Below are 56,668 nucleotides of genomic sequence, written 5' to 3'. Positions count from 1 at the left end.
GATCTGGCCGCCGCTGATGAACCACAGGTTGAAGTTCACCGACTGCACGGTCTCGGGGTAGTAGATGCCGCCGTGCTCCGCGAACAGCGCGCCGTCGATGTAGTACTTGATCGTGCCGCCGGAGACCTGCAGCACCAGGTCGTGCCAGCCGTCGTAGCTCTGGCGGACCTCACCGTGGACGTTGACGGCCAGCCAGGGCTCGTTCTGGTAGGTCTCCCACGACGTGGCGTACATGATGCCGGAAGGCTCGCCCCAGCCTCCGTTGGGCAGGTACTCGAAGTCCTGCTCGCTGTAGTCCGGGTCGAGGTCGCGGTTGAGCGGCGTGATCGTGAAGAAGGTCTCCACGATGGCGTCGCCGTCGGGACCGCTGACGGGGGCGTCGGAGAACTTCACCCGGGCGGCGTAGGTGCCCTCGAGGAACTTGCGCTGGTTGAGCACCTCCGACTGCTGGGTGCCCGAACCGGTGCCGTCGGTGGCCGACTTGAGTTGCAGCGCCTTGTTGGAGCCGGAAACGACCGGGAAGGAGATGTTCTCCTTGGGCCAGGAGGCGCCGGGGATGCCGGGACCGCCCTGGTTCGTACGGATAGTCCAGTTGTGCGCGTTAATCCGCGTGTCGTTGGCGTCGGTGTAGGAGAAGTCGTCGAAGACGACTCCCGCGTTGCCGCCGGTGGGCGGCGGGCTCGGCGACGTGGGAGGCGTGGGGGTCGGCGTCGGCGTCGGATCGCCGCCCGCGGGGGCGTCACCCCAGACGAGTGCGCCGTTCTGATAGGCGGTCACCTTGGACCAGTCGGCGTAGGTGGTCCTGGACGAGCCGAAGGAGTAGTCGTCGCTCTGCGTGATCCGCTGCCAGTCGGCACGGTAGAAGCGCAACTGCAGGTCGCTCGTCTGGGCGCCGGGAGCGAGCGAGCCCGAGGTGAAGCCCACCTCCAGGTACCGGTCGGCGGTAGCCGTACCGGGGGAGATCGTGCCGAACGTGCCGGTCACGGTGGAGCAGGAGACCACCGCCCACGAGCAGGCGAAGCGGTACTGCTGCGTGGGCGAGTCGGCCTTGAAGTAGTAGCGGATCTTCACCGAGCTCAGCGGCACGGCCGTGGTGCCGCTGTTGACCAGGTTGAACCACGGCTCGACCTGGTCCGCCGTGGCTCCGGCGGCACTCGTCTTGTACTGGACGCGGAGTGAGGTCGCGGCGTCGGCCGGGAGTGCGGCCACGCCGATGAGGGCGAGGGCGGACACGAGTCCGCCGGCTAACCACTTCTTGCTGGACACTTTCGTCCTTTCCTTGGGTGCGATCCCCCGTGGTCTGGCGGTCCCCCGTGGTCTATGGGATGAACGGCCCGACCCGGACACCCTGGGCTTCCAGCCGGGCCAGGTGCGGGTGGAGTCGCTGGAGGAAGTCGGGGTAGTCGCCCGCGGAACCCCAGGCGACCTCGGCGAACGCGCAGAGCCGGGGAAAGGCCTGGCGCTCCACATCGGAGGGGGTGGGCATGTACTCGGTCCAGAGCTGGGCCTGGACGCCGAGGATCCGCCCGTCCGCCCGCTCGGGTGCGGCGGGAGGGTCGAAGTGGTAGGCCCCGGAGAGCGAGAGCACCCGGTCGGGCGCGAACGGGCCCGGCTCCAGGACCGGCGGGTAGTCGAGGTAGGTGCGCAGGTGAGGGGCGAGGACGACGTCCCTGCCCTCCAGCGTCGCCTGCGGGCCGCTCTCCTCGTCGAGCCAGGTCATCGTGGTCGCGCCCGGCGGGCCGTCGGCCTTCTCGTACCAGTAGACGAGCTTCCTGCCGTGGGCGGCGAGGTGCTCGGCCATCCGGGCGGTGATCCAGGCCCGCGCCGCGTGCGCGCCCGGCAGGCCGAGTTCGCGGATGCGCTCCTGGGCCCGCGGCGTGCGCTCCCACTCCCCCGGCAGGCACTCGTCGCCGCCGACGTGCACGTAGTCGTCGGGGAACAGCTCGACGACCTCGTCCAGCACGTCGTGGAAGAAGGCGATCGTGGACTCCTCCAGGTTGAGGGTGTGCTCGCTGATCCCCCACCGGTCCCACACGCCGAGCCGCCTGCCCGGGTCGTTGCCCAGGTGCGGGTAGGCGGCGAGCGCGGCCTGGACGTGCCCGGGCAGCCCGATCTCCGGGACGACGCGGACGAACCTGTCGGCCGCGTACGACACGATCTCGTGGATGTCGTCATGGGTGTAGTGGTCGCCGGTGACCTCGGTGAGCCGGGGATACCGCTTGATCTCCAGCCGCCAGCCCTGGTCGTCGGTCAGATGCAGCTGCAGTACGTTCAGCTTGAGCTCGGCGATCAGATCGATCAGCCGCAACACGAATTCCTTGGGCATGAAGTGCCGGGCGACGTCGAGCATCACGCCGCGCCAGCCGAAGCGGGGACCGTCCTCGATCGTCCCGTACGGCACGGCCGCGCCGAGTTGCCGCAGGGTCTGCCTGCCGTAGAACTCGCCGGCGGGCCCGCCGGCGGCCAGCTCGATCACGCCGTCGGAGACGCTCAGGCGGTACCCCTCCGGTCCCAGGTCACGATCATTTGACAGCAGTACGGCACTGTCCGCGTACGTGACGAAGCCCCCGAGGACGGCCAGTTCCCTCGGCCGCGGAATGATCACGTTGAGTTTCCCTCCAGGCAGGATTGACGAGCGGCCCGGCGGTGGGCCGCACGATGACACACGAGCGGGCCGGCTCAGCCCTTGACGGCGCCGGCGATGAATCCGGTGGTCACGCGGCGCTGCAGGACCAGGAAGACGAGCAGGACCGGCACCATGAACAGGGAGGCGGCGGCCATCGTCGCGCCCCAGTCGGTGCCGAAGACGTTGCTGAAGGACGAGAGCCAGACGGGCAGCGTCCGGTCGTCCTGGTTCTTGATGATCAGGGCGTTGGCGAAGGCGAACTCGTTCCAGGCGATGATGAACCCGAACAGCGAGGTCGACATCAGGCCGGGCGCGAGCAGCGGGAGGACGACGCGGCGGAAGGCGACCGCCCTGCCGGCGCCGTCCATCTGGGCGGCCTCCTCCAGCTCCGGCGGGATCGCCGCGAGGAACCCCCGCAGCGTGACGATGGTGAACGGCAGCGTGACGATGAAGTAGATGAGGGTCAGCATCGACAGCTTGTCGAGCATCCCGGTGTCGCGGGCGATGATGAACATCGGGATCAGCAGCGCCTCCCACGGCGCCATCTGCGCGACGAAGACCATCAGGATGAAGGCCTTCCTGCCGCGCCAGCGCATGCGAGCCACCGCGAAGGCGGCGAGCAGGGCGACGGCGAGCGCCAGCACCACCGCGGTGGCGGAGACGAGCAGGCTGTTGCGCCAGAACAGGGCGAAGCCGTCCGCGCCGACCGCGGTCCTGAAGTGGTCGAGCGTGGGGTGGAGAGGCAGGAACTGCGGGGTGTCGGCCTGGATGTCCCTGGTCGGCTTGAACGCGGTCACCACCATCCAGTAGACGGGGAAGACCGACACGACCAGCACGCCGAGGGCCGCGACGTTCAGGGGCAGCCGGCGGAGCTTCACAGGCCTTCTCCTTCGTGCTTGTACATGCGCCGCAGGTGCGCGACGAGGACGACGAGCAGGATGAGCACGGTGAGCGTCGAGATCGCCGAGCCGAGGTCGTACTTGTGCAGCGACTGGGCGACCTGGAAGGCGTACACCGGCAACGTGGTGGTGGCGTCGTCGGGGCCGCCCCGGGTGATCGCCCAGATCTGGGCGAAGCACTTGAACACCCAGATCACCTCGAGCGAGGTGATCAGGCCGAACAGCGGCCGCAACATCGGGAAGGTGACGCCGCGGAAGATCTGCCACGCGCCCGCGCCGTCGATCCTCGCCGATTCGTACAGCTCGGCCGGGATCGTGGTCAGCCCCGCGTACAGGGTGAGCGCCGCGAACGGCACCGACTGCCACACGATGAGCAGCACCATGATGGCGAATGTCGCCTGGCCGTTCGCGAACCAGCTGAACCCGTCGAACGAGTCGAAGCCCAGGGAGACGAGCGCCCAGTTGACGACGCCGAGCCTGGACTGGAACAGCCACTGGAAGACGGTGGTGGCGGCCAGGACCGGGGTGGCCCACGTGAGGACCAGGCCGCTCATCACCGCCAGCCGCATCCTCCTGCCGAGGCGGGCGATCATCAGCGCCGTGAGCGTGGAGATCACCATGATGAGGACGACGTTGACCGCGGTCCACACGAGTGTGCGGCGGACCACCGTCCAGAACTCGGCGCTGCCGAGCACGTCCTGGTAGTTCTCCAGACCGACGAAGGCCGCCCCGCCACGGATCAGCTCGCCGGTCCGGAAGTGCTGGAAGGAGATCACCACGCTGCGCAGCAGCGGATAGAAGAGCAGATAGGCCGTGCCGACCACGGTGGGCAGGACCAGCAGGTACGGCCAGGCCCCGGCGATCGTGCGCGCGGCGCCCCGGCCGGAGCGCCTGCGCCGGGGGTTCACGCCGGAGGGCCGGGCCGCCGCGGACGGGTCCCGGCCGCCGGTGTCCCCGGCATCGGGATGCGACGGCTCTCCGGCGCCGGGCCGGCGCCGCCCCGACGGTACGGAGATCCCGGCGGACAGGAGATTCCCGGGGGGTTGTGGAGCCTCGGAGGCCACGACTTTCCTCTCACACACCTGGCCCGCCCGTTCCGCCCCCTGGAAGGGAGGAGAGGGGGCGGAACGGGACAGGCGGCTCTCTCAGGACACCGGGCTCTCAGGACTTGGTGTTGAGAATCTCGCCGATGGACTGCGAGGCCTTGCCGGCCTCTGCGGCGGCGTCACCGGTGAGCGCCGCGGTCATGTACTCCTTGATGACGTTCTTGGCCTCGACCGCGGCCCAGTTGGGCGAGTTCGGCGTGGCGTGGCCGTTCGCGGCGCCGATCGCCATGGCCGCCGCCCCCTCGCTGCCGCTCAGCACGCCGGCGAGCGACACGCGGTTGGGCACGTACGACATCTCCTTGGCCATGTCGGTCTGGAACTTCTCGCCGGCGAGGGCCTTGACGACCTCGTAGGCCGCGTCCTGGTTCTTGGACGCCTCCGGGATGATCAGGTCGGAGCCGCCGGTGAAGACCGCGCCCGGCTTGTCCGCCGTCTTGCCCGGGATCGGGAAGAACCCGAGCTTGTCCTTCAGGTCGGGGTTGGCCTTCTCGATCGCGACCGCGCCGCCGGGGGCGGAGATCAGCTGCGCGACGTCGCCCTTGGCGAAGACGTCGGCCTGCGGAGGGTTGGCCTCGTCGGAGTCGCGCGGGCCGTCGCCGAGGGCCTGGAGCTTCTTGTAGAAGTCCATGCCCGCGAGCGCCTGCGGCGTGTCGAGGCCGCCCTTCCAGGTGGTCCCGTCGTTGACGGCCAGGTCGCCGCCCTCGTCCCAGATGAAGCCGGAAAGGGTGTACCAGTTCTGACCGGGGAGATAGATGCCCTGGTCGCCGCCCTTGTTCAGCTTGGTGGTGATGTCGATCCACTCGTCGCGGGTCTTCGGCGCGGCGGTGATGCCGGCCTTCTCGAAGAGGTCCTTGTTGTAGATGACGACACGGTTGGCCGCGTACCACGGGATGCCGTACTGCTTGCCGTCGATCTTGCCGGGCTCGGCGAGGCCGGGCAGCCAGTCGGCGCCGCCGAGGTCGGTGGTCTTGTCGGTGAGATCCTTGACGCCGCCACTCGCGGCGTACTCCGCGACCTGGGTGTTGCCGACCTCGATGACGTCGGGGGCGTCGTTGCTCGCGAGGGCGCTGGTGACCTTCTGCCCGATGCCGTCCCACTCCTGGACCTGGATGTCCAGCGTGGTTCCCGCGTGCGCGGACTGGTAGTCCGAGGTGAAGCGCTGGACCAGCGCGTCGGAGATGCTGTCCCGCATGATCCACACGGTGAGCTTGGTGGAGGGGGTGCCGCCCGCCGAGCCGGGGCCCTGACCCTGGGTCTCGGTGGAGGAACTGCACGCGGTGAGACCGGTTGCGATCGTGAGCACCGCGGCCGCGGCGAGAAGGCGCCTCATGGCTACTCCCAGTGGTCATATATTGGTAAGTAATTGGCCTGTTGCGGATAGAGTGGTCTTAACCAGTTGTGCCGTCAAGACCCATATTTAAAGGGAAATGTCGGCGAACTGGTAAGGCTTTGGTAAGGTCGAGGCGTGACTCTGAACACGGGAGCCGGGCTGAAACGCGACCGCGTGCGGGACTTCCTGCTGGACTTCGTCGCCGACATGAGGGCGGGTGAGGCCATCCCCTCCGAGCGAGACCTGTGCAAGGAGCTGGGAGTCTCCCGGCCGACCCTCCGGGCCGCGATCGACGACCTCGTCCGATCGGGCGTGCTCGTGAGAGAGCACGGCCGCGGCACCTTCACGGGACCGCACCGGGTCACCCAGGCCCTGGCGGCGACGCCGAGCGGATCGTTCTACGCGCCTCCGGCGGAGGGCCACTGGCTGAGCCGGATCCTGGAGTTCGGCTCTGCGCCGGCCGGCCCGCAGCTCGCCAGGCGCCTGCAGCTCGCCCCCGCCGCGCTCGTCCTGCGCGTGGTCCGGCTGCGCGTGGTGGACGACGAGCCGATGGCGATCGAGCGGCTCCATCTCCCCCACCTGCTGGTCGACGGGCTCGTCCCCGACGACATGGAGTCGGGCTCGTTCTACCGCGTGCTGCGCGAGCGGTTCGGGGTGGACGTGCGCAGCGCCGTCCAGACCATCGAGGCGACGGTCACCGACGAGACCGAGGCCGCGCTGCTGAGTGTGCCCGAACACTTCCCCGCGCTGATGGTCGAGCGGACGACGCGCGACGTGAACGGCGGAATCGTGGAGTTCACCCGGTCGATCTACCGGGGTGACCGTTACCGGGTGACCTCAGAACTGCACTTCGACGCCGCCTCGGGCTGACGCCGTTACATCCGGCACGACAAGGGCGCCCCTGCCCGGGCGGGCACCACGCCCGCAGACGTGACAGGCCCGGCCCGGACAGGCACCACGCCGCATGACGGGACGCCCGGCCCGGGCGGGCACCGGTCAGGCCGGCCGGAAGGAGTCGCGGGCCTGCGGGGCGGCGTGCTTGATCATCAGATGCCGGGTGACCGAGTACTCCTGCACCGCTTCCTGGCTCATGTCCTTGCCGAAACCACTGCCCTTGACCCCGCCGTGCGGGGCCTCCGACGCGATGGGGAGATGGTCGTTGACCCACGTGACCCCCACGTCGAGCCGGTGTGAGACCCGCAGCGCGCGGGACACGTCCGCGGACCACACCGACGAGGCCAGGCCGTACGGCGTGTCGTTGGCGAACCGCACGGCCTCGTCCTCACCGTCGAACGGGACGGCCACGAGCACGGGCCCGAAGATCTCCGACTGAACGATCTCGCTCGACTGGTCGGCGTCGGCGATGAGCGTGGGCGAGTAGTAGAAGCCGGGCCCGTCGATCGGCGTGCCGCCCCAGACGATCCGGCCGGAGGCGCGGCTCACGAAGCCGTGGACCCGGTCGCGGTGGGCCGCGGAGATCAGGGGGCCGATGTCCGCCCCCTCGTCCCACGGGTCGCCCGGTCGAACCCGGGACACGGCGTCCCGCAGCGCCTCGACGGCCTCGCCGTACCGCGATCTGTCGATGTAGACCCGGGTGGCGGCCGTGCAGTCCTGCCCCGTGTTGTACGTCGCGCCCATCACGACGCCCGCCGCCATGTCCTCCAGCGTCGCGTCTTCGAAGACCAGGGCGGGCGCCTTGCCGCCCAGTTCGAGGTGGACCCGCTTGAGGCCGTCGACCGCGCCCCGCATCACGGCCCGGCCGGTCTCGGTCGAGCCCGTCACGCTGACCATGTCGACACCGGGATCGGTCACCAGCGCCTGGCCGACGTCGGCGCCGCCGGTGACGACCTGGAGCAGGCCGTCGGGAGCGCCCGCCGCCGCGAACAACTCGGCGAGCCGCAGCGTGGTGCCGGGCGTCCGCGGCGCGGGCTTGATGACGACGGCGTTGCCGGCCGCGAGCGCCGGGCCCGCCTTCCAGACGGCCATGATGAAGGGGAAGTTCCACGGCGAGATCGACCCCACGACCCCGATCGGCCGCCTGACCAGGACCGACGTGTATCCCTTGCTGAGCACGCCCGCGCCGGTCCCCTCCAGCGACCTGGCCGCCCCGGCGAAGAACCGCAGGTTGTCGATGGCGAAGGGCAGTTCCCCGTCCCTGAACACGGCCGCGGGCTTGCCGGTCTCCGCGACCTCCAGCCGGGTCAGCTCGTCGGCGTCGCCCTCGACCAGGTCGGCGAGCCGCAGCAGCACGCGGGCCCGCTCCCCCGGCGTCGCGTCCCGCCACTGCTCGAACGCCTCCCGAGCCGTCTGGACGGCTCCGGCGACGTCCTCGGCCGCGGTGTCCGGCACGTCGCCGATCGTGCGCCCGTCCGCGGGATTGATCAACGTGGTCATCGAGGTCACGCCATCTTCTCGATCACATCGGCGGCCACGCGCAGGCCGTCCCGCCGGCGGATCTCCGCACCGGCCGCTTCCAGTCGCGACCGGAGATCCGTGTCGCCGAGGAGCCGGTCGACGGCGCCCACCAGTTCGTCGTCGGTGAAGCCGTAGGTGTCCAGGCGGACGCCGTAGCCGGTCTCGTCGACCCGCTGGGCGTTGTCGTACTGGTCCCAGAAGAGCGGGAGCACGATCATGGGCTTGCCGAAGTGCAGCGCCTCGGTGGTCGTGTTGTTGCCGCCATGGGTGATCACGAGATCGGCCAGCGGGAGGATCTTCGTCTGCGGCAGGAACTCGGCGCCCCACATGTTCGGGGCCAGCTCGATCTCCTCGTGCAGCGGGCCCTTGGAGACGATGTACCGGTGGGGCGTGCCGGCCAGGACGGAGATGATCCGGCGCATCAACTCGACGTCGGCCGACCCGAGCGAGCCGAGGGAGAAGTAGATGAGCGCGCCGTCCCCCGGGATCTCCGGCAGGGTGAACTCCTCGTCGGTCTCCCTGACCGAGGAGTCGAGCCGCGTCCAGGAGGCGTCAAGCGGCCGGTCGGCGACGTAGTCGACGATCTCGGGATAGACGTAGAGGTTGGCGTCGCCCTCGTGCACGAACTCGAGATCGGGAAGGGCCGGCGCGCCCTGCTCGACGACCCACTCGTTGAAGGAGGTCCACAACTCGCGGTGGGTCCTGTCGTACTCGGCGCGGAACTCCGCCCATCCGGTCCCGTCGGCGGGCAGTCCCGAGAAGACCGGTGCGACCCCCGGGCCGTTCACCTCGAGCGGGTTGCACGACACGATCCGCACGAACGGCACGCCCGCCGTCACTAGAGCGGGGAACGCGATGACGTTGTCCTCGACGATCACGTCGGGCCTGACGCGCCCGATGATGTCCTTGAGCTGCGGCTCGCAGTGCTTCGCACCCTCGGCGAGAGCCTCCCAGATCGGCTTGGTCACCGTCTCCAGCTGCTCCAGCGTGCTCTTGCGATACTCGGGGGCCGTGTCACGGATGAAGTCCTTCCAGAACTGCCCCGGATCCTGCTCCTCCTCGGCCGGCGGAGCGAGGTCGACCAGGTCCTCCTCGAAGCCCAGCGCCTCCAGCTTCCCCTGCCAGGACGCCTCGGCGGCGAACACCACCCGATGACCGCGCCGGCGCAGGACGTCGCCGATCCCGATGCAGTTGTTCGTCGGCCCGTAGGCGCTCTCCGGCATGAACAGGATGGTGAGTCGCTTGTCTGTCATGTGGGGGCTCCCTGGATATTGTTGAATTGAGATTCAAATGCGCGGCCGGCGTTCCCGTCAAGGGCTGGGGCGTCGCGCTGCGGGCGCGGTGAATCGGAGTGCAATGACCCAGCGCAAGAGCAGGGCCGACCGCAGGGCCGACCTCATCGACGCGGCCCGCAGGGCGATGATCCGGCACGGCGCCGAGGGCGTGCATCTCAACCAGATCGCCGAGATGGCCGGTCTCACGTCAGGCGCCGTGCTCTACCACTATCCCGACCTGCGCGACCTGCTGATCGAGGCGCACCACGCGGGGATGGAGCGCTTCTACGAACAGCGGATCAGGAAGGCCGCCGGCATCGCCGACCCCGCGCGGAAGCTGATCACCACGATCCGTTCGGGTCTCCCGGAGGGCCCCGACGACGCCGGCGTCCGTCTCCTGTGCGAACTGGGCGGCGCCGCGGGGCGCAACCGGGTGTACGGCACGCTCCTGACGACGTTGTTCGACCGGCAGGTCTCGATGTACCAGGCCATCTTGGAGACGGGGGCCGCCCAGGGGGTCTTCACGCTGGCCGGGGACTCCGAGACCATCGGCCGCAATCTCGTCGCCCTCGAGGACGCGTACGGCTACCGCGTCGTCGCCCGTCATCACTCGATCGACGCGGAGGCCGCCGTGGAACTCGTCCTCGGCTACGCGCGGCTCGCGACGGGCAACCCGCTCACGCCGATCCCCCGCTGACCGCCGGCTCTGTTGCGGCCCAGCTCAGAGTCGTGCTTCCATCATGAGCTCGACGTCCGTCGCCGAAGTTGAACCCTGATTCAGGAGATCGCGTGGAACACTCGCCGTGGCCGACCGTGGAGCGGCGGCCCGACGGCATGCTCGCGCTCGAAGCGGGCGCCGGCGTCACCCAGTCGGTGGTGCGGGCTCTGGCACGAGGGGCGGCCCCACCGCCGCCCTTCACCGTGCGGGCCCTCGCGCCGCTGCCCGAGGTGCCGCCCGGTGAACGGGCGATCACCGTGGACCAGACCAACCACTCCGTCATCGCGGGTGAGGCCGTGGTCGTCAAGTGGTTCCCCGTCCCTTCCCGGGCGCCTCATCCCGCTCCCGCCCTGCTGACCCATCTCGCGGGGTTCGCCAGGACGGCCACGCCGTACGCCGTGATCTTCTGGGAGGACGCGCTGGTCGCCCTGGTCACGGCTTACCTGCCCGGCGCGCGCGACGGATGGGAGTGGTGCGTGGACGAGGCGGTCGCCGGCCGCACCGCCTTCGCGACCGAAATCGGGCGGCTCGCGGCCGAGTTGCACGCGGCGATGGCGTCGCCATCGGAGGCCTTCCCCGATCCCGTACGGCTCCCGCCCCCGCTCGCCTTCGCGGCACGGGCCGAGGACGCGTTGGGGGAGGCCCTGGCGCTCACCGGCGGGGACGACGGCGAGTGGCTGGCTCGGCACGCCGGGGCGTTGCGGGCCGAGATGGCGTCACTGTCGTCCACCGGCCGCACCCCGCTGATCCACATCCACGGTGACCTGCACGTGGGGCAGATCCTTCAGTGGCGTGACGGCTACGCGGTCGTCGACTTCGACGGCAACCCGACGGTGACGGAGGCCGAGGTGTTCCAGCCCGCGGCACGTGACCTGGCGCAATTGCTGACCAGCCTCGACCACGTCGGCCAGGTGGCGATCTTGCGGCGGTCGGCGGACCCGGCGGCGACGGCCGCCTGGGTGACGGCCGTCAGGGAGGAGTTGGGGACGGCCTACGAGAACGGGCTCGCGGACGCGGGACGGGCGGACCTGCTCGACCGGTCGCTGGTCAGGCCGTTCGAGATCGAGCAGGAATGCCGCGAGCTGATCTACGCGGCCCGGCATCTGCCGCGCTGGCGGTACGCCCCCATGGGCGTGTTGCGGGCATGGTTCGCGTGATCACGACAAGGGGTGGGTGTGGACGCTGAGCGGTTCGTGACCGATCTGGAGGCCAAGCCGGAGGCGCTGGGCAGGCTGGCCGGGCTGCTCGACGGGGGCGACCCGTTCGACGGGCTGCCGGACGCCTGCGACCGGATCGTCTTCCTGGGGATGGGCAGCTCGCGGTACGCCGCGGGGGTCGCGGCCCAGCGACTGCGCGCGGCCGGCGTCGACGCCGTCGCCGAGCACGCCTCCGCGTCGGCCGGCACCCTTCCCGGGCCGCGGACCGTGGCGGTCGCGATCTCGGCGTCGGGCGGCAGTCGGGAGACGCTCGACGCGCTGTCCCGCCACATCGGCAGGTCGTTCGTCGTCGCGATGACCAACAGGCCGGGGTCCGCCGTCACGGAGGGCGCCGATCTCGTGGTGCCCATGACGGCAGGTGAGGAGGCCGGTGGTGTCGCCTGCCGGACCTTCCAGCACACCCTCGCCCTCCTGCTCGCGATGACGGGGAAGGTGGACGTCCCCGCCCTCGTGCGGAGGGCTGCCGAGGCCACCGCCGACCTGCTCGACCGGCGGAGAGACTGGCTGGCGGAGGCCGTACGCCTGCTCGACGGCCCGCACGGGGTCTACACGATCGCCCCCGCCGAGCGGTTGTCGTCCGCCGAGCAGTCCGCGTTGATGTTCCGCGAGGGACCGCGCCGCCAGGCCGACGCCTGCGAGACGGGCGACTGGGCCCACGTGGACGTGTATCTGACCAAGACCTACGACTACCGGGCGATCATGTTCCCGGGATCACGCTACGACGAGCAGGCGATGGAGTGGATCCGCGAGCGGGGGTCGACCGTCCTCACGGTCGGCGGGGACCTCGAGGGGCAGGCCGCCTCCGTCCGCTACCTTCACGACGACGATCCCGACGTGGCCCTGCTCACCGAGCCTCTGGTGGCCGAACTGGTGGCGGCGGCCTACTGGCGCTCGGCTCAGGCCTGAGCCCGGGGTCAGCGCCAGCCCAGCCGGGAGGCCGCGCCGTCGGGGACGTAGCCGTCGGATCCGGCCTCACCGATCCACAGGATCTCGTCGTATTCGGCGAGCGGTCCGACGGTGTGGCCCATGGGCATGCGCGGCTGGACGGCGAACCTCACCTCGAGGTCGGAGTCGTAGCGCTCCAATGCCTCGATGAGATCTCCCACGGTGTGAATGCCCTGCGTCTTCCCGCGCCTGTGCCTGCCCATGGGTTCTCCGCGCGATTGTCCGGTGCCCCAGAATCGACCGGTGCCCAGATCGACCGGTGCTCAGATCAGAGGGTAGACGGAGCGTAGCCCATCGGCCCCGAGAGTGACTATGGTCGCTCAGAGCTCATCGCCACCCCGTGCACACACGCTGGATAGTCGGGCTATCCATTAGTATCCCCCCATGCGGATCTCCCAGCTGAGCGCCGAGTCCGGGGTGCCCATCCCGACGATCAAGTACTACCTGCGCGAGGGGCTTCTCCCCCAAGGCGAGCAGACCTCGGCGACGCGCGCGGAGTACGGCCCCGCCCATCTGCGCAGGCTCCGCCTCATTCGTGCGCTCCTCGAGGTGGGACGAGTGCCGGTCGCGGCGATACGCAGGGTGATCGAGGCCGTCGAGGACGAGCGGACCGACGTCCACACCATGCTGGGCACCGCCCACTACGCCCTCGCCTCCCCTCCGGAGCCGCACTCCGCCGGCGACGAGGAGTGGACACGGGCGCGCGACGACGTCGACCGGCTGATCGCCGGCCTGGGATGGCGGGTCGGCCCGTTCGCGCCCGGCCGCGACGAACTCGCGCAGACACTCGTCACACTCGAACGTCTGGGCATGCCCGCCACCGACGCGGACCTGCTCGTCTACGCCAGGACGGCCATGGACCTGGCCCGCGACCACGAGATGGGCAAGATCCCCTTCGACGGTCCGCGCGACGTCGCGGTGGAGACGCTGGTGATCTGCACCGTGATGTACGGCAAGGCTCTCGACGTGTTCCGGCGCCTCGCGCACGAGTCGGAGTCCGCCAGGATCCTGGAGGCGTGACCCCTATCGCGGGGCGAGCCCGGCGATGAGCGTCGCGACCAGGCCGGGCGCCAGGGCGTCGTCCGGCCCCAGGTCGACGAGGCTCCCGAGGACCGACCGGTGGTGGCAGGCGCCCAGGAGAAGCGCCGCCGCGCTGTCGGGGTCCGCGTCCGCGTCCACCCTGCCGATCTTCTGCTCCTCCCGCAGGTAGGCCCCCAGAAGCAGGATGGGCAGGTGCGGGCCGCCGCCGGTCTCCGCCAGCATCGCGCGGAAGCCGGTCAGCAGGGACGCCTCCGCGAGCAGGCCCGCGCTCAACGGCAGCGACCTGCGGTAGAACGCGATCGCCGCCCGGGCGAACTCCTCCAGGTTCTCCGCCACGGTCGCGACGCCGACCTGCCCGCTCAGCCTGGCCACGGCGGGCGTCAGCGCCGGCATGCGTTCGAGCAGCACCGCGTGGAAGAGGTCCTCCTTGCGGCTGAAGTGCTTGTAGAGAAGGGCCTCCGAGCAGCCCGCGGCCCGGGCGATCTCCCGGGTGGTCGCCCGGGCCAGGCCGAGCTCGTTGATGACCTGTTCGGCCGCGGCGACGATGCGGTCGCGAGTGCCCACGTATGACTCTTCCGGTATTGACGGGTGAGTGAATACTCACCACTATATGGGTGAGTGAGTGCTTACTAACCATCAATCTGGGGGCACAGTGCGCATCATCGTCTTCGGCGCCACGCGCGGCACAGGGCGCCATTTCGTACGGCTCGCGCTCGCGGAGGGCCACGACGTGGTCGCGGTCGCCAGGAAGCCCGAAGCCGTGACGGAGCGGCATCCGAACCTCTCCGTACGGCAGGGCGACGTGCTGGCGCCGGAGACCCTCGACGTGAAGGGAGCCGACGCCGTCGTCTTCCTCGCGGGGCCCAGCGAGGCCGGCCCCACCCGGCTCTACTCACAGGGAGGCCGGAACGTCATGGACGCCATGACCGGGCAGCAGGACGGACACGCCGCACGCAGGCTCGTCGTGGTGACCAACGCACTCGGCGACCACCCGTCGGCCGCGCCGCTCCAGCGCCTGCTGACCCGGTTGGCGCGGGCGACGGCGCTGCGCCACGTGCATCGTGACGCCCGCCTGCTCGAACGGGAGATCCTCGGCCGCGACCTCGACTGGACCGTGATCCAGCCTCCGCGCCTGACCGACAAGCCGGCCACCGGCGTCTACCGCACGGCCCTGAACGACTGCGTCCGGGGCGGGCTGACCATCTCCAGGGAGGACCTCGCCCACTACGTGCTCACGGCCGTCGCCGCGCCCGAGACGATCAGGGCGACGGTCGGGATCGCCCACTGACCGGTCGGTGATCGCCGACTGACCGCTGTCGCGTTCCCGCGAAGGGGCGTCAGGACTACAACCATGCGGTGACATTATGCTCCGGTGACAATCGGCCTTTCGGATGAGACCTTGGTGCAGGGCTATCCGAAGGGGCCGCGTCATGAACGCCTGGTCGGTTCCCGGATACCGGGAAGTGCGAGAGCTCGGCACCGGTGGTGCCGGCAGGGTCGTGCTCGCGACCTACTCGACCACCGGGGCCTACGTCGCGATCAAGTACCTGCATGACGGGCTGCGCGGCGACCCGCGCTTCCTGAGGGGGTTCCGCCAGGAAGCCCGCATCATGGTCGAGCTGAACGACCCCGCCATCGTGCGGCTCTACGAGTACGTCGAGACCCGCGACGGCGCCGCCATCGTCATGGAGTTGGTCGACGGGGTTCCGCTGAGACGGATCCTGAGCGAGCACGGCGCGACCAGCCCGGAGGCGGCGCTGGTCGTGCTCAAGGGCTCGCTGACCGGCCTTTCCCTCGCCCACGCGTCCGGCATCGTCCATCGCGACTACAAGCCGGAGAACGTGCTCGTCCAGGCCGACGGGGCGAGCAAGCTGTCGGATTTCGGCATCGCCACGCCCGGCACCGAGCCCGGCGTCCCCGCGGGCACGCCGCCCTACATGGCGCCCGAGCAGTGGGATGACGGCGCGGTCAGCCCGGCCACCGACGTCTACGCCGCGACCTGCGTGTTCTTCGAGTGCCTCACCGGGCGCAGGCCGTACCGGGCCGATCACCTCGCGGGGCTGCGCCACCGGCACAAGACCGCGCCGATCCCGGCCGAGGAGGTGCCGAGCGCGGTGCGGGGCCTGGTGACGCGGGGTCTCGCCAAGAACCCGGCGGACCGGCCGCCGACCGCGGGAACGTTCCTCGGCGAGCTGGAGGACGCCGCGGCCGCCGGCTACGGACCCGACTGGGAGCAGCGTGGCCGCCGCCGGCTCGCGGAGTTGGCCACCCTCCTCGCTCTGGCGTTCCCCCTCGCCAAGCCGGCCGAGCCGGTCGAGGTGGCCAGTTCGGTCGCCCGCACCGTGCTGTCCGGCCGGCTCCGGTCCTTCGTTCCGCGGTTCGCCGTCGGCGGCGCGGTGTTGTCCGTGGTGGTGGTCGCCGCCCTGGTCGCGGCGAACCGGCAGACCCCGGTGGCCGACAACTCGCCGATCGTGCCCCCCGTGCACGCGGAGGACGCGGGGCCGTCCGCCGGCCCCTCCACCCCGTCACCGACGCCCTCGCCCAGACGTTCCAAGGCGCCCGCCGGGACCGGCACGTCACCGAGCGATCCCCCGGCCGGCGCCGCCCCGGATCCTCCGTCCGATCCCTCGACCGATCCCCCGTCCGATCCTCCGCCCGGGTCGCCGTCTCCGCCCGCCGTCACGCCGTCAGGCACCCCGGTGGTCACGCCGAAGCCGGCGCCGCCGAAGGTGACGAGCCTCGGCATCGACGGATTCGACGGGCAGTCGGCGACGATCCACGTCCGGGCCGCGAACGGCAGGAAGGTCACGCTGACGGTCCGCTTCTCCGAAGGCTCGGCGCCGGACGACCTCGATCCCCTGCCTCCGCAGATCATCCCGCTTGCGGGCGCGACGTCCTACGAAACGGGAGTCCAGCAGGGTTTTCCCGCCCCGGAGTGCGACACGACCGTCTACCGCAGGATCGAGGCCGGCACCTCTCCGGAGGCACCGGGCGGCACGCGGACCACGACGTTGCGGGTCACGGGGGCGCCCTGCCCCTCTCCCACGGTCGACAGCGTCAAGATCTCCGGCTGGGACGGCACGGAGGTCGACGCCGACATCGGCACCGGAGGCACCGGCCCGGTGAAGGTGACCGTCCAGTTCAGCCGAGACGGCCGTCTCGTCGACACGGTGACGCGGACGTTGCGCGGACAGACGGCCTACTCCTTCAGCGCGAGCGCCGATCTCGGCCCGGCCGACTGCGTGAAGGTGAACGAGTTCACCGCAGTGATCACCACCGAGCCTGGATCCGCCAACGGCCCGCAGCGCGCGTCGATCCGGAAGGTGTGCACGCGGGAGCCCGTCCCGCCGACCCCGGGTGAGCCGGGCCTCCCGTCGTGACCGCGCCTTTGCTCTGACCTGCTCTACTGCGCGGGCGGTGCGCCCTTTGCCGGAGGCGGCCCGTTCACCGGAGCCGGCTGCTGACCGGGCTCGGCCGGCCGCATCCAAATCTCGGGGGTGACGAACAGGCCGGTCGCCTCGACGAGCGGCGTGCCGTCGGGAAGGGCGATCGAACCGTCCGCCCAGGTCTTACGCCCTTCGCTGCGGGTGACGTTGGCGGTGGCCACGACCCGCTCGCCGTACGGGACCCGCTGCCTGTAGCGGATGGTCAGCGTGCCCGTCACGCCCCCTCGGCCGGAGGCGGCCACGGCGTCCCCGAGGAGATGATCGAGGATCATCGCGCTGACGCCGCCGTGCACTCCGGCGGGCGGCCCCTCGTGGGCGGGCCTGAAGTTCACATCGGCGCGGGAGCCGCCCTCGGGCGACCGCTCGACCTCCAGGGGCAGGGCATGGGGGTTGCACGCGCCGGTGACGGCGTTGCCGAGATGCCGGAACGTCCCGTCGGGGGCGAACTCGTGCGGCAACGCGGTGTCGCGCCGGACGGCCCGGAGGCGCTCGGTGAGAGCCACGAGTTCGGCGGTCACGGCCGCGATCTCGGTCTCGTCAACGTCGGTCAGCACGACCGCGTCCATCAGTTCCCTGGTCTGCTGGGACAACACCGCCAGGGCCGCCAGTTGCGCTTCCCCGTTGGCGAGTTCGATCGTCATGGCGCCGATTCTAGAACATGTTCTAGCCCTACCTGGCCGATTTGTCATGTTTAGGTAGATAGATTTGACTTTGTCTAGATATATGCCGTTTTGCGAAGGTAGCGTGCCACGTCACCAGAACCCCTCGACTGAACGACAGGCCCACCCTTCGCATGAGCCCCGAGATGAAGAAACTTCTCCACCTCCTGCACACCCAGGTCGGATACGGCGAGCAGGCGAGTGGCTACACCAAGTTCGGACATTGGTACGACACCGTCGAGAACGATGCCGACTACACCAGCCAGCCGTGGTGCGACATGTTCCTGTCGTGGGGCGCCCACAAGCTCGGCTACGCCCCCTGGTTCGGGCAGTTCGCCTACACGGTCAGTCACGCGCGGTGGTTCAAGCAGCACCACGCCTGGGGGTCCACCCCGGTGCCCGGCGCCGTCGTCTTCTTCGACTGGGCGGGAACGGGCACGATCGACGGCATCGACCACGTCGGCATCGTCGTCAAGGTCGCCGGGAAAAAGATCCACACCATCGAGGGCAACACCGGTGGCGGGCAGGTCCGCGAGCAGGTCCGCGACCAGAGCTCGGTCGTGGGATACGGGTACCCGGAGAAGATCCGGACGCACCAGGAGCAGAAGGTCATCAAGGCGGGAAGGGCGACGGCCGCCGCGACCGCCCACCAGACGATGTCCCTGCCGTCGGCCGCCCCCCACCCTGCCGAAGCGCCCCCTGCCGCGGCACCCACCGCTGCGCCCATGCCACCCGCGACACCCGCGACCCCGCCTGTCGGGTCACCCACGGCCCCCACCGCCACCGCGCCCGTCGCACCATCTGCGGCCCCCACCGCCACAGCACCCACCACGCCACCCGCGACACCCACCGCAGCGCCCAGCGCGTCACCCGCGACCTCCCCTGCGCCGGCGCACGCCGTGGCGCGGCCTGCCGCGTCCAGGCCGCCCCACCACCTGTCACGCGCCGGCCAGACGACGCCCGGGCGGATGGAGCCGGCCGCCTCTTCCTCGACGGCGGCGAGCGCGACCGGCCTGACGGACGGCGCGTCGGTGACCGTGCGGCCCGCGGTCGTGGCGACGGACGCCTCGGCCGGCGCGGGAACGGCGGCGCACTCCGATCCGGACGCGAGAACGGCCTCCCACATCACGCCCGCCTCCATATTCGAGCCGGCGACGACGACCAGACCCGTCGCCGATTTCCAGCCGCTTCCGGGCATCCCCCCGCAGCTCGGCGATACGGCGATCATCACCCCGCTGCTCGTCGCCGTGCTGGCCGCCGCCTACGTGAAGGTCCGGCGAGGTGCCGTACGGCGTGCCATCACCGATGGGGCCGCGCAGGCGATCCTCGATTCTCCGGCCGCGAGCCGTACACCGGGGAACACCACGTCCGGTGAGGAGCGCGGGTGGTTCACCCCCGTCCGGATGAACGCCGTGGCCGACCGCGCGGACGTCCCGCCGCCCCCGCTCTGGCCGACGACGCCGGTGAACCGACCGGCCGCGCCACCGCCACCGCCACCCACGGACGCACATCCAGCGGACGCACACCCGGCCGACGCACACCCAGCGGACGCACACCCGGCCGGCGTACACCCGGCCGGACCGAGCGCCGTCCCGGAGCCGGAGCCCGTCTACTTCATGCCCGACCTGCCGGATCCGAGCGCCCCCGAGGGGCAGACAACCCCCGGCCCGAGCCTCTACCAGGGCAGCGACGGACTCGCGAACGCACTCGAAGCCTTCTGGAACACCAATCTCCAGGAGGGGCACGCCGACATCCCCGCCGCCGCGGCCCCGAATGACCGGCCCATCCCGGACATGCAGGCGAGGCCGGACGAGCACCACACAGAACAGCGCGCATCAGATGTGCGGCGGGCGGACGAGCAGCCGGCGTCGGACAGGGAGCCGGCATCGGATGAGCGGCCGTCCCCCGCTCGGCCGCGTCGTCCCAAGGGCGGCCGTCACCGCAAGTCCTGACCCCTCCCCTGCGGTCACAGAGCCCAGGGAAGGTCGGACGGGAGAGCGGGATTGCCCAGGACGGCGGCGCGCAGGCGGGCCCGGTGGACACCTGTGTCACCGTACGCCGACGCCAGAGACCACACCCGGGCGAGCCACAACCGCAGATCGAGTTCATCGGCGTACCCGGCCGCGCCGTACACGCGCAGCGCCGTCTCGGCGGCTCTCGTCGCGGCCTCACCCGCCGTCGCCTTGGCTGCGCTGACCGCCCGGTCCAGCCCACTCGGTGCGACCGCGCCACGTCCCGCCCGGTCCACGGCCGCCGCCGCCGCGTAGACCACCGGCGCGGCGAGATCGATCGCGACCGCGACGTCGGCAAGACGCCCCTTGATCGCCTGGAAGGCGGACACGGGCATGCCGAACTGCCTCCGGCTCCTGGCGTGATCGGCCGAGACGTCCAGCACGTGTCTGGCCAGTCCCACCAGTTGCGCGGCCACCGCGACGGTCGCCGCCTCCAGTGCGGGCACCGCCGTCGACCGGCGGGCCTTCCCCGACGCCGCGAGATGGTCCGTGCGCTCCTCCGCGCCGACGGCCAGGCTGAACAGGCGGCGTACGGGATCGGCCCCGGCCTGCGGCGTCAGCCGTACCCCGGCCGCGGGGAAGACACGCGACCGGCCGTCCCGTTCCACGATGAGCAGGTCGGCGAGGTCGGCGTCCGGTGCGTAGACCTGGTCACCGAGGCGGGCGGAGACGCACAGCTTCCCGGTGGCCAGTTGGAGGAGCAGGTCACCGTCCTCCACGAGCAGCGGAGCCACCACCGCCGTCTCGACGACCGGGCCGGGCAGCGCCGCCCTGCCGGTCTCCTCGAACGCCAGGATCGAGCCGGCGAGCCCGCGGCCCAGGCCCTGGTGCTCCTCGGATACAAGCATCCCGAAGAACCCCATATCGGCGAGTTGCGACCATGCGGGGAGGCGCACGTCCCGTCGCACCGCACGGCTCGCTTCCCGTACGGCTGTCGCGGGGCAGTGCTCGGCGAGCACCTCCCGCACCGCGAACGCGAACGCCAGCTGATCGTCGGCGAAGGGGAAGTTCGTCTCCACACTCCGACATGTACGGCTTGCGCCGGGCGATGCGCCATGGCGAAGGCTGCCAAGGATGCGCGAAGAGCCGGCGGCGCGGGCCTGGCCGTACGGCGACGCCTCCAGCACAGCGGTCGTGGAGCCGAAGGAGAAGGTGCGTGCGACGCCCGCGCTCACGGCGAGTCGATCGATCGTGACCTGCGCGACGGGTGTCGAGCCGCGCAGGAATTATCGGCACGGCGTTGAGTCTTGTAGGCGAGGTAGTGGGACACACATCTGAGGGAGACGCCATGTCAGTGATCTACACCGCGATCGGCACCGCCACCGGCCGCGAAGGCCGCGCCCGCACGAATGACGGCAAGCTGGATCTGCAGTTGTCCCGGCCCGTCGAGATGGGCGGCGACGGTGCGGGCACCAACCCCGAGCAGTTGTTCGCCATGGGGTACTCCGCGTGTTTCGCCAGCGCGCTGTCCCTCGTCGCCAAGCGGATGAAGGTGGACGCCTCCGATGCTTCGGTGACCGCCGAGGTGAGCCTGCTGCCCCTGGAAGGCGGCCGGTACGGCCTCGGCGTGGTGCTCCGGGTCGAGTTGCCCGACGAGCTTCAGGGCGAGGTCGGCACGAAGCTCGTCGAGACGGCGCACGAGGTCTGCCCCTACTCCAACGCCACCCGCGGCAACATCCCCGTCGATCTCGTCATCGAATAAACGCGGAACCGCTTGCGATCACGGCCATCCGGCGTCACATTTCCTGTGAACGTTCAAGCATTGCGCCGCGTCCTACTCCTGCAAAGGGACGGGTGCGAAGGGGGTGACCGCCGACCGTGGATTCGCGGGTGGTCACTGTGGGCCGCGCAGACATTCTGGACAAAGTGGTCTCCGCTCTCTCGGAGACGCCGCAGATGGTCCTCATCGGGGGCGAGCCCGGCATCGGGAAGACGCATCTCCTGGGTGAGGTGATCGCGCGGCTCCCGGAGTTCCGGGTGCTGCGCGGCCAGGCCAGGGAGCTCGACGGAGGTCTGGCCTACGCGCCGCTCGCCGGGGCCTTCGCCACGCTGGACGAGGAGGCGCCGGCCGAACTCGCCGAGCTGTACGGCGCGATCGACGAGGCGGCGCTCGGCCACTCCCCCGTGGCCCCGGCCGTGCTCGCCGCCCAGTTGCTCGCGTCTCTGCCGGGACGCACGCTGCTCGCCATCGACGACCTGCACCTCGCCGACGCGGACACGCTCAGCGTGCTCCGCTGGCTCCCCCGCCGCGTCCCGCGCGTGGCCATCCTGGGCACGGCACGCCGCCCCCCGGCTCTCGACGTGGATCTGGCCATCCGGCTGGAGCCGCTCTCGATGCCGGAAGTGGCCGGGCTGGTCACCGCCCTGCTCGGCCGTACTCCCAGTGAGACGATCGTCCGCCGCGTGCACATGATCAGCCGGGGTAACCCGTGGTTCGCCCAGGAGGCGGTGCTGAGCCTCGTCCAGGGCGGCGCCGTGTGGTCACCCGACCCGGGCGCCCGCCGGGGCGCCATCCTGCGGCGTCTGTTCCAGCGCGACCAGGGCGGCAGGACCGTCGCGAAGGTGCTGGCCGCGCTGTCGCGGACGCGGGAGAGCACCGACCTCGAACCACTCGCCGAGCTCGCCGGGCTCGGGACCCGTGAGGCCGAGCACGCCTTCGACGGCCTCGTCCGCGACGGCGTCGTCACCCGCACGGCCGAGGGGTACGGCCTGGCCCACCCCCTCGTCGCGGAGGCCCTCTACGACGACCTCGGCGTGACGGAACGGCGCAGAGTGCACACCCGGATCGCCGAGTGGCTGCAGCGTGAAGGCCTGACCGGGACACGCCGCGTCCTCGAGTGGGCCGCCCACGTCGCCGAGGGCGGCTCGCCCGACGAAGCGCTGACCGCGATGATGCGCGCCGCCGAACTCACCCGCTGGACGGCACCGCTGTCGGCCGCCCACTGGTACGGCAGGGCGGCGGAGATCGCCGACGACAAGGGCGATCTGCTGGCGAGGCAGGCGATGTCGTACTGGAAGGGCTCCCGGCCGGCGCTGGCGCTGAACTCCGGGCAACGCGCGCTCGCCGTGCTGCCCCCGGGACGCAGGCACACCCGCACGGCCTGCATCGCGGTCGCGGCCGCCCACTCCATGGGATGGTACGAGGTGGCCCTGGCCGTGTCAGGCCAGCAGCTTCCCCACGCCGACGACCCGACGGCGCTGCTCGCGCAGCAGGCAATGATCAAGGCTGAGCTGGGCCACCCGGACGCCGATCTGGTCAGACGCGTCGAGGAGGGTCTTGTCGACTGCCCGCCCGAGGATCGCGTCATCGCGGCGGGATCACTCGCCATCCGCGCGGTGATCCAGGGCGACTGGGCGGCGAGCCGGAAGTCCGTCGACGATCTCCTCGGATACTCCGCGGCCCTGCCGCCGGGCGCACGGCTGGCGGCCCTGGAGTCCGCGGCCCACGTGATGTCCGTCGCCGGGCTGCGCTCACGGACCATCGATCTGCTCGACCAGGCCGAGCAGATCCACCGGGGTCTCGGCTGGCACGACATCGCCGGGCAGTACGTGCGGACCATGGCGGTGGTGCGACGGCTCGGCGGCGAATGGGACCAGGCACTCGACGACATCGCCGCGGGCATGGGCGCGATGGCGGAGGCCGGGCTGCTGGAGAACCTCGCGCTGCTGCGGAACATCCAGCTCGACATCCTCCTCGACCAGGGCAAGACCGACGAGGTGGAGAGAGTCCTGGCCGACCCACCGCCCGAATGCCCCATGCAGACGGGGCTGCGAAACACGTCGAGCGCCAGGCTCGCGCTGCTCCGCGGCGACCGGGCCACGGCGCGGCGCGAACTGGAGCACGCCATCGGATGCGGCATTCCCGACGTCCTCCACCGGGCTCTGGCCGTACAGGTGCTGCTGCATGTGTCGTCGGGCGACGAGGCGGCGGCGCGGACGGCCGCCGCGCAACTGTCGGAACACGCGGCCGCCGGGACACCGCGGGCTCAGCTCGCCGCGGACCTGGCGATGGGCCGCGCCTTCGGCGACCGCTCGCGGACCGAAGCGGCGCTGGACAAAGCGCGGGCGGACGGCCTGCCGTTCGAGGAGGCCCAGGCCCGGTTCGTCCTCGGCGTGCTCGGCGACCACATCCAGCTGCCCCGGGCCCACTCGATCTTCGTCAGGCTGGGCGCGACGCCGTGGCAGCAGGCGGCCGAACGCCGCATGCGCGAGGCGGGCCTCGCCCCGACGGCCGACAGCGGGCTGACCCCGAGCGAGCGCCGCGTGATCGCGCTGGTCGCCGACGGCCTCAGCAATCCCCAGATCGCCGAGGAGTTGCACTACAGCCGCAAGACCGTGGAGGTCTACCTCACCCGCGTCTACGCGAAGACCGGCCTCAGGTCCCGTGTGGAGCTTGCGCTGGCCGTGGCGCGTGGGGAGCTCTAGGGACCTCCCTACTGCCGCAGGAACCGGACGACAGCAAGGATCTGGAACATGACTTCGCCGATCCTCGAATACGCCGACAAGGTCTGGCGTGGGATGGTGCGCGCCGACGAGGTCCCCCTTACCGTGTTGCGCGCCGCCGGCGCCCAGGAAGTGACGTACGGCGTGGCGATGTGGCCGGCGTTCGGCAACGTCTACGCGATCCGGGGAGACGAGGGCCTGGCGCTGTTCGACACGGGCAACGCCGTCGACGCCCCGGCCATGTACCAGGCGATCAGGCAGTGGTCCGACGAGCCGATCAAGTACGCGATCTTCTCGCACGGCCACATGGACCACGTCGCCGGCACCGAGGCGTTCGACGAGGAGAACGGACCACGGCCCATCGTCGTCGCCCATGAGGGCATGGCGCGGCGATTCGCCAGGTACGGCCGGACAGCCGGCTACAACACGGTGATCGACCAGAGACAGTTCGGCTTCATCCGGATGACCTGGCCGACCAGCTACCGGGTGCCCGACCTGACCTACCAGAACCGGATGAACCTGTCACTCGGGGACGTCACCTTCCAGTTGCGGCACGCCCGCGGCGAGACCGACGACGCGACCTGGGCCTTCCTGCCCGAGCGCGGCGTCCTGCTCACCGGCGACCTGTTCGTCTGGGTGGCGCCCAGCGCGGGCGGCCCGCAGAAGGTCCAGCGGTACCCCGACGAGTGGGCCGTCGCGCTGCGCAAGATGGCCACCATGAACGCCGAGCTGCTGCTTCCCGGGCACGGACTGCCGATCGCGGGGGCCGACCGGGTGCGGCAGGCGCTCGTCGACACCGCCGACTACCTCGACAGCCTGGTCGAGCAGACACTCGACCTGATGAACGCGGGCGTCCGCCTGGACGAGATCCTGCACACCGTCAAGCCCCCGCCGGAGCTCGCGCACCGGGTCTACCTCAAGCCTTTCTACGACGAGCCGGAGTTCATCGTCCGCAACATCTGGCGGCTGCACGGAGGCTGGCACGACGGGAACCCCGCCCATCTCAAGCCCGCGCCGGACGCGGTGTTCGCCAAGGCCGTCGCCGACCTGGCGTCGGGCGCGGCCTCACTGGCGGGTCGGGCCATCGTGGCGGCGGCCGACGGCGACCTGCGGCTCGCGTGCCAGCTCGCGGAGCTCGCGGCGCAGGCCGACCCCGAAGACCACAAGGTGCACGAGATCAGGGCGCGCGTCTACGCCCTTCGCGTGCAGGACGAGACGGGAGCGCTGGCACGCGGCATCTTCGCCTGGGCCGCGGCGGAGTCCCGTAGCAAGATCACTGGTCTGGACATCCTCGACGTCTATCACGAGGTGGCCGGCGGCCAGATGTGGTGGATACCCGGCGCTGCCCGGTAACCCCTGCAGGCGGGCGTGCGGAGGGGTCACGCCCGCCCCCGCAGGGCCCCCTTTTGCGCGTGATCATGCACAGGTTCGCCGCCATGCCCCCTGACCTGCCCACCCCTTCCGCGTGATCATGCACACCTTCGGAATCATGGCCTCTGGCCTGCTCGTAGCCCGTGCGTGATCATGCACAGATTCGGCGACATCGCCGCTGAGCTGCCCGTTCTGTGTTCGTGATCATGCGCAGGTTCGGCGCAACACCATCCGACCTGCATAAACACACACGGCGATCATGCGGATGAGCTGTACCTCGTCCAGTACATAGCCACCATCGACCACACCCGGCCTGCATGATCACGAATCGGATCCGGCCAGGCCGGAGGCCGAATTCTCGAAAGCGTGCATGATCACGCTTCAAAAAGAACCAGCTCAGACAGGGCTTCGCCGAACATGTGCATGATCACGCCTGAACGACGAGCAGGCCAGAGGCCATGATCCCGAATCCGTGCATGATCACGACCGACGAATGAGCTGGTCACGTGGGCGATTCCCGAACCTGTGCATGATCACGCGGAAGGGGTGGAGGGGGGCGGTAGCCTCGTGTCGTGCTGGATCAGATCACGGCGACGAGATACGTCACTCCCCTCCGCGAGGGAGGCTCACTCCCCGGCGTCCTCGAAGCCGACGACCTCGGCACATATGTCGTGAAATTCCGGGGCGCAGGACAGGGCCGTCGCGTCCTCGTCGCCGAGATCATCTGTGCCGAGCTGGCCCGGCGGCTCGGATTCCTCACCCCCGAACTCAAGGTGATCGACCTCGACCCCCAACTCGGCGCCCGCGAGCCCGACGAGGAGATCCAGGACCTGCTCACCGCCAGCGCCGGCCACAACCTCGCAGTCGACTTCCTCCCCGGCGCACTTGGTTTCGATCCCCTGGCCTGGGAGCCCGACGCCGCCTTCGCCTCGCGGCTGTTGTGGTTCGACGCCCTCATCCACAACGTCGACCGCAGCTGGCGCAACCCCAACCTGCTGGTCTGGCACGGTGACGTGTGGCTGATCGATCACGGCGCCGCCCTCTGGTTCCACCACAACTGGCCGACCGCCGATCCCCAGCGGGGCTACGACGCGAGCGATCACGTGCTCGCGCCCTTCGCGACCGAACTCGCCGCGGCGGACGCCGACCTCAGCGCCCTCATCACCCGGGAGCTGCTCGACGAGGTCGTCGGCCTGGTCCCCGGCGAATGGCTTGACGGCGAGCCCGGCTTCACCGAGGCCTCCGCCGTACGGCAGGCCTACACCGACCATCTGCTCGCCCGCGCGCAAGGCGCCCGAGCCTGGGTCCCCGACCTCACGGCGTCCCCGCCTGCGGCGCGCCGCCAGGAGAGCACCATCGGCGGCTTCTGGCGCGCCACGCGAGGGGGACAGTGATGAGCCGCGACGTCTACGAATACGCCGTGATCCGCGTGATGCCCAGCGTCGAGCGCGGTGAGCTGGTCAACGCCGGGGTCATCGTCTACTGCCAGCCCCGCGGCTACCTCTGCGCCCGCGTGGAGCTCGACGAGGCCCGGCTGCTCTCCCTCTGCGCCACCGTCGACCTCCCCGGCGTACGACACGCCCTGACGGCCTACGAGATCGCCTGCGGCGACGACGTGGGCCCGCTGCGCAAGGAGTCGCTCGGCAGCCGGTTCCGCTGGCTCACCGCGCCCAAGAGCACGATCGTGCAGACGGGCCCGGTGCACGCCGGGCTGACCGGCGACCCCGCCGCCGAGCTCGACCACCTCATGGGCAGGCTGGTCAGAACAGCACGGACATGAACGTGTCGACCTCACGGAAGCCGACCCGGCGGTAGGCCGCCCGGGCCGACAGGTTGTAGTCGTTGACGTAGAGCGTGACGAGGGGCGCGAAGTATTTCAGCGCCTGCTCGACCACGGTTGCCATGCCCGCGACGGCGTGGCCGCGCCCGCGGAAGTCGGGATGCACCCACACGCCCTGGACCTGGCACGCCTGGGGCGTGACCGCGCCGATCTCGGCCTTGAAGACGACCTGGCCGTCCTCGATCCGGGCGTAGGAGCGGCCGATGCGGATCAGCTCCGCGACCCTCGACCTGTACAGCGCCCCGCCGTCGCCGTTGTCCGGAGACACGCCCACCTCCTCGGTGAACATGGCCACGCACGCCGGCAGCAGGATGCCGAAATCCTCGGGTTTCACCCGCCGGACGAGTGGATCGGGCTCGGCCGCGGGCGCCGAATCGGTCGCCATGACGGGCTGGGCCGATCTGATCGCGCGGGCGCTCCCCCAGTGCGGTTCGAGGCGTTCCCACATCTGTTCGACCGCGGTGGCGGGCCCCACGATCGAAGAGCAGCGCCTGCCCTGCTTGCGCGCGCGGTCGGCGAACGCCTGTACGGCCTCCCGGCCGGCGTTGACCGGCACCAGGTTGGCGCCGGCGTAACAGAGGGACACGAGGCCGCCACGCGGCCCGAAACCCCACATCTGACCGCCGAGGCGCCCGGGATTCAATCCCACGGTCCTGACCCTGGAGGCGACGAAGACGTTGGCGACCGGATCAGCGTCGAGGAGCGCCAGCACCTCCTCGCGATCGTTGTCGTCGAGCACGCGCGACGCCGATGTACGCAGCATCACGGCCCAAGCCTACGCGAGCGGCCCGGCTTTTGAAGTTACCGATCAGACACGACCGGCCGCTCGCCGCCCTTCGAACGCCCCGGCGGCCTACCGGACCGAGACCACCGGGGAGCGCGCGGCCATCCGGCTCACCGGCCGGGGTTCGGGCTGGGCCGGGCAGGTGGCGTCCGTCCCACGCCTGGCCCTCCGCTCCGGCGGCAGGCTCGTGTCCCGCAGATACGCGGCGAGATGGCGGTCGACACACGGATTGCCCGCGAGCGACACACCGTGATCTCCGCCACCTTCGGTGAGGAGCCGTGCGGTCGGGAAGAGCCTGCGCATGCTCAACGCCCCTTCGTACGGCGTGGCCGCGTCGTGCACCGACTGGATCAGCAGAATGGGAGGCACCTGCGAGGTCCCCACCTTGACCGGCGTTCCACCGCGTTCGGGCCAGAACGCGCAGGGCAGGTTGTAGACCGCGTTGGGCCAGGCCATGAAGGGCGCCTTCTCATTGGCCTTCGCCGTGTCGGTCCGCCACCGCTCCCAGCTTCGCGGCCAGACGGCGTCGCGGCACTGGACGCCCAGATAGACGGCATAGGAGTTCTCCTCCTTCGCGTCCACCTCGGACTCACTGTGGAACAACGTCACCAGGCCCGCGGTGTCGGCCCTGAGCACGTAGTCGGAGAAGGCCTGGGCGAGCTTCGGCCACAACCGGCTGGAATACCCGCCCGCCGTGTAGATGTCGTCCAGTTCGCTGGAGCCGACGACGCCTCCGGCGGGTTGCGCGTGGAGCCGGGCACGCATGGCGTACCAGGCGAAGCTCACGGCCGCCTGCGAGTGGCCCAGGCGGTACACGCTCTCGTTGCGCGCCACCCAGGACAGGAACTCCCTGTGTCGCCGGTCGAAGCTGAAGTCCTGGGCGATGTTCGCGTCGTACCAGACGCCCGCGGGATCGACCACGCTGTCGAGCACCAGGCGGCGGACCCGCTGCGGGAACAACGTCGCGTAGACGGCCCCCAGGTAGGTGCCGTACGAGTAGCCCAGATAGCTGATCTTGTCCTCACCCAGGGCCGCCCGGATCGAGTCCATGTCCCGCGCGGTGTTCTCCGTCGTGAGGTACGGCAGGAACCAGGCATACCGGTTGCCGCAACTCTGCGCGTAGTTCCGTGCCCGGGCGATCAGCACGTCCTCGTCGGACTTGACGCGCGGGATGTTGTCCGGACGCGGCGCGGCGTAGAACCGCGTGGGATCGACACAGCTCAGTGCGGGCTCACTGGCGCCCACCCCGCGGGGGTCGAAGCCGATCACGTCGAATCTCGCGGCCACGTCCTTCGGCAGCGTGGCGGCCACGTACCTGGCCAGTGACCGGCCGGACGCGCCGGGCCCGCCGGGGTTGACCAGCAGCACGCCGAGATGGTTGCCGTCGCGGCCGGCCGAGCCCTTGACCCTGGTCAGGGCCAGCGAGATCTGCTGGCCGAGCGGCTCGGAGTGATCGAGCGGCACCCGCACCTGCGCGCATTCCACGGTGCCGGGCGGCGGGTCCCTCCGCGGGATGGGCTGGGGCCCCGAACTCAGGGCCGTGCCCAGCGGCGACGTCCCGTTCTGGTTGCACGCCCCCCAGACGATCTCCCGGCCGGGCGCGGCCCGCGCCCCGTCCGGCCCGATCCCGAGCACGGCACCCAGCATCGCGACACCCGCGACCACTCCGACGACCCGCTTCACCGGCACGCTCCCTCTGCTCACACGGCAGAGGCCAGCTTCCCGGACGTGATCGTACGGCTACACCTCGCACACACGAACGGTTGACAAGGTGTAGCCAAGCGGTTGCGTACTGTAAATCAGCGCTAGCGGACGACGACCTCGGGGCCGGGGGCGTCGTCGTCGAGATCCACGTCGACGCCCATCTCCTCGGCCAGGCGTAGGGCCTCCTCGATGAGCGTCTCCACGATCTGCGACTCGGGGACCGTCTTGATGACCTCGCCCCTCACGAAGATCTGGCCCTTGCCGTTGCCGGAGGCGACCCCGAGGTCGGCCTCCCTGGCCTCGCCGGGCCCGTTGACGACGCACCCCATGACGGCGACCCGGAGCGGCACCTTGAGCCCCTCGAGGCCTGCCTGCACCTGCTCGGCGAGCGTGTAGACGTCGACCTGGGCCCGGCCGCAGGAGGGGCAGGAGACGATCTCCAGGCCGCGCTGCCGCAGGTTGAACGACTCCAGGATCTGGATGCCCACCTTGACCTCCTCGACCGGAGGCGCGGACAGCGAGACGCGGATGGTGTCGCCGATCCCCTCCGCGAGCAGCGCGCCGAACGCGACGGCCGACTTGATGGTGCCCTGGAAGGCCGGCCCGGCCTCGGTCACGCCGAGGTGCAGCGGGTAGTCGCACCGCTGGGCCAGCAGGCGGTAGGCCTGGACCATCACGACGGGGTCGTTGTGCTTGACCGAGATCTTGATGTCGCGGAAGCCGTGCTCCTCGAACAGCGAGCACTCCCACAGCGCCGACTCGACCAGCGCCTCAGGGGTGGCCTTGCCGTACTTCTGGAGCAGGCGCGGGTCGAGCGAACCGGCGTTGACGCCGATCCTGATCGGGGTGCCGGCGGCCTGCGCGGCGCGGGCGATCTCGCCGACCTTGTCGTCGAACTTCTTGATGTTGCCGGGGTTGACCCGGACCGCCGCGCAGCCGGCGTCGATCGCCGCGAAGACGTACTTCGGCTGGAAGTGGATGTCCGCGATGACGGGGATCTGCGACTTCTTCGCGATCATGGGAAGCGCGTCGGCGTCGTCCTGCGAAGGGACGGCGACCCGCACGATCTGGCAACCCGACGCGGTGAGCGCGGCGATCTGCTGCAGCGTCGCGTTGACGTCGGAGGTGAGCGTGGTGGTCATCGACTGCACCGAGACCGGCGCGTCACCACCGACCGGAACCGAGCCGACCATGATCTGGCGTGAGACCCTCCTCGAAGCGATCGGCTGGGATCTAACCGAAGGAATGCCGAGATCAACAGACATTTCAGTCCCTTTTGCGCTGGCTATCGGGCGACTTCATCAGTTTAGGCAATCCAGCGGGCGCGCTGAGCGGCAGCCGGGCGTCACAGGATGAAGGTTCCATCGCCGTTCATCCGACCCATCCAATCTGACCTGGGAGAACGCCCAACGGCACCGGCCCCTGGCACTCCCGGTTCCTTCGCGCGGGGGCTGCGGTTCGCGACCCCGGCCTCGGTCCCGTTCAGCTCGGCCGGGCTCGAAGCCCTTCGCACACCACCGCGACGAGCCGGATCAGCGCGTCAGCGCGGGTGTCGTCGACCTCGCGCGAGAGACAGCCCGCCATGAGGGCTTTCACATCCGGATACGTGATGTCGGCCCGCACCGCGCCCGCCTCCTGCGCACGGCCGAGCATGGTTCGCAGCCGGCCTGGCACGTCGTGGCCCGCCTCGGCGGCGGCGGTCTCCACGTCGTAGCCGGCGCCGGCCAGGGCTTCGGCCAGTCCACGGTGCTGCGCACCCTCGTGGACCAGCGTGGCGAAGAACGTGAAGAACGCCGTTCCGGCGTCGCGGCCTTCGGCGAGCGCGTCCGCCTGGCCGCTGAGGTGCTCCATGCGGTCGAGCAGGATCGCCGCGAACAGTTCCTCCTTCGTGGGGAAGTGGCGGCTGACGGTGCCGGTGCCCACACCCGCGCGGCGGGCGATCTCGTGCACCGGGACGGACAGCCCCTCTGTCGCGAAGATCTCGGCCGCCACCTGCAGCACCCGGGCACGGTTTCGCCGGGCGTCGGCGCGCAGCGCCCTGCCGGGCTTCTGACCGTCGGCATCGGTCGCGGTGGGCTTGTTCGCCATCGCGGAGCCGTACCTCTCTTTCACCATCGACAAACGGGATGACCGTCCCGTATATTTCAAAGAAACGGGACGGCTGTCCCGATTCTACCCGGTCGGATCGGAGCATCAGATGACCCCGAGCACGAGGCGGCGCTGGACATCCGCCGACATACCCGGCCAGCGAGGACGCACTGCTGTGATCACCGGTGCGAACACGGGGATCGGCTTCGAGACCGCCAAGCTGCTCGCCGAGCACGGCGCCACAGTGATCCTGGCCTGCCGGGACACGGACAAGGCGGCAGAGGCGGCAGCCCGCATCACCGCCTCGGTGCCGGATTCGACGGTCCGCACGCTGCGACTCGACCTGGCGTCACTGTCCTCCGTCCGGAGCGCCGCCGAACGGCTCCGGGCCGACCACCCCCGGATCGATCTGCTCATCAACAACGCGGGTGGGGTCAGGCCGCGGTACGCGGTCACCGAGGACGGCTTCGAGTCGACCTTCGCCACCAACCACCTCGGCCCGTTCGCGTTCACCGGGCTGGTCCTGGACCGGCTGCTGGCCGTGCCCGGGTCCCGGGTCGTCACGGTGAGCAGCATCGGGCATCGGCGAGGCACCGTCGACTTCGACGACCTGAACTTCACACGCGGGTACCGGTACACGCACGCGTACTTCCAGGCCAAGCTGGCGAACCTCATGTTCACCTACGAACTGCACCGACGCCTGGCGGCGGCCGGTGCGCCGACCGTCGCGGTGGCCGCCCACCCCGGCAACGCGCGCACCGAGTTCGGCCGCGAGATGCCTTTCCCGGTCAGATTCCTGATGCGTCCCCAGCTTCGGATGCTCACCTGGTGGCTGATGCAGAGCCCGCAGGTGGCGGCCCTGGCCGCCGTACGCGCCGCGGTCGACCCGGATGCGCGCGGCGGCGACTACTACGGCCCGCCGGGCCGAGCCCAGTTCACCGGACATCCCGCCCGCGTCGAGTCCAGCGCCGCCTCCCACGACACGGCGGCACAACTCCGCCTATGGCAGGAGTCCGAGCGGCTGACCGGCGTCACCTATCCCGTCGGAGAGGCGGTACCCGTCGTCCCGTCCTGAGCACTGACCACAGCTTCCTCCCGGCGCACGACCCGTCGCGGGGGGCTCACGCGGTCGTCAGCTCGGCGGCCCTCGACCTGGCCCAGGCGTCGGCGGCGAGGACCTCCTCGACCGACGACGCGGGGCCCGCGGAATGCTCGGTGACGACCCGCTCCACGGTGTCGACGATGCCGAGGAACGGCAGGCCCCCCTTGAGGAACGCCTCCACGCACACCTCGTTGGCCGCGTTGTAGACCGCGGGAGCCGTACCACCCAGGGTGCCGACGTGGCGGGCCAGCGCCACCGCGGGGAACGCCTCGTCGTCGAGCGGATCGAAGGTCCAGGTGTGGGCGGTCGTCCAGTCGACCGCCGGGCCCGCGCCGGAGACGCGCTCGGGGAAGCCCAGGGCCAGGGAGATCGGCAGCCGCATGTCCGGCGGACTCGCCTGCGCGATCGTCGAGCCGTCGGTGAACTCCACCATCGAGTGGATCATCGACTGAGGGTGGACCACGACCTCGATCCGGTCGAAGCCGATGTCGAACAGCAGGTGCGCCTCGATGACCTCGAGCCCCTTGTTGACCAGGGTGGCCGAGTTCACGGTGATCACGGGGCCCATGCTCCACGTCGGGTGGTTGAGCGCCATCTCCGGCGTCACGTCGCCCAGGTCCGCCCGCGTCCTGCCGCGGAACGGGCCGCCGCTCGCCGTCACGATCAGGCGTCGTACGGCTTTCGCCTCAGCCCCGCCCGGGCCCGCCGCCCACAGGCACTGGGCCAGCGCGGAGTGCTCGGAGTCGACGGGCAGCAACCGCCCCGGAGCCGCCAGGCGTTTCACCAGAGGCCCGCCGATGATCAGCGATTCCTTGTTGGCGAGGGCGAGCACCCGCCCCGCCTCGAGCGCCGCGAGCGTGGAGGTCAGCCCGAGCGCCCCGGTGATCCCGTTCAGCACCACGTCGCAGGACCACGCGGCCAGCTCGGCCACCCCTTCGGGGCCGGCGAGGATCTTGGGCCGGGCGCCGTGCGCCGCGAGCGCCTCCGCGAGCGCCGGCACGGCTCCCGTGTCCGCGACGGCGACCGCCTCGACGCCGTACGCGGCCGCCTGGCGGGCGAGCAGATCCACCCTGCCGCCTCCGGCCGCCAGCCCCACCACCCGGAACCGGTCCGCCGCACGGGCCACGACGTCGAGTGCCTGGGTGCCGATGGAGCCCGTCGAGCCGAGCACCACGATCGACCGGGATTGGGAAGTCACCTTCTCATTGTCCCCGAGGAGCGGGCCGCCCACAGCACAGTCGAAGCCGGGTGGTGCGGGATTTACCGAAAGTAGTCACGTGACCACTGGTGGTGGTCCAGACTCGGGTGCCATGACTCCGAGCCTCCCCCTGCTTGCCGTCGTCACCCTGGCCGCCGGGCTCCTGACGCCTCCCGCAGGTCAGGGAGATCCCGTGACGGACATCGTGGAACATGCCGTGGCGCCGGCGCTCGGCGGCTACTGGACTCCCGAGCGGATGGCGCGGGCGGTCCCGATCGGCCTGCTCCCCGCGATCGGCGACGTCGGCGGGGCCGGGAAGATCGGCGGGGTGACCCGGGGCGTGCTGCCCGCACCCGCCGGAACCGGCGAAAGCCCGGCCGCCATCCTGCCGGCGCCCGTCGAAACCGGCGAAAGCCCGGCCGCCATCCTGCCGGCACCCGTCGAATCGCTCGCCGGCGGCCTGAACGAACCGGGCAAGGCGCTCCCCACCCGTGACCTCGCCGCCCGGGCGAAGGAGCTCACCACTCCAGAGAAGACCACACGGGAGAGGACCGGCCCGGCTCAGAACCCGGGCAAGACGCTCCCCACCCCGGGACGGGCGCTCACCGGCCCGGCGAAGAAGCTCACCGCCCCGGGACAGGCGCTCACCCATCCGGATCTCCTCGCGGCGGGCCGGCCGCTGCCGCTTCCCGCGAAGTTCCTGCGCGACCGGGGCGGGCTCGTCCCCCGGCGGGTGAAGCCCGGGGGCGCCCTCCGGCGCGGCCTGGCCGTACCCGGTGGGGCGATGCGTGGCAACGACCAGGCCGCGCGCCTGAGGCAGTCCAAATCCACCCGGCAGGCCGTCGCGGCCCCGGCGTCCACCACGAACGGCTCGCACTGGGGATCGGGCGGATCGGTGACCAGGACGACCGGCCGGGTGTTCCTCACGATGAAGGGCGTCGACTTCGTGTGCTCGGCCAGCGCCGTGGACAGCGCCAACCGCGACGTCGTCGTCACCGCGGGCCACTGCGTCAAGGACGGCGCGGGGGCCTGGGCCGAGAACTGGACCTTCGTCCCGGGCTACCAGGGCGGGCGGCAGCCGTACGGAGCCTTCTCGGCCCGGCGGATGTTCGTGCCCGGGCCGTGGTCGCGAGGCGGCGACGACGACTACGACGTGGGCATGGTGGCGGTGACCCGCCATGGCGCGCGGCATCTGACCGACCTGGTGGGCGGCCAGGAGATCGGCTTCTTCCCCAAGCGCGGCGTGCGCACCTACGGGTTCGGGTTCCCCGCCGATCCGCCCTACGACGGCGAGCACCTGCTGTACTGCGCGGGCTCAGTACACGGCGACCCGCAGGGCCAGAGCCAGGACCAGGGTCTTCGCTGTGACCTGACGGCGGGGGCGAGCGGCGGTCCGTGGCTCACCGACTTCGATCCGGCGACGGGGCGCGGCACCCTCACCTCGGTGAGCAGCTTCAAGTACAGCAACGACCGCGGCACGATGTACGGGCCCTACTTCAGCACCGCCACCCAGGACCTGTTCCGGCTGGCCGAGGGCGCCTGACCAAGTCGTCCCGGTCAGGCGCGCCACTTGTCGAGCTAGGCGAGCGGATTCAGCGGCTCGGCGTTGTCCTCGTCGACGATGTCGACGGCCGACCGGACGATGGCGGGGTCGGGCAGCCCGACGACCGACAGGTCCTTGTCCTCGTACTCGAAGAGCGACAACACGTACCGCATGGCCTCCAGGCGGCCACGCTTCTTGTCGTTGCTCTTGATGATCGTCCAGGGCGCGTCGGCCGTGTCGGTGTTGAGGAAGATGTCCTCCTTGGCCCGGGTGTAGTCGTCCCAGAGATCGAGCGACGCGATGTCCATCGGGGAGAGCTTCCACTGCCTGACCGGGTCGACTTGGCGGATCACGAACCTGGTCCGCTGCTCGGCCCGAGACACGGAGAACCAGAGCTTGACCAGGTGGATCCCGTCGCGCACGAGCATCCGCTCGAACTGCGGCGCCTGGTTCATGAACTCCACGTACTCCTCATGGCTGCAAAAGCCCATGACCCGCTCGACGCCGGCCCGGTTGTACCAGGATCGGTCGAACATCACGATCTCCCCCGCGGCCGGGAGGTGGTTGACGTAGCGCTGGAAGTACCACTGCGTGCGCTCGCGCTCGGAGGGCTTCTCCAGCGCGACGACCTTGGCGCCTCGGGGATTGAGGTGCTCCATGAACCGCTTGATCGTGCCGCCCTTGCCTGCCGCGTCGCGCCCCTCGAAGAGGATCACCAGCCGGCCGCCGGTGTCCTTCAGCCAGTACTGCAGCTTGAGCAGCTCGATCTGGAGCAGCCGCTTGTCGCGGTCGTAGTCGGACCTGGGCAGCCGCTCCTTGTAGGGGTAGTGCTCGCGCCAGGTGTCCACCGGCCGCCCGTCGGCGCGCACGAGGACGGGATCGTCGTCATCGTTGTCCACCACCGTAAGCCCGGGCGTACGGCGCAGCAGTTCCCAGTCGCCCACCGGGTCCGGCAGCTCGGTCATGTCCAAACATCTCCTGACCTCGGAAGTCCCCAGAAGTTCGTGAGACTACACAACCATCCCAAACAGGAGATTGCGGGAGAGCACCGTCACTTTTTCAACATCACGTACAACCCGAGCGCCGCACCGGCGACGACGATCGTGAAGCACACCACCGCGAGGGCCAGGCCCGCCACCCTGGCCTGAGATCCCGCGTTCGGGGCCGTGCGCGCGGCCAGCCCGACCATGCCCACGGCGAACAGGGCGACGAGGCCCACACCCCCGGCCAGGCCGACGACCAGCACCTTCCACAGGGCGTCGACGTCGACATACTGGTTCACGCGACTCGCTCCTTCTCCGGGTCCAGCGTCCCGGTCCACTCCGCGTTGACGTTGGCGTGCGTGACGGGCACCCTCCGGGCCGCCAGGTAGAGAGCCGCGGCGAACACCACCGCGACGGCGAAGATCACCGCGACGCCGCCCGTCCCGCCGATGACGTCCGCCCCCTTCCACGCGCCCGCTCCGACGAGCGCCGCAGCGGGGATCGTGAACAGCCAGGCCGTCACCATGCGGCCGGCGACGCCCCACCGGACCTCCGCCAATCGCTTGCCGATCCCGGCGCCCATGATCGAGCCACTGCAGACATGCGTCGTGGAGAGCGGGAACCCGAAGTGGGAGGCCGCGAAGATCACGGCGGCCGACGAGCCCTCGGCGGCGAAGCCCTGCGGGCTCTCGATCTCGGTCAGCCCCTTGCCCAGCGTCCTGATCACCCGCCAGCCGCCGATGTAGGTGCCGAGCGAGATCGTCAGGGCGCAGGCGGCGACCACCCAGAACGGCGTGCCCTCGCCGGGGCCGATCGTGTGGTTCGCGATCAACGCCAGCGTGATGACGCCCATGGTCTTCTGGGCGTCGTTCGTGCCGTGCGCGAGGGACACCAGCGACGCGGAACCGATCTGACCGAGCCGGAACCCGCGGGACCTGGTCGACTCCGGGACGTTCCGCGTGATCCGGTACACCAGGAAGGTCCCCGCGATGGCCACCGCCGCGGCGAAGACGGGCGACAGGACGGCGGGGACGATCACCTTGGACATCAGGCCGTCCACCTTCACGGCAGAGCTTCCTGCGGCGATGAGCGTGGCTCCCACGACGCCCCCGATCAGCGCGTGGGACGAGCTGGAGGGCATGCCGAAATACCAGGTCATGAGGTTCCAGGCCAAGCCGCCGACCAGGCCGGCGAACACGACGGTCAGCGTGACGGCGCCGCTTTCCACGATCCCGCTCGCGATCGTCGCCGCCACCTTCAGCGACAGGAACGCGCCGGCGAAGTTGAGGACGGCGGACAGTGCCACGGCGATGCGCGGACGCAGCGCCCCTGTCGCGATCGAGGTGGCCATGGCGTTGGCGGTGTCATGGAATCCGTTGGTAAAGTCGAAGCCGAGCGCCGTGATGACGACGACTCCCAGAAGCAGGGCGTTGGCGTCCATGCCTCGGTCCCTGCGCGAAGGAAGGGGCGATAATCCCCTTTATCCTATTCTTCGCCTCTCGTTCACCAGTAATTCGACATCCGCCGAACGCCTCGCGCTCAGAGTGACAGGCCGGTGAGGACCATGACCTTCTCATACGTCAGGTCGTCCATCGCCGAGTGCAGTCCCTCGCGGCCGATGCCCGACTCCTTGACCCCGCCGTAGGGCATCTGGTCGGCCCGGTAGGAGGGCACGTCGCCGATGATCACGCCGCCGACCTCCAGTTCGCGGTTCGCCCGGAAGGCCGCGTCGAGGCTCCGGGTGAAGACGCCGGCCTGCAGGCCGTACTTGGAGTCGTTGACCGCGGCGAACGCCTCGCCGATGGAGCCCGCCCGCTGGACGACCATGACGGGTCCGAAGACCTCCTCGCGGACGACCTTCGCGTCGGAGGGCACGTCGGTCAGCACGGTGGGAGTGAAGGCGGCGCCGTCCCGCGTGCCCCCGGCCAGCACCCGCGCGCCGGCGGAGACCGCCTCGGCGACCCAGCCCTCCACCCGCACCGCCGCGTCCTCGCTGACGAGCGGCCCGACCTGGGTCTTCTCGTCCGCGGGGTCTCCCGTGACGAGCGCGCCGACGGCCGACAGCAGCTTCCCGGTGAACTCCTCCGCGACGGACTCCTCGACGATCACCCGCTGTACGGCGATGCAGCTCTGGCCGGCCTGGTAGTTGGAGAACAGGGCGATCCGGCTCGCCGCCCAGTCGAGGTCGGCGTCCGCGAGGACGACCGCGGCGGCGTTGCCGCCGAGTTCGAGCGTGACGTGCTTGCGCGGGACCTGATCCTTGATCGCGAACCCGACCGGACCCGAGCCGGTGAACGAGACCACCGGAAGCCGGGGATCCTCCACGAGCGCACCGGCCCGGTCGTTCGGGACGGGCAGCACGGAGAACATGCCCTCAGGCAGGTCGGTCTCGGCCAGGATCTCCCCCAGCACGAGCGAGGACAGCGGCGTCGCGGGCGCGGGCTTGACGATGATCGGGGCGCCGACGGCGATGGCCGGGGCGACCTTGTGCGCGACCAGGTTCAACGGGAAGTTGAACGGCGTGATCGCCAGCACCGGCCCGTACGGCACGCGCGTGACGTAGGCCAGGCGCCCCTGGGCGGCCGGCTCGGTGTCGAGGCGCTGTACGGCTCCGCTGAACCGCCGGGCCTCCTCCGCGGCGAACCTGAACGTGGCCACGGCCCGGCCGACCTCGCCCCTGGCCCACAGGATCGGCTTGCCGTTCTCCGCGGTGATCAGCTGGGCGATCTCCTCCGAGCGCTCGGAGAGCCGCCGGGAGACGTGCGCGAGGGCCTCGGCCCGTACGTGGACGGGAAGAGCCGCGGCCTGCCTGCTCACGGCGTGCGCGGCCGCCACGGCCTCCTCGACCTGAGCCGGGGTCGGCACGGAGGCGACGCCGACGACTCGCCCGTCATGGGAGTTGGTCACGGTCAGCTCCGCGTCTCCCGTCACGGGACGGCCGGCGAGCCAGAAGGGGCGAAGATCGGTATCACGGCGCACGTCCATGTTCTGACGGTATGTCAGCAGGTCGCGATAGGCTCTACGCCTCCCAGCACAATCACCCGTCAGCGGCGTACCGATGTGGACAAGTTTGGTACGTCACAAATGCAGCGCAATTTCGGGATGTTTTCCGTTTCAGAGCGGTTTGAAAGCCGAGCCGCATGGTTAAGTCATCATCCGGGTCCGACGCGAGGACCCGATTCGAGAAGGGCTCGTCGCTGATGGGTACGCCGGCGCCGCTCGGTCTTCAGGGTGCCTACGCGCGCGGCCAGCGGAGCACCTACGACGAGCTCCGTACCAAACTCCTCGACGTCGCCAGCGGACTCCTCACCTCGGACGGGCCGGAGAGCCTCACGGTACGGCGGATCGCCACCGAGGCGGATTGCCCGACCCAGGTCATCTACACGATGTTCGGCAGCAAGGAAGGCCTGGCCGAGGCGCTCTATCTCGAGGGTTTCGAGCGTTTCCGCCGCCGTCTGGAGAGCGTGCCGCTGCGCACGGACCCTTACGACTACCTCCTAGCCCTGGGGCCCGCCTACCGCGACGCCGCCCTGTCCGAGCCGGGCTACTACAGCCTCATGTTCGAGCGGGCGATCCCCGAGTTCGTGCCGAGTGAGCGGGCGAGGACACTGGCCCGCGCCGCGCTGAACATCTTCGACCGGGTGATCGCCGACTGCATCTCGGCGGGCTATCTCGTCCCCACGCAGCCCCGGAGGGTCGCCGACGCGTTGTGGGCCGCCGCGCAGGGCGCGCTCAGCTTGGAACGTGCCGGTCACCTGCAGGACGCCAAGACCTACGAGACCGTCACCACCGCCACGATCTCCTCCTTCCGGACCAAGAGCGGCTGACCTTCACAGGCACAGCGCGATCCAGAGCTCGGCCCGCGCCGAGGGATCGTCGAGATCACGGCCGAGCAGTTCGCTCACCCTCTTCATCCGGTACCTGAGCGTGTGCCGGTGGATCCCCAGCCGCTGCGCCGCCGCGTCCCAGTGACCGTTGCTGGCGAGATAGGCCCGCAGCGACTCGACCAGGTCGCCGCGCGAGCCGTACTCACGAAGCGGCGCGAGCATGGCGGCCGCGAACGCCGTCGCCGCGCCGGGCTCCAGCAGTGCCAGCAGCCCCTGCCCGGCCAGTTCGGCGAAGTGCGCCACCGGGTGGGCCGAGGCCAGCGCACGCTCGGCCTGGTCGAGGCCGAGGGCCAGGGCGACCCCGGGAACGCCCACGCCGACGCGGCCGTGCCCGGCGGCACGCTCGGCGAGCCGGTGGGCGTCGGCGGCGGGGGCGAGCGCGACGACCACGCGGCCCCACCGCGCGGTGAAGCACGGCAGCGCCTCGGTGAGCGACTCCTCGTCGGCCGTCTCACAGGCCAGTACGGCCACCGCCCCCTCCGGCAGGGTCCCGCCCAGTGCCGCCAGGGCGTCCGCGGCGGCCTCGGCCTGTCCGGCCAGCAGCAGGCGGAACACGGCGGTGCGCACCCTGCCCGCGGCGGCGCGCTGGTCGCGGCCCTGTTCCAGGGCGAGCGTGAGCAGGGAGCCGGCCGCGTTGACGACGGTGTGCTCGATCGGCGAGAACGGACGCGCCGCCCCGACCACGAAGAACCCGCGGCGGCCGAGCGGCTGGATGATCATGTGTTCGCCGGGGGTGGCCAGCGCCAGGCTGGCCGGCGACGACGTCCTCTTCAGCCGGGCCAGTTCGGGGCGCAGCGCGGCGGCCTTCTCCTGCGCCGGCGGGCCTGTTCCCGTGGCGTCCGCGACGTGTCTGACGGCGCCCGCGTCGTCGAGCAGGAGCGCCCAGCCGGAGATCTCGCGGGCCAGGCGGTCGATGACGGCCCCGGTGCCCGAGGGCTGGAGCGCGGCCCGGGTGAGGCGGCCCTGAGCCGCGAAGGCCCGGCTGATCTCCTCGTACTGCTCGGCGGCGATGAGCTCGCTGACGACCTTGCCGATCGCGATGAACGGGGTGTCCCTCGGCACCTCGACGAGCGGCAGCCCGGCGGCGGCCGCGGCGTCCACATAGGCCGCCGGCACCAGGTCGTGACCGAGGCCGACTCCGAACCCCAGCCCGGTCGCACCCCGTGCGACCAGCCGTGAGATGTACGGCACGGCGTCGCCCGGGGTCAGCCGCATGCCGGTCGTCAGCACCAGCTCTCCGCCCTCGAGGAACGGTGTGGGATCCTCGAGCTCGCTGACCGCCACCCAGCGGACCGGCCGGTCCAGTCCGTCCTGCCCGGCCAGGACGTCCAGGTGCAGCGGCGTGATCGCCGTCACCCGGCGCAGCGTCGGCGCCACCAGCCCCCCAAAGCCCAACTTGTCCGAGTTGGCCAAAAGTACGGCCTTATTCTGCCATGACGACGTATCGGCAGGTGAAGGTGGTGGCCGTACCGTCGAGGGCATGACCGTCGAAGGCACCACCGGCACCGTCCATGGCGGCCCGCGGCTTCCGCAGGAGCGCCGGCTCGTCACCGAGATCCCGGGACCGCGGTCGCGCGAGCTGTTCGCGCGCAAGCAGTCCGCCGTGCCCCCGGGCATCGGCACCACGCTTCCCATCTTCGTGACCCACGCCGGTGGCGGTGTCGTCGTCGACGTGGACGGCAACTCCCTCATCGACTTCGGCTCGGGCATCGCCGTCACGAGCGTGGGGAACTCCGCTCCCCGCGTGGTCGAGCGGGTCCAGAAGCAGGTGGCCGACTTCACCCACACCTGTTTCATGGTCACGCCGTACGAGTCCTACGTGACGGTGTGCGAGAAGCTCAACGCGCTCACGCCCGGCGACCACGACAAGCGCACGTTCCTGGTCAACAGCGGCGCGGAGGCCGTCGAGAACGCCGTGAAGGTGGCCAGGCACGCCACCGGGCGGCCGGCCGTCGTGGTGTTCGACCACGGCTACCACGGCCGGACCCTCCTCACGATGACGCTGACCGCCAAGAACATGCCGTACAAGGACGGCTTCGGCCCGTTCGCGCCCGAGGTCTACCGGGTGCCGCTGGCCTACCCGTTCCGCTGGCCGAGCGGCCCGGAGAACTGCGCCGACGAGGCCGCCGCCCAGGCCATCGACATGATCGAGAAGCAGATCGGCGCGGCCAACGTCGCCGCCGTGGTCATCGAGCCGATCGCCGGCGAGGGCGGCTTCATCGAGCCCGCCCGCGGATTCCTGCCGAAGATCGCCGAGTTCTGCCGGGCAAACGGGATCGTCTTCGTCGCCGACGAGGTCCAGACCGGGTTCGCCAGGACCGGCCACCTGTTCGCCTGCGAGGACGAGGGCATCGTCCCCGACATCATCTGCACGGCCAAGGGCATCGCGGGCGGCCTCCCCCTGGCCGCCGTCACCGGCCGCGCGGAGTTGCTCGACTCGGTCCACGCCAGCGGGCTCGGGGGGACCTACGGCGGCAACCCGCTCGCCTGCGAGGCGGCCCTCGGCGTCCTGGAGACCATCGAGCAGGACAAGCTCGTCGAGCGTGCCGCGCACATCGGCGAGATCATGTTGCCTCGCCTCCGCTCGCTTCAGGAGCGGTTCGGCATCGTGGGCGACGTCCGCGGGCGCGGGGCCATGACGGCGATCGAACTCGTGGTCCCCGGCACCAAGGACCCGCTGGCCGCCGGCCCGATCGCGGCCAGGTGCCATGCCGAGGGGCTGCTGGTGCTCACCGCCGGCACGTACGGCAATGTGCTCCGGTTCCTTCCGCCGCTGGTGATTCCCGACCATCTGCTGGAGGAAGGGCTTTCCATCCTGGAGAGAGCAATCAGTGCGGACCAGAGCGCTTAAATAAGATTAAAAGGGACACCCGCCTTGGCGTCGGGTGTCCCTTTTGTTGTTGTAACGCCCGCACCATGCCGCGATTTAACCGCCTCTTGGCCTGACACGCGCCGATCACAGCCCGTAACCACGTTATAACGGTTTCGATACGCGATCGAGGGGGGACGGGGAATGGGCTGGAATCCGAACGGTGCCGACCGGCTCATGCTGACGTTCGACCCTGCCGGCCTCACCCCCGTCCAACGCGAGGGCGACGCCTGCGTCGTCTGCCACAAGAAGTGGCCCCGCCCCCGTGTGAAGGTCGGCCTGCTCCCCGACAACGCCCCCGTCCACGCCTGCGACGACTGCGCCGAGGCGCTGCTGCCCGCACCGGAAGGCAAGGTGCCTCTTCCCCGCCGCTCCCGCGCCGCGATGTCGTGACGCGAGGCCGGCCCGCATGTGAGCCCAAGAGGTGATCTCATGAGATTCGACCGTTTCCACGGGCCGGTGCTCTCGTTGTTCCGCATGGTGGCGGCCATGTTGTTCATGTGCCACGGCCTGGCCTCGTTGTTCAACCTGTTCGGCGGCAACCGCGGCATGGGTCACGCGGTGGAGTTCGGCACGTGGCCGGGCTGGTGGGCCGCGCTCATCCAGGCGCTCTGCGGGGCGCTCGTCCTCCTCGGGCTCCTCACCCGGATCGGCGCGCTGATCGCGTCGGGGTCCATGGCCTTCGCGTACTTCATGGCGCACCAGCCGAGAGGCGTGCTGCCCCTGACCAACGGCGGTGAGCTGTCGGCGCTGTTCTGCTGGTCGTTCTTCCTCATCGCCGTGCTCGGCCCGGGCACCTGGGCGCTGGACACGCTGATCCGCCGTCGTGGAGACCGCGGAAAGCCGGACGGGCCCGACCTCAGCGTCTGGCTCGCTAACCGTGAGCTATCTGGGACCAGCGTTCAGCCCACTGGGCGTAGTCGTCCGGGCGAACGGCGAAGTAGACGCCCTTGAAGGCCGCCGGCTCTCCCACGTGATAGTCCGTGCAGACCCGCTTCGCGTCGCCCGTGCAGGCGGCCGGGTTCGCCGGGGCGAGGCCGGTCCATGCGGCCGCCGGTCCCTGCGCCTGCGCGGAAGCCGTCCACGCCAGCCACTGGTAGGCGCATGACGGATGAGGCGCGGCCGCGGCGACCATCCACGAGTCCGACCATCCTGTCAGCGGCCGGCGGTCGAGCGCCTTGACGGGCTTGTGCCCGCTCTTCAGCACGTCGAGGTGGTACGGCGTGCCCTGCGCGAGCCGTGCTGAGCCGGAGGCGAAGCCCTCCACGACGTCGATGGGGTCACGCCAGAAGGTCCTGTCCCCGGACTTGTTCGAGGTGAGAAGGGCGACGGCCGCGTCCAACTGGGACGGGGTGAGATCGAACGGGTCCTTGACGCCCCGCCGCTTGAGAGCGAGCGCGGCGGCCGCGATCGTCATCGGGTCGTCCCTGAGCAGCACCGGCCCCTTGTCGGTGAACAGGGCCCCGGCGTCCTTCGGCCTGGTCTTGGTGGTGTCGTAGAGCACCTCGTCGACACCCCACAGGTACGGCACGCCGTACACCTGGTCGTCCTTGGCGTACGCGGGGAGTTCACGCAGGTGCGCGGGGATCTTCGCGTAGTCCTTCACGAGCGCCGTGTTGAGCGGCGCGACCTTGCCTTCGGCGATCAGCCTGCCCGCGATCTCCGGCGTGGCCGAGACCACGTCGAAGGCGCCGAGGGACGCGCCATCCGGCTTCGCCTCCAGGCCGGGGTCGTAGAACGAGAGCGAGACCTTGCAGCCGGTCTTGGCCTCGAAGGGCGCGACCCAGTTGACCGACGGGTCGGTCCCGCCCCACTCGACGTATCCGCTGATCGCCAGGACGCGCAACGCGCCCTCGCCGGGGCCTGCCGACGCCGTCCCCGTCGGGGTGGCCGAGCCGCTCGGCGTGGGGGACGAGGTCGTCGCCGGCGCGGTGACGGGGGTCGTCGCGGCGACGGCGCCCGTCCCCGGCGTGGCCTCGACCGCCCGGGACGATCCGTTTCCTCCGCAGGCCACGGCCAGGAATCCCATGGCCGCCGTGGCGACCACGAGCTGTGTACGGCGAAGCCTCACCGGGCGGACCCCCTCACGAGACGGACGTCACGAGCCTACTGGCCCCGGTGGCCGCGTCCCGCCCCGCTTCGCCGACGGAACGGGCCCCGCCCCGGACGCCGGGCTCAGCCGTTGGTGGGGAAGCCCAGGTTCACTCCGCCGTGGGAGGGCTCGAGCCAGCGCGAGGTGACGACCTTGCCCCGCGTGTAGAAGTGCACGCCCTCGGTTCCGTGAACGTGGGTGTCACCGAAGAGCGAGTTCTTCCACCCCCCGAAGCTGTAGAACGCCATCGGCACCGGGATGGGCACGTTGATGCCGATCATCCCGACCTCGACCTCGTTCTGGAAGCGCCGCGCGGCGCCGCCGTCGTTGGTGAAGACGGCCGTGCCGTTGCCGTACTCGCCGGTGTTGATCAGATGGAGCCCCTCCTCGTAGGACTGCACCCGGACGATCGACAGGACCGGGCCGAAGATCTCCTCACGGTGGACGCGCGAGTTCGCCGGCACGTGGTCGATCACCGTGGGGCCGAGCCAGAAGCCGTTCCCACGGCCGCCGGAGACGGGCGTCTCGCGGCCGTCCACCACGACCTTGGCGCCTTCCTCCACACCGAGGTCCAGGTAGGAGGCGACCTTGTCACGGTGCGCCGCGGTCACCAGTGGTCCCATCTCGGACGCCGGATCGTCGCCCGGGCCGACCGTCAGGCGCCCGACCCTGGAGACGATCTTCTCGACGAGTTCGTCGCCGACCGGCTCGACGGCCAGGACCACGGAGATCGCCATGCAGCGCTCCCCCGCCGAGCCGAAGCCCGCCGAGACGGCCGAGTCGGCGACCAGGTCGAGGTCGGCGTCCGGCAGCACGAGCATGTGGTTCTTGGCGCCGCCCAGCGCCTGGACCCGCTTGCCGTGTGCGGTCCCCGTCTCGTAGACGTACCGGGCGATCGGGGTCGAGCCGACGAAGGACACGGCCTGCACCGCCGGGTGCTCCAGCAGCCGGTCCACCGCGACCTTGTCGCCCTGGACGACGTTGAACACGCCGTCGGGCAACCCGGCCTCCGCCCACAGCTCGGCCATCAGCAGGGACGCCGAGGGGTCCTTCTCCGACGGCTTCAAGACGAAGGCGTTGCCCGCGGCGATGGCCACGGGGAACATCCACATCGGCACCATCGCCGGGAAGTTGAACGGCGTGATCCCCGCGACGACGCCGAGGGGCTGGCGGATCGAGTAGGAGTCGACCCGGGTCGAGACGTTCTCCGAGAAGCCGCCCTTGAGCAGGTGAGGGATGCCGCATGCGAACTCGACGACCTCGAGGCCGCGCGCGACCTCGCCGAGGGCGTCGGAGTGGACCTTGCCGTGCTCGGCCGTGATCAGCGCGGCGAGATCGTCGCGATGACGGTCCATCAGCTCGCGGAAGCGGAACAACGTCTGGGCCCGCTTGGCCAGCGAGGTGTCCCGCCATCCGGGGAAGGCGCGTGCGGCGGAGTCCACCGCCGCGTCGACGTCGGCCACGGACGCGAGGGCGACCTGACCGCCGACCTCGCCGGTCGCCGGGTTGTAGATCTCGGCATGCCGCGCCTGAGGCGCGCCGGCTCCCCCGAAACGGGCGCCGTCGATCCAGTGGTCAACGTGCTTCATCGTTGACCGTCTCCAGCGCGGTGACGAGGATGCGCAGGCCCTCTCGGGCCTCGTCCTCGGTGAGTGTGAGCGGCGGCGCCATGCGCAGAGTGTTGCCGTACAGGCCGCCCTTGCCCGCGAGGAGGCCGAGCTTCTTGGTCACCTCCATGAAACGGGCGACGAGCGCCGGCGCGGGCGCTCCCGTCCCGGGGTCGACCAGTTCGATGGCGAACATCAGGCCCCTGCCGCGCACGGCTCCTACGACGGGGAGCCGCTGCTCGGCCTCGCGCAGGCCGGCGAGGATGATCTCCCCTGTCCTGGCGGCGTTCGCCTGCAGATCGTGGTCGAGCACGTAGTCGAGGGTCGCGTTCGCGGCCGCCATGGAGATCGGGTTTCCGCCGAACGTCGACAGGCCGACGGCGTGCGGGCCGTCCATCAGGTCGGCGCGGGCGACGATGCCGCCGACGGCGAAGCCGTTCCCCGTCCCCTTGGCGAAGGTCAGCATGTCGGGCGTCACGCCGTGGTTCTCGATCCCGAAGAAGGCCGAGCCGGTACGGCCCCAGCCGGACTGGACCTCGTCGGAGATGAACAGGATGCCTTCCTCGTCGAGGACCTCCTTGTAGGCGGCGAACAGGCCGTCGGGCGCCATGGTGAAGCCGCCCACACCCTGGATCGGCTCGGCGATGAGCGCGGCGACGTCATTGGACACCGCGGTGGCGAGCACGTGACGCAGGTCGTCCACGCACGCCTTGATGTAGTCCGCGTCCGACATCCCGCGGAACTGGACGAGGTGCCGGTCGGCGCCGTGCAGGAAGTGCACGTTGAGCGGCGACAGCGAGTTGTTCTTCCACGAGCGGTTGGAGGTCACGCTGATCGCGCCGAACGACCTGCCGTGGTAGCTCTGCCGCATCGCGAGCACCTGGTCCGTCTTGCGGGCGTAGGTGGCGAGCAGCAGCGCGGTCTCGTTGGCCTCGGTGCCGGAGTTGGTGAAGAAGACCTTGGCGTCCGGGATGCCGGAGAGCCGGGCGATCTTCTCGGCCAGCTCCACCTGAGCGCGGATCAGGTAGAGCGTCGAGGTGTGCACGATGCCGGTCGCCAGTTGTCTCTCGACCGCCTCCCGCACCTCGGGCACGTCGTACCCGATCATGTTGGTGAGGATGCCGGCGAAGAAGTCCAGGTAGCTCTTCCCGGATGCGTCGACGACACGGTTGCCCTTGCCGCCGACGATCTCGATGGGCTCGTCGTAGTACAGGCCCATCCAGTTCGGGAGGACCGCGCGGTGCCGTTTGAGCAGGTCGGCGCTGTCGGAGGGCGACTCAGGATCACGGAGAGACATACTTCGAGTATCGCCGCTCCATGTCGCCGCTCCCACCCTCAACATGTCGGCATACCGAGATTTCGCCTTACATGATGGAACGCTCCGGCGAGGCCCGTATGTCAGGACGGGCAGACGGGGTTCACACCGCGGCGGCCTCCTTCTCGACGGCGCCCTCGGCGGCCGGGGTGCGACGCAGGAGCAGCAGCGCCATCACCGCCGCGGCCACACAGAAACCGAACCCGACCACGGAGCCGACCGACATGGCCGACACGAAGGCGTCGCGGCCCGCCTCGGCCACGGCGGGATCTCCCAGCGCGAGCGCGCCGCTGATCGAGTCACGGGCGACCTCGGGAGCGGAGGCCGGCATGGAGGCCGTGTAGACCCCCGCGAGCACGCTGCCCAGCACGGCGACGCTGAGGGCCATGCCGACCTGCTGCACCGTGTCGTTCAGCGCCGAGCCCACGCCCGCGCGCTCCGGCGGCACCGCGCCCATCAACGTGGCGTACGCCGCCGGACCGGCCAGGCCGCCGCCGACACCCATGATCATCAAGCTGACGATGAGCATGCCGTACCCGCCGTCGAGAGTGGCGAGGACGCCGAAGCCGACGGCCATGACGAGCAGGCCCGTGACGATGAGCGTCCGGTTGCCGACCTTCTTGCCCAGTGCCGCCCCGAGGCCGTTGAAGACCAGAGCGGCGAGCACGTACGGCAACAGGGCCATCCCGGCCTTCAGCGGTTCGTAGCCGAGCACGAACTGGAGGTACTGCGTCAGGGCCAGCATCAGCGCCCCGGACCCGAAGGACAGCAGGACGATCGAGAACGATGCCCCGCTGAACGACCGGTCCCTGAAGAGCGACAGCGGCAACATCGGCTGCGCGGCCCTGCGCTCCCACAACACGAAGCCCAGCAGTGCCAGCACGGCCACCGCGGCCACGAGCGGGTTCCACTCGCCGGTGGGCGCGGACACGACCGCGTAGACGAGAGCGCCCATGCCCACGATCGACAACACGACGCCGACCGGGTCGACCGCGCGGGCGTCCCCCTTCGTTTCCGGCATCAGAACGAGCGCCGCGATGATCGCCACGACCGCGATCGGCACGTTGAGCAGGAAGACCGAGCCCCAGTAGTAGTGCTGGAGGAGGAATCCGCCCAGCGTCGGCCCGGCGATCACCCCGGCCATGGCCACCGAACTCCACGCGGCGAACGCCTTCCTGCGCTCGCTCTCGTCGAAGACCGTGATCAGGATGGACATGGTGGACGGCATGACGAAGGAGCCGCCCACCCCCATCAGGGCCCGGGCCCCGATGAGCTGCCACGGCTCTGTCGCGAGCATGGCCGCCACCGACGCGCCCCCGAAGAAGGCCAGGCCGAGGATCAAGAACAGGCGTCTGCCGTATCGGTCGGACAGACTTCCCGCGGTGAGCAGCAGGCCGGCGAAGACCAGGATGTACGCGTCGATGATCCACTGGACGTCCGACGGGGATGCCCCCAACTCGCGCATGAGAGACGGGATCGCCAGGTTGAGCACGGTGTTGTCCACGACGAGGGTCAGCAGACTCAGGCAGAGGACGCCGAGGATCCACCAGCGGCGGGGATGCGACATAGAATCCACCTCGAACAGTGTGCGATAAGACTGGAACACTGTACGACAACCTCGAACGGTGTGCGAGCGAATATCCTGTGGCGGTGTCAGCGAAGCCGTTCTCCTCGGTCTGGACGCGTGAGCGCAAGGGCCCCCGCGACCAGGGCCTGAGTCGCGACCAGATCGTCCGGGCGGCGATGGAACTGCTCGACGAGGACGGCCTCGACGCGCTCAGCATGCGCAAACTCGGGGCGCGGCTCGGAGCGGGGGCGACCAGCCTCTACTGGCACGTGGCGAACAAGGACGAGTTGCTCGAGCTCGTCATGGACAAGGTCTACGCCAAGGTCTCCATCCCCGAGGGGTCGAGCTGGCACGACGCCGCCACCGCTTTCGCGTACGGCATGCGCGACGCCGTCTCCCAGCACCGCTGGAGCATCAGCCTGATCGGCGTGCTCCCCGCTCTCGGGCCCAACGCCATGACGGCCGCCGACCGGCTCATGGCGGCGTTCTCCAGCGCCGGCTTCGACGGGATCGACGTCGACTACGCGGTCACCGCCGTGGTGTCCTACACGCTGGGCGCCACCATCCCCGAGGTCGTCTGGCTCGACGCGCTCGACGAGGCCGGCACCGACGTGGCCGGAATCCAGGCGTCCATGGGACCGCTCATCGAGGAACTGGGGGCCGATTACCCCAGCTTGCAGGAGCGGTACCGCGCCTACGACGACATGGCCTTCGACCCCATGACGGCCCGGCGGATCGCGTTCGACTTCGGGCTGGTGGCGCTGCTCGACGGCCTGGCGGCCCGGCTTCCGCACGGAAGCCGCCGCGATCATCCTGTCAGCGACTGACCCGTCCTCTTTACACAATGATCAGGTAGCCTCGGAACATGCTGCCCACCGTCGCCGACGTGCTCGCGCTGGACGCGGTCCGACGCGGTGATCCGCGCGTCGTCGCAGGCGGCGACCGTCTCGACACACGGGTCCGCTGGGTGCACGTCGGTGAGATCACCGACATCGCCCATCTGCTGCGCGGCGGCGAGCTCGTGCTCACCACGGGCGTGGCCCTGCCGAGCGAGCCGGACAAGCTCGCCGACTACATCTCCGACCTCGCCGCCGTCGGCGCCTCCGGGCTCATCGTGGAGCTGGGCCGCCGGTTCGTCCGCGAGTTGCCGCCCGCGGTGGTCAAGGCCGCGGAAGACCACGGCCTGCCGCTCGTCACCCTCGCACGCGAGACGCCGTTCGTGCAGATCACCGAGTCGGTGCACGCACGGATCATCGACATCCAGCTCCAGGAGCTGCGGGCGTCGGAGCAACTGCACGAGGTCTTCACCGAGCTGTCGGTCGAGGGCGCCTCGCCGTCCGAGGTGCTGACGCAGGTCTCCCGGTTCTCCGGCCGGCCCGTCGTCCTGGAGAACCTCGCCCATCAGGTCCTCGCGTGCGACGCCTCCGGGGGCGACACCGGAACGATCCTGGCCAACTGGGAGACGCGGTCCCGCGCGGTCTCGCCCGAGGAGCGCACCGCGTACGACACCGCCGCCGGGTGGCTCGTCACCATGGTGGGCGCCCGGGGGCAGGACTGGGGACGGCTCATCCTCCTGTGCGACGCCCCTCCGAGCCCCCATGACACCGTGCTCGCCGAACGCGCGGCGACCACGCTCGCACTCAGCCGGCTGCTGGAACGCCACCAGGAGTCGCTCGAACGGCAGGCGCACGGCACGATCATCGCCGGGATCCTCACCCACGCCTACTCCGATCCGGACGAGGCGGCCGCCCGGGCCCGGGCGGTCGGGGTGCCGCTCACCGGCCGCAAGCTGATCAGCGCCGTGATCCGGCTGACCTCCTCGACCGGAACCGCGCTGGGCGAGCAGGCCCAGCTGGGCGAGCTGGCCGAGGCCACGGCGGCCGCCTGCCGCGACGCGCGGCTGCCGGCGCTGGTGGGCGCGCTCGACCAGAGCCGGGTGGGCGTGCTGCTCCCCCTCCCGCCGCGCTCGCTCGCGGAAACGGCGCTCGGCGCCCTCGCCGACCGCCTGCGGGCCGCCTTCCCCACGCCGTTCGTGCTGGCGACCGGTTCCGTGGTCGAGTCGATCAAGGACGTACGGCGCAGCTTCCTCGAGGCCGAGCAGGTGGCCGACGTGGCGGTGCGCCAGCCTGACGGACGCGCGTTCTATCGCCTGCCCGACCTGCGCCTGCGCGGCCTGCTCCACCTGCTGCGCGACGACGCGCGGCTCCAGACCTTCGCCGAGCGCGAACTCGGCGCGCTGCTCGCGCACGACGCCCAGCGGCATGGCGACCTGGCGCGGATCCTGCGCGTCTATCTCGACGCCGGCAGGAACAAGGCGGTCGCCGCGCAGAAGGCGCACCTGTCCCGCCCCGCGTTCTACGACCGGCTCCGGCGGCTCGAACGCATCCTCGAGACCGACCTCGACGACGTCGAGTCGTGCATGTCCCTTCACGTGGCGCTGCTGGCCTTGGAGACATTCCGCCGCGAAAGCCCGTGACCTGGGGATCCACCTCTCCACCCGAATGAGGATCGGGATGAGGGCGCATATGCGGATACAGGTCTGCCTCCCCAGGTGTAAGTCCTATGGCACCCGGCTACTCTCCGTACACTCGCGCACACGGTGTGAATCGTGCTTGTCTCAGAGGGTGCAGATGACGAGCGAACCTCAGATCAGTCCGGCGATCGTGGTGCGAGCCCTGTCCGCCCGGTTCCCCCGGTGGACCATCTGGTGGGGTCAGGCCACCACGCACTACTGGGGCGTCTCACGGCGCCGCAACGGCCTGCTTCTTCACGTGGAGGCCATGTCCGCCCAGGACTTCGTCCAGCAGGCGCGCGAGATCGACGCAGTGACACCGTGACCACGGGCACGGCGACCGCCGTGCGGTTCCACTGGAAAGTCGCGGCCATTTCTCACGATCTTTGGCGTGTACGGCGCGAGCGGCCTGCGATCCTCGTCACGATGGTCCTTCGAAGGATCACGAACGAGGGAAGACCGCATGCGACGCCATCTGATCGTCGGGACCGTCACCGTGGCCCTGACGATGATCACGCTCTCGGCCTTCGCCAGTCCGCTCTCCCCGCTTCCTGGGCCTCGGTACGCTCTGCGCCTGTTTCCCGAGATCTCCGGCCTTCCGGGCCTTCCCTCCGCTCCGCCACCGGCGGCCCTCCCGACGACCGGCTTCCCCCTCGGATCTCCCAAGGCGCCGAAGGTGGTGTCCGAACGGGTCGCACCGGGCATCGATTACTTCACGCTGACGCACGGCACGTCGACCGACGGCTACACCGTCAGCGTCGTGGTGCGCGGCAAGGACGCCCTCTCCGAGACGACCGCGAGGGCCCAGGCCCTCGCGGTGGAGGAGTCCGGTTACAGCCCCTCCATCGTGAAGTTCACCGAACCGGCGGTCGCGGACCATCCGGCCGCCGACTTCTGGACGGTCAGGGTCGGGGCGTGGCCGCTCGGCAAGATGGCCGAGGCCGCCCACGTGGTCAAACAGCTCAAGAAGGCGGGCATCACCGCGAAAGTCGACTTCGGCGGTGACGACGGCTTCCAGACCGGCGGCCCGTGGACCGTGCGAGTCCTCATGATCGACCCTCGCTCCTTCCGCGGCACCTTCCGTTCGTCACTGGGCGCCGGGGTTGCGGCACGGGAGACGGTCTCGGCGATGGCGGCCTCGGCCGACGCCGTCGCGGCGGTCAACGGCGGGTTCTTCGACATCCACACGCGGAAGGACTTCCGCGGTGATCCGACCGGGATCTCCGTGGTGGGCGGCGACCTGCTCAGCGAGGCGGTTCCGGGGCGTACGGGTCTGGTCCTCGCGGGTCGCAGGGCGCGCGTCACCGAGCTGTCCTCGTCTGTCGTGGCGGCCGCAGGCGACGGTGCGAAGCTGGAGGTCGGCGGCCTCAACCGGGTGGCCCGGGCGGATGAGCTGGTGATGTACACCGAGGAACTCGGCCGCGCGACTCCCTCCGATCGCGGAGTCGAGGTGGTGCTCGACGCGTCGGGCGAGGTCTTGCGACCGCGGGGGCCCGGCGCTCCCGTGCCCCACGGCACACGGGTGCTCCACGGAAGAGGCACCGCCGCCGACTGGCTCAGAGAGCACGCCGCCGCGGGCATGACCGTCGACGTCACGGCGAAGGTGACCGATCTGCGCACCGGTCACGTCGTTCCGCTCACCTCGGAGACCAGCATCATCGGCGGAGGGATCGGCCTCGTCAGGGACGGACGGACCTCGATCACCGCCGCCAAGGACGGCATGGCCAACGTCAACATGATCGTCCGACGGCACCCCCGGACGCTCGCGGGAGTGACGGCGTCCGGCGAGCTGGTCGTCGCGGTCGTGGACGGCCGTGCTCCGGACACCAGTGTGGGCGCGTCGTTCTTCGAGTCGGCGGAACTCATGCGCTGGCTCGGCGCCCGGGACGCGATCAGCCTGGACGGCGGCGGCTCGAGCACCATGGTCGTCGGCGGGAAGGTGGTCAACCACCCGTCCGACGGAGCAGAGCGCGGCGTCGGCGACGCCCTGCTCATCGTCGGCAGGTAACCCGGGACGCGCGTCAGACTCCGCACACGATGCCGTCGACCTCTTGCCGGCGACCCACTTGCGGGGGCGGCCGCCGAGGCTGACCGCGCACAGCGGAACGCGGGTCAGCGGGACGCGGCCAGCCGGGCGATCGAGTCGTCGTCGCAGGTGTCCCAGAACGTGCCGACCACGTCCTCCAGGTGGTCGAACGACTCCGCCTCGAACAGCACCTCCTGATACTTCGTGATGTCGTAGTGAGTGGTGCCCATGGCGGCGAGCTCGAGCGGACGGATGTCCATCCCGCGGAACTCCTCGATCTCGCCGGACGAGCTCAGGATGCCCGCGCCGTACGCCTTGGACTCCCCGTCCTCGCGCATGACGCCGAACTCGAGCGTGAACCAGAAGACCTTGGAGACGAACTCCAGCGCCTCATCGGTCTCGACCCGCCGGGCGGCCCGGCCGGCGAGCCGGTAAAGCTCGGCGAAACGCGGGGAGGCCAGGGTGTTCGCGTGTCCGATCACCTCGTGCACGATGTCGGGTTCAGGCGTGTAGAAGGGCACCGAGTGGTGCCGGATGTACTGGGTGGAGTGGAACAGGCCGTCCGCCAGCACGCTGTAGAACTCCCTCAGCGGGACGAGCCCGGCCGCCGGCAGGTACCCGAAACCCGTGATCGGCTTCAGCAGGTCGCTGACCTCCTGAAGTTGCGGGATACGCTCCACCGGCAGCCCCAGGCGAGCTGCGGCGTCGATGAACTCCCGCACCGCGTATTTGCCGTGCTTGACGGCGAGTTCCTGCGTGACGAGCGCCCACACGTGGTGCTCCTCATCGGTGTACTCCGCATGGGGAATGGGCTCACCCGGCTTGTGACCGAGTGCCAGCGCCGCGATGGCGTTACGCCGGTTCCGGTACACCGCGTCCGCGAAACCCGGGTGACCGCTGGCCAACTCGACGACGACGGATCCATCGTCTTGCGTCGCGACTGGAGCAAAGTACTGTGCTTCCTCGAACATAACCCCATATGACAGCAACTCGCCGATTCGCTGACAAGAGCGACCAGTCAGAGTGGGCGGAGCGCACAATCTGCGGCCAAAATGGTGGATTAAGCTAGCCGATTCGACCAGTCGGAGCGTAGCCTCGGGCGCATGCTCGACGCGCTCGACAGTCAACTGTTGATCACCATGCGTGCTCACCCCCGGATCGGGCTGACCGAACTCGCCCGCCTCCTCGGAGTGGCTCGCGGCACCGTTCAGGCGCGCCTGGAGAAGCTGACCATGCGAGGAGTGATCAGCGACTTCGGCCCCACGGTGGCGGCGGAGGAGATCGGCTACCCGATCCTCGCGTTCGCGTCCCTGCAGATCGCGCAGGGCAAGCTCACCGAGGCGGTGCGGACGCTGGGCTCGATACCGGAGATCCTCGAGGTGTACGGCACGAGCGGCCAGGCCGACCTCCTGTGCCGGGTGGTCGCGAGGAGCACGCCGCATCTCCAGGAGATCATCGCGGAGATCCTCGCGTCGCCGGCGGTGCAGCGCACCGATACGACCATCGCCTTGTCGACTCAGATCCCCTTCCGGGTCGAGCCTCTGCTCGGAGCCGCTGTGGAGTCTCCGGCATAGCGAGCACCCGTTCAGGGGGTGGGTCGTTCAGGGATTAGGGGAAGTCGGCCCATGGGGAAGCGGCCGTTCGAGGACCAGGCAGAAGGGGTGGCCGGCTGGATCGGCGTAGATGCGCCACCCGCGGGTGCCGCCGCCGGCGTCAAGCATCGTCGCCCCGCTCGCCAGCACCTGCCGATGTGCCAGGTCGAGATCCTCTACTCCGACATCCAGATGGAACTGCTGCGGGTGGCTCGATTCCGGCCAGCGCGGTGGACGATGGTCCTCCACTCCCTGGAAGGCGAGGACCTGTCCGGAAGCCGTGTGCAGAGTCACCCATTCGTCGCTGAGATCCCATCGTCGATCGCGCCTGTTGACGGTGCCGCCCAGGAGCGCCTGATAGAACCGGGCAAGCGGCAGCGGTTCGGCACAGTCGAGCACCACGCACTGCAGGTTGCCGATCACGACACGGCCCTCCCAGGTTTCGCAGGAAATGCGT

The 56,668-nt window shown here is 70.3% G+C and carries 52 protein-coding genes (1 of these 52 cut by a window edge); 25 read left to right on the top strand and 27 right to left on the bottom strand.

Translation table 11 applies throughout. The annotated features are described in order from the left end of the window. The 5 genes from Psi02_RS25525 to Psi02_RS25505 all read right to left on the bottom strand — a co-directional run. Positions 1-1,266 carry the 5' portion of a cellulose binding domain-containing protein gene (locus tag Psi02_RS25525; protein ID WP_203978181.1) on the bottom strand. The gene continues 150 nt to the left of window position 1, outside the view, so the window shows 1,266 of its 1,416 coding nt (coding positions 1-1,266); its start codon is at positions 1,264-1,266; its stop codon lies beyond the left edge, outside the window. Between the two features lie 52 nt (positions 1,267-1,318). After that, a complete protein-coding gene (locus tag Psi02_RS25520; RefSeq protein ID WP_203978180.1) occupies positions 1,319-2,605 on the bottom strand; it encodes a beta-N-acetylhexosaminidase in 1,287 nt (428 codons plus the stop codon). Between the two features lie 74 nt (positions 2,606-2,679). Next, the gene (locus Psi02_RS25515; protein ID WP_203978179.1) at positions 2,680-3,504 is read right to left on the bottom strand and encodes a carbohydrate ABC transporter permease; all 825 of its coding nucleotides are present in this window, start codon (positions 3,502-3,504) and stop codon (positions 2,680-2,682) included. Next, positions 3,501-4,589: a carbohydrate ABC transporter permease gene (locus tag Psi02_RS25510; protein WP_239095145.1), complete on the bottom strand. Its 1,089-nt coding sequence runs from the start codon at positions 4,587-4,589 to the stop codon at positions 3,501-3,503. Before Psi02_RS25510 ends, Psi02_RS25515 begins: the two co-directional genes overlap by 4 nt. A gap of 97 nt (positions 4,590-4,686) precedes the next feature. Next, positions 4,687-5,961, bottom strand: a complete 1,275-nt coding sequence (locus tag Psi02_RS25505; RefSeq protein WP_203978178.1) for an extracellular solute-binding protein — start codon at positions 5,959-5,961, stop codon at positions 4,687-4,689. Between the two features lie 135 nt (positions 5,962-6,096). Between Psi02_RS25505 and Psi02_RS25500 the strand changes: the two genes are divergently transcribed. Then, positions 6,097-6,831 (top strand): GntR family transcriptional regulator, encoded by a 735-nt coding sequence (locus tag Psi02_RS25500; RefSeq protein ID WP_239095144.1) that lies wholly within the window; start codon positions 6,097-6,099, stop codon positions 6,829-6,831. 126 nt (positions 6,832-6,957) lie between these two features. Here Psi02_RS25500 and Psi02_RS25495 read toward each other — a convergent pair whose 3' ends face one another. Together Psi02_RS25495 and Psi02_RS25490 are read right to left on the bottom strand one after the other, a co-directional pair. Continuing rightward, a complete protein-coding gene (locus Psi02_RS25495; RefSeq protein WP_203978177.1) occupies positions 6,958-8,355 on the bottom strand; it encodes an aminobutyraldehyde dehydrogenase in 1,398 nt (465 codons plus the stop codon). A 5-nt stretch (positions 8,356-8,360) separates the two neighbouring features. Further along, entirely contained in the window at positions 8,361-9,629 is a 1,269-nt protein-coding gene (locus Psi02_RS25490) for a glycosyltransferase (RefSeq protein WP_203978176.1), read from the bottom strand. 103 nt (positions 9,630-9,732) lie between these two features. Here Psi02_RS25490 and Psi02_RS25485 point away from each other — a divergent pair, with 103 nt between their 5' ends. The 3 genes from Psi02_RS25485 (at position 9,733) to Psi02_RS25475 (ending at position 12,491) form a co-directional block, all read left to right on the top strand. Further along, on the top strand, positions 9,733-10,347 hold the full coding sequence (locus Psi02_RS25485; RefSeq protein WP_203978175.1) for a TetR/AcrR family transcriptional regulator: 615 nt from the start codon (positions 9,733-9,735) through the stop codon (positions 10,345-10,347). A gap of 92 nt (positions 10,348-10,439) precedes the next feature. After that, the gene (locus Psi02_RS25480) at positions 10,440-11,525 is read left to right on the top strand and encodes a hypothetical protein (RefSeq protein ID WP_203978174.1); all 1,086 of its coding nucleotides are present in this window, start codon (positions 10,440-10,442) and stop codon (positions 11,523-11,525) included. A gap of 18 nt (positions 11,526-11,543) precedes the next feature. Beyond that, positions 11,544-12,491 carry an SIS domain-containing protein gene (locus Psi02_RS25475; RefSeq protein WP_203978173.1) on the top strand — a complete coding sequence of 316 codons (948 nt, stop codon included), beginning with the start codon at positions 11,544-11,546 and terminating at the stop codon, positions 12,489-12,491. A gap of 8 nt (positions 12,492-12,499) precedes the next feature. Here Psi02_RS25475 and Psi02_RS25470 read toward each other — a convergent pair whose 3' ends face one another. Then, complete coding sequence (locus Psi02_RS25470; protein ID WP_203957175.1) at positions 12,500-12,733, bottom strand: hypothetical protein; 234 nt, start codon at positions 12,731-12,733, stop codon at positions 12,500-12,502. Positions 12,734-12,914: 181 nt separating this feature from the next. Between Psi02_RS25470 and Psi02_RS25465 the strand changes: the two genes are divergently transcribed. Then, positions 12,915-13,550: a MerR family transcriptional regulator gene (locus Psi02_RS25465; RefSeq protein WP_203978172.1), complete on the top strand. Its 636-nt coding sequence runs from the start codon at positions 12,915-12,917 to the stop codon at positions 13,548-13,550. Between the two features lie 3 nt (positions 13,551-13,553). Here the strand turns inward: Psi02_RS25465 and Psi02_RS25460 are convergent, their stop codons facing one another. Continuing rightward, positions 13,554-14,135, bottom strand: coding sequence for a TetR/AcrR family transcriptional regulator (locus Psi02_RS25460; protein WP_203978171.1), 582 nt, complete (start codon positions 14,133-14,135; stop codon positions 13,554-13,556). Positions 14,136-14,223: 88 nt separating this feature from the next. Here Psi02_RS25460 and Psi02_RS25455 point away from each other — a divergent pair, with 88 nt between their 5' ends. Beyond that, positions 14,224-14,859, top strand: a complete 636-nt coding sequence (locus tag Psi02_RS25455) for an NAD(P)-dependent oxidoreductase (RefSeq protein ID WP_203978170.1) — start codon at positions 14,224-14,226, stop codon at positions 14,857-14,859. A gap of 142 nt (positions 14,860-15,001) precedes the next feature. After that, positions 15,002-16,951, top strand: a complete 1,950-nt coding sequence (locus Psi02_RS25450) for a serine/threonine-protein kinase (protein WP_203978169.1) — start codon at positions 15,002-15,004, stop codon at positions 16,949-16,951. A gap of 23 nt (positions 16,952-16,974) precedes the next feature. Here Psi02_RS25450 and Psi02_RS25445 read toward each other — a convergent pair whose 3' ends face one another. Continuing rightward, on the bottom strand, positions 16,975-17,658 hold the full coding sequence (locus Psi02_RS25445; protein WP_203978168.1) for a PaaI family thioesterase: 684 nt from the start codon (positions 17,656-17,658) through the stop codon (positions 16,975-16,977). 164 nt (positions 17,659-17,822) lie between these two features. Here Psi02_RS25445 and Psi02_RS25440 point away from each other — a divergent pair, with 164 nt between their 5' ends. Then, complete coding sequence (locus tag Psi02_RS25440; protein WP_203978167.1) at positions 17,823-19,628, top strand: CHAP domain-containing protein; 1,806 nt, start codon at positions 17,823-17,825, stop codon at positions 19,626-19,628. Between the two features lie 14 nt (positions 19,629-19,642). On the opposite strand, the gene Psi02_RS25435 is transcribed toward Psi02_RS25440, so the two are convergent. Further along, on the bottom strand, positions 19,643-20,863 hold the full coding sequence (locus Psi02_RS25435; protein ID WP_203978166.1) for an acyl-CoA dehydrogenase family protein: 1,221 nt from the start codon (positions 20,861-20,863) through the stop codon (positions 19,643-19,645). 113 nt (positions 20,864-20,976) lie between these two features. On the opposite strand from Psi02_RS25435, the gene Psi02_RS25430 reads away from it, so the two are divergent. From Psi02_RS25430 to Psi02_RS25410, 5 genes are all read left to right on the top strand, one after another. Further along, the gene (locus Psi02_RS25430; RefSeq protein WP_203978165.1) at positions 20,977-21,390 is read left to right on the top strand and encodes an organic hydroperoxide resistance protein; all 414 of its coding nucleotides are present in this window, start codon (positions 20,977-20,979) and stop codon (positions 21,388-21,390) included. A 116-nt stretch (positions 21,391-21,506) separates the two neighbouring features. Next, positions 21,507-24,113, top strand: a complete 2,607-nt coding sequence (locus tag Psi02_RS25425) for an AAA family ATPase (protein ID WP_308442268.1) — start codon at positions 21,507-21,509, stop codon at positions 24,111-24,113. Between the two features lie 48 nt (positions 24,114-24,161). Next, positions 24,162-25,484, top strand: coding sequence for an alkyl sulfatase dimerization domain-containing protein (locus Psi02_RS25420; protein ID WP_239095143.1), 1,323 nt, complete (start codon positions 24,162-24,164; stop codon positions 25,482-25,484). Positions 25,485-26,074: 590 nt separating this feature from the next. Next, entirely contained in the window at positions 26,075-26,896 is an 822-nt protein-coding gene (locus Psi02_RS25415; RefSeq protein ID WP_203978163.1) for a HipA family kinase, read from the top strand. Then, complete coding sequence (locus tag Psi02_RS25410) at positions 26,896-27,282, top strand: DUF3037 domain-containing protein (RefSeq protein ID WP_203978162.1); 387 nt, start codon at positions 26,896-26,898, stop codon at positions 27,280-27,282. Before Psi02_RS25415 ends, Psi02_RS25410 begins: the two co-directional genes overlap by 1 nt. Here the strand turns inward: Psi02_RS25410 and Psi02_RS25405 are convergent. The 3 genes from Psi02_RS25405 to ispG form a co-directional block, all read right to left on the bottom strand. Then, positions 27,263-28,105, bottom strand: a complete 843-nt coding sequence (locus Psi02_RS25405; protein WP_203978203.1) for a GNAT family N-acetyltransferase — start codon at positions 28,103-28,105, stop codon at positions 27,263-27,265. The genes Psi02_RS25410 and Psi02_RS25405 overlap by 20 nt on opposite strands. A 90-nt stretch (positions 28,106-28,195) precedes the next feature. After that, entirely contained in the window at positions 28,196-29,830 is a 1,635-nt protein-coding gene (locus Psi02_RS25400; protein WP_239095142.1) for an alpha/beta hydrolase, read from the bottom strand. Positions 29,831-29,931: 101 nt separating this feature from the next. Continuing rightward, positions 29,932-31,053 (bottom strand): flavodoxin-dependent (E)-4-hydroxy-3-methylbut-2-enyl-diphosphate synthase, encoded by a 1,122-nt coding sequence (ispG, locus tag Psi02_RS25395; protein WP_239095149.1) that lies wholly within the window; start codon positions 31,051-31,053, stop codon positions 29,932-29,934. On the opposite strand from ispG, the gene Psi02_RS40220 reads away from it, so the two are divergent. Further along, positions 30,962-31,186 (top strand): hypothetical protein, encoded by a 225-nt coding sequence (locus Psi02_RS40220; RefSeq protein ID WP_239095150.1) that lies wholly within the window; start codon positions 30,962-30,964, stop codon positions 31,184-31,186. The genes ispG and Psi02_RS40220 overlap by 92 nt on opposite strands. 126 nt (positions 31,187-31,312) lie before the next feature. Here Psi02_RS40220 and Psi02_RS25390 read toward each other — a convergent pair whose 3' ends face one another. Further along, positions 31,313-31,945, bottom strand: a complete 633-nt coding sequence (locus Psi02_RS25390) for a TetR/AcrR family transcriptional regulator (RefSeq protein WP_239095141.1) — start codon at positions 31,943-31,945, stop codon at positions 31,313-31,315. 82 nt (positions 31,946-32,027) lie between these two features. Between Psi02_RS25390 and Psi02_RS25385 the strand changes: the two genes are divergently transcribed. Beyond that, entirely contained in the window at positions 32,028-32,993 is a 966-nt protein-coding gene (locus Psi02_RS25385) for an oxidoreductase (protein ID WP_203978160.1), read from the top strand. A 46-nt stretch (positions 32,994-33,039) separates the two neighbouring features. Here the strand turns inward: Psi02_RS25385 and dxr are convergent, their stop codons facing one another. Further along, entirely contained in the window at positions 33,040-34,218 is a 1,179-nt protein-coding gene (gene dxr / locus Psi02_RS25380) for a 1-deoxy-D-xylulose-5-phosphate reductoisomerase (RefSeq protein WP_203978159.1), read from the bottom strand. Positions 34,219-34,330: 112 nt separating this feature from the next. On the opposite strand from dxr, the gene Psi02_RS25375 reads away from it, so the two are divergent. Further along, a complete protein-coding gene (locus tag Psi02_RS25375) occupies positions 34,331-35,761 on the top strand; it encodes a hypothetical protein (RefSeq protein ID WP_203978158.1) in 1,431 nt (476 codons plus the stop codon). A 35-nt stretch (positions 35,762-35,796) separates the two neighbouring features. On the opposite strand, the gene ppk2 is transcribed toward Psi02_RS25375, so the two are convergent. From ppk2 to Psi02_RS25355, 4 genes are all read right to left on the bottom strand, one after another. Next, positions 35,797-36,726, bottom strand: a complete 930-nt coding sequence (ppk2, locus tag Psi02_RS25370) for a polyphosphate kinase 2 (protein WP_203978157.1) — start codon at positions 36,724-36,726, stop codon at positions 35,797-35,799. Positions 36,727-36,812: 86 nt separating this feature from the next. Next, a complete protein-coding gene (locus Psi02_RS25365) occupies positions 36,813-37,043 on the bottom strand; it encodes a hypothetical protein (RefSeq protein ID WP_203978156.1) in 231 nt (76 codons plus the stop codon). Further along, positions 37,040-38,185 carry an inorganic phosphate transporter gene (locus Psi02_RS25360; protein ID WP_203978155.1) on the bottom strand — a complete coding sequence of 382 codons (1,146 nt, stop codon included), beginning with the start codon at positions 38,183-38,185 and terminating at the stop codon, positions 37,040-37,042. The genes Psi02_RS25365 and Psi02_RS25360 overlap by 4 nt, the downstream gene beginning before the upstream one ends. 98 nt (positions 38,186-38,283) lie before the next feature. Further along, a complete protein-coding gene (locus Psi02_RS25355; RefSeq protein WP_203978154.1) occupies positions 38,284-39,729 on the bottom strand; it encodes an aldehyde dehydrogenase family protein in 1,446 nt (481 codons plus the stop codon). A gap of 215 nt (positions 39,730-39,944) precedes the next feature. Between Psi02_RS25355 and Psi02_RS25350 the strand changes: the two genes are divergently transcribed. Further along, positions 39,945-40,571 carry a TetR/AcrR family transcriptional regulator gene (locus Psi02_RS25350; protein ID WP_203978153.1) on the top strand — a complete coding sequence of 209 codons (627 nt, stop codon included), beginning with the start codon at positions 39,945-39,947 and terminating at the stop codon, positions 40,569-40,571. A 3-nt stretch (positions 40,572-40,574) separates the two neighbouring features. Here Psi02_RS25350 and Psi02_RS25345 read toward each other — a convergent pair whose 3' ends face one another. Then, positions 40,575-42,008 (bottom strand): PucR family transcriptional regulator, encoded by a 1,434-nt coding sequence (locus Psi02_RS25345; protein WP_239095139.1) that lies wholly within the window; start codon positions 42,006-42,008, stop codon positions 40,575-40,577. A 103-nt stretch (positions 42,009-42,111) separates the two neighbouring features. Here Psi02_RS25345 and gabT point away from each other — a divergent pair, with 103 nt between their 5' ends. From gabT to Psi02_RS25330, 3 genes are all read left to right on the top strand, one after another. Continuing rightward, positions 42,112-43,482 (top strand): 4-aminobutyrate--2-oxoglutarate transaminase, encoded by a 1,371-nt coding sequence (gabT, locus tag Psi02_RS25340; protein WP_203978152.1) that lies wholly within the window; start codon positions 42,112-42,114, stop codon positions 43,480-43,482. A 162-nt stretch (positions 43,483-43,644) separates the two neighbouring features. Continuing rightward, positions 43,645-43,893 carry a hypothetical protein gene (locus tag Psi02_RS25335; RefSeq protein ID WP_239095138.1) on the top strand — a complete coding sequence of 83 codons (249 nt, stop codon included), beginning with the start codon at positions 43,645-43,647 and terminating at the stop codon, positions 43,891-43,893. 39 nt (positions 43,894-43,932) lie between these two features. Beyond that, a complete protein-coding gene (locus tag Psi02_RS25330) occupies positions 43,933-44,454 on the top strand; it encodes a DoxX family protein (protein ID WP_203978151.1) in 522 nt (173 codons plus the stop codon). Here Psi02_RS25330 and Psi02_RS25325 read toward each other — a convergent pair. The 4 genes from Psi02_RS25325 to Psi02_RS25310 form a co-directional block, all read right to left on the bottom strand. Next, on the bottom strand, positions 44,375-45,571 hold the full coding sequence (locus Psi02_RS25325) for an extracellular solute-binding protein (RefSeq protein WP_203978150.1): 1,197 nt from the start codon (positions 45,569-45,571) through the stop codon (positions 44,375-44,377). The two genes, Psi02_RS25330 and Psi02_RS25325, sit on opposite strands and share 80 nt — an antisense overlap. 104 nt (positions 45,572-45,675) lie before the next feature. Further along, positions 45,676-47,181, bottom strand: coding sequence for a CoA-acylating methylmalonate-semialdehyde dehydrogenase (locus Psi02_RS25320; RefSeq protein WP_203978149.1), 1,506 nt, complete (start codon positions 47,179-47,181; stop codon positions 45,676-45,678). Next, positions 47,168-48,496, bottom strand: coding sequence for an aspartate aminotransferase family protein (locus Psi02_RS25315; protein WP_203978148.1), 1,329 nt, complete (start codon positions 48,494-48,496; stop codon positions 47,168-47,170). The genes Psi02_RS25320 and Psi02_RS25315 overlap by 14 nt, the downstream gene beginning before the upstream one ends. A gap of 121 nt (positions 48,497-48,617) precedes the next feature. Next, on the bottom strand, positions 48,618-50,081 hold the full coding sequence (locus tag Psi02_RS25310) for an MFS transporter (RefSeq protein WP_203978147.1): 1,464 nt from the start codon (positions 50,079-50,081) through the stop codon (positions 48,618-48,620). 83 nt (positions 50,082-50,164) lie between these two features. Between Psi02_RS25310 and Psi02_RS25305 the strand changes: the two genes are divergently transcribed. The 4 genes from Psi02_RS25305 (at position 50,165) to Psi02_RS25290 (ending at position 54,601) form a co-directional block, all read left to right on the top strand. Then, positions 50,165-50,908 carry a TetR/AcrR family transcriptional regulator C-terminal domain-containing protein gene (locus Psi02_RS25305; RefSeq protein ID WP_203978146.1) on the top strand — a complete coding sequence of 248 codons (744 nt, stop codon included), beginning with the start codon at positions 50,165-50,167 and terminating at the stop codon, positions 50,906-50,908. A 38-nt stretch (positions 50,909-50,946) separates the two neighbouring features. After that, positions 50,947-52,557: a PucR family transcriptional regulator gene (locus Psi02_RS25300; protein ID WP_203978145.1), complete on the top strand. Its 1,611-nt coding sequence runs from the start codon at positions 50,947-50,949 to the stop codon at positions 52,555-52,557. Between the two features lie 154 nt (positions 52,558-52,711). Beyond that, the gene (locus Psi02_RS25295; protein ID WP_203957206.1) at positions 52,712-52,918 is read left to right on the top strand and encodes a hypothetical protein; all 207 of its coding nucleotides are present in this window, start codon (positions 52,712-52,714) and stop codon (positions 52,916-52,918) included. A gap of 138 nt (positions 52,919-53,056) precedes the next feature. After that, entirely contained in the window at positions 53,057-54,601 is a 1,545-nt protein-coding gene (locus Psi02_RS25290; RefSeq protein WP_203978144.1) for a phosphodiester glycosidase family protein, read from the top strand. A gap of 104 nt (positions 54,602-54,705) precedes the next feature. Here the strand turns inward: Psi02_RS25290 and Psi02_RS25285 are convergent, their stop codons facing one another. Continuing rightward, the gene (locus Psi02_RS25285; RefSeq protein ID WP_203978143.1) at positions 54,706-55,590 is read right to left on the bottom strand and encodes a phenylalanine 4-monooxygenase; all 885 of its coding nucleotides are present in this window, start codon (positions 55,588-55,590) and stop codon (positions 54,706-54,708) included. A 132-nt stretch (positions 55,591-55,722) separates the two neighbouring features. Between Psi02_RS25285 and Psi02_RS25280 the strand changes: the two genes are divergently transcribed. After that, complete coding sequence (locus tag Psi02_RS25280) at positions 55,723-56,193, top strand: Lrp/AsnC family transcriptional regulator (RefSeq protein WP_203978142.1); 471 nt, start codon at positions 55,723-55,725, stop codon at positions 56,191-56,193. Between the two features lie 27 nt (positions 56,194-56,220). Here Psi02_RS25280 and Psi02_RS25275 read toward each other — a convergent pair. Further along, the coding region (locus tag Psi02_RS25275; protein ID WP_308442267.1) for a VOC family protein at positions 56,221-56,668 on the bottom strand (448 nt) is incomplete at its 5' end.

The sequence above is a fragment of the Planotetraspora silvatica genome (genome assembly GCF_016863315.1).
Taxonomy (GTDB): Bacteria; Actinomycetota; Actinomycetes; order Streptosporangiales; family Streptosporangiaceae; genus Planotetraspora; species Planotetraspora silvatica.
This window is presented reverse-complemented; position numbering and strand designations above follow the sequence as displayed.

What these genes read in the sequence shown, in the direction of transcription:
- Psi02_RS25300 (WP_203978145.1), top strand. Translation starts at nt 50,947, where the DNA reads ATGCTGCCCACCGTCGCCGACGTGCTCGCGCTGGACGCGGTCCGACGC.
- ppk2 (WP_203978157.1), bottom strand. Translation starts at nt 36,726, where the DNA reads ATGACCGAGCTGCCGGACCCGGTGGGCGACTGGGAACTGCTGCGCCGT.
- Psi02_RS25485 (WP_203978175.1), top strand. Translation starts at nt 9,733, where the DNA reads ATGACCCAGCGCAAGAGCAGGGCCGACCGCAGGGCCGACCTCATCGAC.
- Psi02_RS25505 (WP_203978178.1), bottom strand. Translation starts at nt 5,961, where the DNA reads ATGAGGCGCCTTCTCGCCGCGGCCGCGGTGCTCACGATCGCAACCGGT.
- Psi02_RS25330 (WP_203978151.1), top strand. Translation starts at nt 43,933, where the DNA reads ATGAGATTCGACCGTTTCCACGGGCCGGTGCTCTCGTTGTTCCGCATG.
- Psi02_RS25285 (WP_203978143.1), bottom strand. Translation starts at nt 55,590, where the DNA reads ATGTTCGAGGAAGCACAGTACTTTGCTCCAGTCGCGACGCAAGACGAT.
- Psi02_RS25410 (WP_203978162.1), top strand. Translation starts at nt 26,896, where the DNA reads ATGAGCCGCGACGTCTACGAATACGCCGTGATCCGCGTGATGCCCAGC.
- Psi02_RS25355 (WP_203978154.1), bottom strand. Translation starts at nt 39,729, where the DNA reads ATGGACGTGCGCCGTGATACCGATCTTCGCCCCTTCTGGCTCGCCGGC.
- Psi02_RS25445 (WP_203978168.1), bottom strand. Translation starts at nt 17,658, where the DNA reads ATGACGATCGAACTCGCCAACGGGGAAGCGCAACTGGCGGCCCTGGCG.
- Psi02_RS25350 (WP_203978153.1), top strand. Translation starts at nt 39,945, where the DNA reads ATGGGTACGCCGGCGCCGCTCGGTCTTCAGGGTGCCTACGCGCGCGGC.
- Psi02_RS25295 (WP_203957206.1), top strand. Translation starts at nt 52,712, where the DNA reads ATGACGAGCGAACCTCAGATCAGTCCGGCGATCGTGGTGCGAGCCCTG.
- Psi02_RS25360 (WP_203978155.1), bottom strand. Translation starts at nt 38,185, where the DNA reads ATGGACGCCAACGCCCTGCTTCTGGGAGTCGTCGTCATCACGGCGCTC.
- Psi02_RS25465 (WP_203978172.1), top strand. Translation starts at nt 12,915, where the DNA reads ATGCGGATCTCCCAGCTGAGCGCCGAGTCCGGGGTGCCCATCCCGACG.
- Psi02_RS25385 (WP_203978160.1), top strand. Translation starts at nt 32,028, where the DNA reads ATGACCCCGAGCACGAGGCGGCGCTGGACATCCGCCGACATACCCGGC.
- Psi02_RS25320 (WP_203978149.1), bottom strand. Translation starts at nt 47,181, where the DNA reads ATGAAGCACGTTGACCACTGGATCGACGGCGCCCGTTTCGGGGGAGCC.
- Psi02_RS25470 (WP_203957175.1), bottom strand. Translation starts at nt 12,733, where the DNA reads ATGGGCAGGCACAGGCGCGGGAAGACGCAGGGCATTCACACCGTGGGA.
- gabT (WP_203978152.1), top strand. Translation starts at nt 42,112, where the DNA reads ATGACCGTCGAAGGCACCACCGGCACCGTCCATGGCGGCCCGCGGCTT.
- Psi02_RS25440 (WP_203978167.1), top strand. Translation starts at nt 17,823, where the DNA reads ATGAAGAAACTTCTCCACCTCCTGCACACCCAGGTCGGATACGGCGAG.
- Psi02_RS25490 (WP_203978176.1), bottom strand. Translation starts at nt 9,629, where the DNA reads ATGACAGACAAGCGACTCACCATCCTGTTCATGCCGGAGAGCGCCTAC.
- Psi02_RS25280 (WP_203978142.1), top strand. Translation starts at nt 55,723, where the DNA reads ATGCTCGACGCGCTCGACAGTCAACTGTTGATCACCATGCGTGCTCAC.
- Psi02_RS25405 (WP_203978203.1), bottom strand. Translation starts at nt 28,105, where the DNA reads ATGCTGCGTACATCGGCGTCGCGCGTGCTCGACGACAACGATCGCGAG.
- Psi02_RS25430 (WP_203978165.1), top strand. Translation starts at nt 20,977, where the DNA reads ATGTCAGTGATCTACACCGCGATCGGCACCGCCACCGGCCGCGAAGGC.
- Psi02_RS25450 (WP_203978169.1), top strand. Translation starts at nt 15,002, where the DNA reads ATGAACGCCTGGTCGGTTCCCGGATACCGGGAAGTGCGAGAGCTCGGC.
- Psi02_RS25495 (WP_203978177.1), bottom strand. Translation starts at nt 8,355, where the DNA reads ATGACCACGTTGATCAATCCCGCGGACGGGCGCACGATCGGCGACGTG.
- Psi02_RS25420 (WP_239095143.1), top strand. Translation starts at nt 24,162, where the DNA reads ATGACTTCGCCGATCCTCGAATACGCCGACAAGGTCTGGCGTGGGATG.
- Psi02_RS25290 (WP_203978144.1), top strand. Translation starts at nt 53,057, where the DNA reads ATGCGACGCCATCTGATCGTCGGGACCGTCACCGTGGCCCTGACGATG.
- Psi02_RS25390 (WP_239095141.1), bottom strand. Translation starts at nt 31,945, where the DNA reads ATGGTGAAAGAGAGGTACGGCTCCGCGATGGCGAACAAGCCCACCGCG.
- Psi02_RS25375 (WP_203978158.1), top strand. Translation starts at nt 34,331, where the DNA reads ATGACTCCGAGCCTCCCCCTGCTTGCCGTCGTCACCCTGGCCGCCGGG.
- Psi02_RS25310 (WP_203978147.1), bottom strand. Translation starts at nt 50,081, where the DNA reads ATGTCGCATCCCCGCCGCTGGTGGATCCTCGGCGTCCTCTGCCTGAGT.
- Psi02_RS25335 (WP_239095138.1), top strand. Translation starts at nt 43,645, where the DNA reads ATGGGCTGGAATCCGAACGGTGCCGACCGGCTCATGCTGACGTTCGAC.
- Psi02_RS25315 (WP_203978148.1), bottom strand. Translation starts at nt 48,496, where the DNA reads ATGTCTCTCCGTGATCCTGAGTCGCCCTCCGACAGCGCCGACCTGCTC.